Below are 56,957 nucleotides of genomic sequence, written 5' to 3'. Positions count from 1 at the left end.
CGGGCGATTCCGCCGGGGGCAACCTGGCTTTGGAGCTGGCGTTAAAGCTGAAAGAGCAGGGCCGCGCCCAGCCGCGGGGGCTTTTGCTGTTCAGCCCCTGGACCGACATGACGGCCAGCGGCAAGAGCTACCGCACCTGCAAAACGCTGGACCCGATGCTGACGATGGAGTACATCGCCGCCGTGCGCGAAGCCTACACCGGCCCTGATGCCGATTGGTCCCGCCCGTGTTACAGCCCGCTGTTTGCCGACCTGCGCGGCCTGCCGCCCGTGCTTGTGCAGGTGGGCACAAACGAAATTTTGAAGTCCGACAGTGAACAGTTGGTCGAAAATTTACAGAAAGCCGGGGTCTACGCCCAGCTGGAAGTTTACCCCGAGTGCTGGCACGTTTTCCAGCAAATGCCCATCCGCCGCGCCGCCGTCGCGATGGAGAGCGCGGGGCGATTTGTGCAGAAGATTATTTGAGGAAACATAATACAACACCTCCCGGGAGCCTCCCCTTAATCCTTTAGCAGAGAAAGGAAAAACATGTCCGATTCATGGTACAAAGTTGATAACGTCGCCAAGGTGTTCCTGGCTACGGCGTCCCAGCGCGACCCGCGGGTGTTCCGCGTCTCCTGCACACTGCAGGAGGACATCGATCCCGACACGCTGAACACCGCCCTGCGCGCCACCGCGCAGGAATGGCCGCAGTTCCAGGTGACACTGCACCGCGGTTTGTTCTGGCATTATTTTGAGTCCACCGACCTTGTCCCCACGGCCCAGCCGGAGAATAAGGCCCCCTGTGCGCCGCTGTACACGCCGGAGCGCCGCAATAAACTCATCTACCGCGTGACCTATTTCGGCGCACGCATCAACCTGGAAATGTTCCACGCCATTACCGACGGCAACGGCGGGCTGCTCTACTTAAAATCCATCGTGCGCAACTATCTGGCCCTGCGCCACCCCGGCCAGCTGGACGACGTACCTTCGCCCAACAGCGCTTCGGCGGCCGACTTGGTGCAGGACAGCTTCCGCAACTTTTACGGCGGCACAAAGCGCGATAATGCGGCCAAAAAAGTCAAGGCCTACCGCCCGCGCGGACTGCGCCTGCCCTACGACCAGCTGCAATTTTTTGAAGGGCATCTGAGCGCCAAACAGGTGCTGGAACGCTGCCACGCGCTAGGCGTCTCGATGACAAGCTACCTCGGCGCGTCATTCATGCTGGCGATCTATCACGATATGCCCGCGCTGGAACGTAAAAAGCCTATCTGTATCAGTCTGCCGGTCAACCTGCGCAACTACTACCCCAGCGAGACGGCCCGCAACTTCTTCAACTCGGTCTATGTCACCCACACGCTGACCGATGCTGACACGCTGGAAACCGTCGCCCCGGTGTTTGATGCCAAGCTGAAAGAGGTCTTAAAACCCGAGAACATTCGCGCCCAGATGGACGAGTTCGAAAAGCTCGAACATATGCCCGGCATCCGCCCGGTGCCGCTGGTCGTGAAAAACGCCACAGTCAAGTTGTTCACCCGCTTGGAGGACCGCTATGTCACGGCGGTCGTCTCCAACATGGGCCGGGTGACGATGCCCGAGGAACTGAAACCCTACATCCACAGCTTTGCAGCGTTTTCCAGCTGCAAAACGCTGTTCACGGTCGTCTGCTCCTACGGCGACGACCTTGTGCTGGGTACGGCATCGGCGCTGCGCAGCACGGCCATTTTGCAGCGGTTCTACCGCGAGCTGACCAAGGCCGGGCTGGATGTCACGCTCTATGCCACGGAGGTGGAGAAATGAATACCTGTCCGCACTGTCATATCCAGGTCGGTGGGGATGCCCGATACTGCCCGCTGTGCCAGAACCGCCTGCCCGGCTCGGCGGGGGAGCCATACTTCCCGGCCACCGCGCCGCGCATCCACCGCGCGTCGCTGCTGTACAAAATCGTGGCGTTCGTGCTGTCGGCGCTTGTCGTCGTGGGCGGCGCATTCGACTTTCTGCTGCTGGAAGAAACACCCCACCGCCATTTCAGTGTGCTGATGGCCGTCTGGGCCGTCGCCCTCCTGCGGGTACTTCGCGCCGTGCTGCGCCGCCGATTCAACGGCCCGCGCCAGATTTTCAACCTGCTGCTGCTCGTCTCGGCGCTGTTGGTCTTTACCGACTGGTTCAACGGCTACACCGGGTACAGCCTTGATCTAGTCGTGCCGATTTTGTGCTGTGTGGCGCTGGCCTGCAACTTTATTTTTGCGTTCTTGCGCAGCAATTTCACCGCCAACGCACTGGTGTACCTGCTCATGAACATTGGTATCGGCGTTCTGCCGTATATTTTACTGTTCTTCCGCATTGATTACGACGGTAAGCTGGACGCCCACAGCATCCCCTGGGTCATCTGCCTGATTTTGAGCATCATCACATTTTTGGGGCTGGTCATCTTCCGCGGCCGCGACTTGAAAAACGAACTGGTCAAGAGACTGCATATGTGATTTTATCCCCAGTTGTAGGGGAGGGTAGTGATTGGGGTGCTGGTACTGCGCGTGGGCAGAAAAATCAACGTATAAACATGCAAAAAGAAAAGCAAGTACGCCGGATTTTGTCCGATGTACTTGCTTTTTGTCGTTTTCTGTTGTAAAAAACAAGAACCGCCACTCGGCCAAGTGACGGTTCTTAGAGTTATCTGGTTCCTGTTACTAAAAGCCAACCGCTTGTCGCAGTGCCTTTTCTATTTATGGCAATACCGCATAATTCTAAGTGCCGATACGGCGAGTGAGGTGCGGCAGCTGCTAAGCCAAAAGCGCAGATAATACTGGATGTCTTATCGAGCATTTTGGCAACGCAGATGCCGTGCCGCAGCCGCCGGAGCGGTGCTTAAGCCGTCAGGCGGGAATTGTGCGGTATTGCCTTATGTTATCCCACAAATCTTTCGTTTCGTCAACGCTTATTTCTTATCAAACGCTTCGCGGCGCTTGGTGGACAGGCGGAACATCTCTTCCAGGCCTTCCCGGTCGTCGTTGACGAGCTTTTCCTTCATATCCTGCAAGGCGCTGTCAAACATATCGATCTCCGAAATCAGGTTGTCCTTGTTCCACAAAAACAGCTCCGCCCACATTTTGTCGTTGATACGCGCAATTCTTGTCAAATCCCGGAAGGAATCGCCGGTGTAATTCGCAAGTTCGGAGTTATCCGCCGCACACATCAGGCTGACGGCGATTGCGTGGCACAGCTGGCTGACATAGCCGATCATGTGGTCGTGCTCGGCAGGGGTCAGTACGCTGATTCGCTTGAAGCCCAGCGCCTCAGCCAGATCGCGGCACCAGTCGATGCCCGCCTGGGTGTTTTTCTCCGTCGGCGTGATGATGAAGTTGGCCGGGGCAAAGTTGACCTCGGCGCTGTGGGCAATGCCGCTCGTCTCGCGGCCTGCCATCGGGTGGCTGGCGATGAACTCCACTCCATCAGGCAAAGCAGCCTGCACAGGCTCAACCACGCCGCGCTTGACGCCGGAGACATCCGTCACCATTGTGCCGGGGCGGATATATTGGCCGTACTGCGCGACCCATTCCAGCAAAACGGTGGGATAGAGGCCGAACACGATGCAGTCGGCCGCCCGGATCAAATCCTCAAAATCCGCGTTTTTGCCTGCGCGGATATAGTCATGCTGCAAGGCATAGTCCAGCGTCGCCTGGCTGTGGGTAATGCCGGTCACGCTGTAACCCTTCTGGCTCAACACCTGGGCGTATTTGCCGCCCAGCAGTCCCAGGCCGACAATCAGATAGTTCTTGCTTTTGTCCAGCATACAAAATCACGCCTTTATGTCAAATTCATTCGTTTTGTCCGTGGAAAGCTCCACCTTGGCACCCAAGCCGCGCAGCACGTTCCAGAACGCGGGCCAGCTCTTGTCCACAGCCTCGGCCCCGCAGAGCAGGGCAGGCAGGCCGCTGGCAATGGCTGCCACGGCCAGTGCCATGACAATGCGGTGGTCGTTGTGGCCAGACAGCGGCGCGTTCGGCGCGTGGAGCGCCACGCCCTGAATATGCACGGTGTCGCCGTCCACCTCAATGCGTGCGCCCATCTTTTGCAGCTCATCCCGCATAGCTTCGATTCGGTCGGACTCTTTCAGGCGCAGACGGCCCGCGTTGGTGATGACTGTTTCGCCACTGCAAAAGCAGCCCAGCGTGAACAGGATCGGCCCCAGGTCCGGGCAGTCGGCCAGGTCGATCTCGGTGGCTTTGAGCAGGCTGCGGTCAAAGTGGTAGCCGCCCTCGACTTCCTTAAATTTGCCGCCGCAGCGCTTTAAAATGTCCAAAATGACCTTATCGCCCTGCTGGCTGTCGGGGTTTAAGCCGGTGATGGTGATGCCGCCGATGACGCAGCCCAGCACAGCCAGGAATGCTGCCTGGCTGTAATCGCCCTCGACTGCAAAATCGCTGGCCGTGTACCGCTGCGGCGCGGCCACGCGGTACATCATGCTGCCATTTTTACGGGCGCGGGCCGACACCTTGACGCCGAACTGCTGCATCGCGTCGATGGTCAGATCCACATAGGAATGGCTCTCGTAGGGGGGCAGGACCTCGATGCTGCTCTCAGAGTCCATCAGCGGCGCGGCAAACAGCAGGCCGCTGATGAACTGGCTGGACACATCGCCGGGCAGGGTGAACCCGCCGGGGCGCAGGCGGCCAAAAATCGTGATGCCCTCGGGCGTCTGCTCAAAATGCAGGCCTTGGCGGTCAAACAGCATTTGATACACTGCCTGGGGGCGGTCAAACAGCCGCCCTGCACCGGTAAAGCGCACTTTCTGGGCCGTCAGGCTGAACAGCGGTATCATAAACCGCAGCGTCGACCCGCTTTCGTTGCAGAACACCGGGCGCGTCACCGTCACAAAGCCTCCTGCTGTGCCGTGGCCTTTGATGGTCAGGGAGTGGGGCTCCTCGGTGATTTTGGCACCCAGCTGGGCCGCTGCGCCCAATGTGGCGCGGATGTCCTTGCTGTACTCGATATTCGTGATATGGCTTGTGCCGTCCGCCAAAGCGGCGCACAAAACTGCACGGTGGGCCGCACTTTTGCTGGGCGGCACTGTGGCTGTGCCGCTCAGGCGGCTGACATGAATCTTCGCGTCCAATTTACATCTCCCGGCCGATGGCGGCGGCGACCTTGCGGCACTTGGCGATCACATCGGCAAACTTATCGGGTTTCAGGCACTGCGCGCCGTCGCTCCAGGCGTGGGGCGGGTCGTCATGGACCTCAATTTCCAGGCCGTCCGCACCGGCGGCCACTGCAGCCAGGGCCATGCTCTCGATGTACTTGTAGTCACCGGTAGCGTGGCTGGGGTCGACGATGATGGGCAGGTGGGTCTTTTCCTTGATGACCGGCACAGCGGACAGGTCCAGCGTGTTGCGGGTCGCGCGCTCAAAGGTGCGGATGCCGCGCTCGCAGAGGATGACGTTCTCGTTGCCGCCCGCCATGATGTACTCGGCAGACATGATCCACTCCTCGATCGTGTTTGCCAGGCCGCGCTTGAGCAGAATGGGCTTGTGCATCTTGCCGACGGCCTTGAGCAGCTGGAAGTTCTGCATATTGCGCGCGCCGATCTGCACGACGTCGACATACTCCTCGAACTCGGGGATATGGATCTCGTCCATCAGCTCACTGACGATGGGCAGACCGGTCTCCTCGCGGGCCTTGACCAGGTCGAGGATGCCCTCGGTGCCCAGACCCTGGAAGGAGTAGGGACTGGTGCGGGGCTTGTATGCGCCGCCGCGCAGGAAGTTTGCGCCGCCCGCCTTGACAGCCTTTGCCATCTTGATGGTGTGGGCCTCACCCTCGACGCTGCAGGGGCCGGCCATCACGGCGATGGGGGACTTACCACCGATTTTGACGCCGTTGACGTCCACGACGGTGTCCTCGGGATGGAACAGGCGGTTGGCGCGCTTGTAGGGGGCAGACACACGGGTCACGTTCTCGACCCAGGGGTTGGCCAGCACGTCTTTTTCAGCAATTTTCGTCGTATCACCGACAAGGCCAAAGACGTTGTAATCCGTGCCACGGATCAAGGTGACGGAAAGGCCCTGCTTCTCGAAATTGTCAACGATGCGATCCAGTTCAACCTGGGGCGTGCCTTTTTTGGTGGAAATAATCATGGAGGAACCTCTTTTTTATATACTTTTTACTCTATAAAACAAACCTTTGGCTTCCCCCTCGGGGGAAGCTGTCCGCCGCAGCGGACTGATGAGGGCAAGCCTTACAAATACTGCTTTTTCACGGCAGGCCGCATAAACTTTGCCCTCATCCGGCGCTTCGCGCCACCTTCCCCCTCGGGGGAAGGCTTTTACAGCGTCTCATCCGCTTCAAACAGTTCTACTGCTTTATTCACGGCTTCGGTCAAGGTGCCGTTATTCTCCAAAACGGCGGTGGCGGCGGCCTCGTACAGCGGTGTGCGCTCGGCTTCCAGCTGCTTTAAGGCAGCCCCGCCCTTCGAAAGGGGACGCCCGCCCGTAGCCAGGCGTTCCAGCGGGCGGCGCACCCACAGCACCGGGCCGTTCTGGCGCAGGGCGCGGGTGTTGGCCGGATTTTTGATGACCCCGCCGCCGCAGGCGATGACCTGGCTGTTGTCCTTGGCAACCTCGGCCAGCACTTCCGCCTCATAGCGGCGGAAAGCAGCCTCGCCCTCCTGGGCAAAGATGTCGGGAATATTATGCCCGGTGCGGCGTTCAATTTCCGCGTCCAGATCCACAAATCGCTTGCCCAGCCGCTTGGCCAGCGCCGCGCCCACCGTGGATTTGCCGCAGCCCGGCATCCCGATGATGGAGACATTCGCCAGCTCGTGCCGCAGACGGCGGCTGACAGCGGGGATGAGGGCCGCCGTATCCAGCTGCCTGCCGGTGAAATGCTCAGCCGCAAACACGGCCTGGGCTACCAGCATCTCAAAGCCGCCAGCCGCAGTCACACCGCAGTCCTCGGCCCGCAGCAGCAGCTCGGTGCGGAAGGGATTGTACACTACATCCAACACGGCTTCCAGTGCAGGGAAGGCTTTCGGGTCGATCAGGCATTGCCCGACATTCGGGAACATCCCGCAGGGTGTCGTGTTGACGATGATTTGCACATCGCGGCGGTGCATGGCCTCACTGTACAGCAGCGCACCGTCCTTACCGGTGCGGCTGGCGGTCAAAATTTCTTTTGCGCCGCCGTCGCGGCAGACCGCTGCGACCGTCGAATGCGTACCGCCTGCACCCAGAATCAGCACGGTTTTATCGGCAAAATCCACGCCGTGGGCCTTGGCCAGGTAAGCAAAGCCCGCGTAGTCGGTGTTGTAACCGTACAGCTTGCCGTCCCGGTTCACAATGGTGTTCACCGCACCGATGGCCTTTGCCTTAGGGTCAACCTCGTCACAGTAGGGAATGACGAGCTGCTTATACGGTATCGTCACATTGATGGCCGCAAACGCGCGTTTTTCCATAAACGCGCGGGCTTCTGCCTCGGTGGGCAGGGGGAGCAGGTCGTAGGTGTAATCCGCGATCTGCTCATGGATGATCTTGGAGTAGCTGTGGCCCAGCTTGCCGCCGATCAATCCGTACAGCGGTTGCTGCATAGTGTTCACTTCCTTTTACTCTTGGGGCAGGCCGTGCTTTTGGGCCAGGGTGCCGTACCGCACGGTCAAAAGGTCCAGCAGCCCGAAGGCCGTCAGGGTGTTCTGCACCACGGCGGCACGGGGCACAATGCAGGGGTCATGGCGGCCCTTGATCTGCAATTCCCCGTCGGTCTTGCCGATATAATCCACGGTATGCTGTTGTTTATAGATGCTGGGCGTGGGTTTGAGCACCGTGCGGAACACGATGGGCATACCGTTCGTGATGCCGCCGTTGATGCCGCCGTTCTTGTTGGTGGCAGTGGCAACCGTATCACCGCGCATCGTGAAGGGGTCGTTGGCCTGGCTGCCGCGCAGGGCGGCAAAGCCGAAGCCCGCGCCAAACTCGATGCCTTTGCAGGCGGGAATGGCGAACATCAGATGGGCCAGCTCGCTTTCGACGCTGTCAAACCATGGTTCGCCGATACCGGCGGGCAGCCCGGTGACGATGGTCTCCAGAATGCCGCCGACACTGTCACCCTCGCTGCCCGCAGCGCGGATGGCCGTCTGCATGTCCTCCTCTTTTGAGGCATCCAGCAGGGCAAAATGCCCGGGCTGCGGGTCGGACATCACCAGTCCCGCAGCGCTGGAAAGGGGCGCGTCCTGCACGCCTGCGCACTCGGCAATGTGGGTGTAGACTTTTACGCCCAAGCTGTTCAGCACGGTCTCGCAGATCGTGCCCGCCGCGACGCTGGCCGCCGTGATGCGGCCGGAGAAATGCCCGCCGCCCCGTGCGTCCTGAAAGCCTTCATACTTAGCGTAGGCCGTGTAGTCGGCGTGGCCGGGGCGCAGCAGGTCAGCAGTCTTGGCGTAATCACTGCTGCGGGTGTTCAGGTTGCGGACCATCAAGGTGATGGCTGTGCCGGTCGTGTGGCCGTTGTAAACGCCGGAGAGAAATTCCACGGCGTCGGCCTCGGTGCGGGCGGTGGAAAGCCCATCCCCCCGGGCGCGGCGGCGATCCATGGCTGCAGCGATGGCGGCCTCATCCACAGGCAGCCCCGCAGCCAAGCCATCCAGCACCGCCCCCACCGCAGGCCCATGGCTCTCACCAAAAATCGTCATACTGACGGTATTTCCAAAGGTGTTTTTCATAAGTTTATCTCTTGTATATCTCCGCAGGGGTCGATGCAAGCATCCGCCCCTGCACACTCAATCTATGCCCAAGAAAGTCGGCAGCTCGGTCATCGGCAGCTTATCGGCGCGCCAGCAGCCAAGGCCGGGGCACTTGATGATGGTGATGGAATCCCCCCGGGCCTTTTTGTCGTGCTGCATGTAGGCCAGGACTTTTTCCTTGTTGGCCCCGGTGCGGGTGGGCAGGCCCAGCGTGCGGTAGATCGCCCGGGTACGCTTGAGCAGAGCATTGTCCTCAATCATCGGCAGCATGCCCAGCGCGACGCACTCGCCGTGGTACAGCCCGGTCGTGCGGCGGCCGCGCACACCGCGCACGGCCTCGATGCCGTGGCCGATGGTATGGCCAAAGTTCAGGCAGGCGCGGACGCTGCCCTCGCGCTCGTCCTGTTCGACGATCTTCTTTTTGAACTTCAGACTGCGGTAGACAATCTGTTCAATATTTTCCTCGGGGTGCTCGCACTCAAACAGGGCGAACAGCTGCGGGTCGCCGATGATGCCGGTTTTCAGCGCCTCGGCCAGGCCGTTGACGATCTGGCGGCGGGGCAGGGTCTTCAGTGTGTCAAAATCGACGAGCACGACCTTCGGCTGCCAGAACGCGCCGACGATGTTTTTCGTTTCGCCCAGGTCGATGGCCGTTTTGCCGCCGATGGAGGAGTCCACCTGGGACAGAACCGTCGTGGGGCAGTTGACGAAATCGATGCCGCGCATATAGCTGGCAGCACAGAAGCCGCCCAGATCACCCACAACGCCGCCGCCCACGGCGACCAGCAAATCCTTTCGATCCATGCCAAATTCCAGCATGGCCTGCAAGACCTGGCCGTAGACTTTCAGGCATTTGCTGCCCTCGCCCTGGGGGATGGTGTAGACGGTGGCTTCCTGGCACTGGCCGGCCACGATCTTGGCGTAGTCGGCAGGCACGCCGGAATCCGTCAGCACAAAGACCTTGCGGCCCTGCACGTTGGTAAACTGGTGGAGGTTGGCAAGGCAGCCGGCCTTCAAAATAATATCGTAGCTGCGGCTTTTAAGCTGCATCGTCAGTTTCATGCTTCGCACATCCTTTTTCTTCATGGCTTATTTCTCCGTACCGTCCAGGGTGAACGCACCCAACAGCCGCAGGGTACTGCAAACAGGGGTCAGGGTGTCCAGCAGGGCCTGGCACTCTGCGCCGGTACTGCCCGCCGGGCAAACCAGCTGCACATAGAAATAATATTCAAACGGAACATGGGGCAGGGGGCGGCTCTTGATGCACTCCATGTTAAAGCCACGTGCGCCGATCTGATCCAGCGCGGCGGCCAGCTGGCCGGGCTTGTGGCGTGCTGTGAACAGCAGCGCCAGCCGCTGGCCCTCGCCGGTCATGGTGGGGGCGGTGTCGGCGCGTTCAATGACGATGAACCGCGTCGTGTTGTCGCCTTCGGCGTTGATGCCGGGGGAGAGAATTTGCAGCCCGTACAGTTCCGCCGTCTCGGCGCTGGCAATGGCCGCAACGGTGGGGTCGCCCAGCTCAGCCACATGGCGGGCGGCATCGGCCGTGTTGCCCCAGGTGGCCGTTTTAAAGCCGTGCTGCTGCACAAAAACGCTGCTTTGGGCCAGGGCCTGCGGGTGGCTGACAACGGTCTTGATCGTCTCTATCGTCGCGCCGGGCACAGCTACCAGGTCTTGCCGGATGTGCATATCGCACATTCTGGAAACGATGATTTCGGGGTGGGTGTACAGCAGGTCCAGCACGGTGGAAACATCGCCCGCGCTGGAATTTTCAAACGGCAGAACGCCGAATTGCGCGTCGCCCTTCTGCACAGCGTCAAAGACCTCGCCCCAGGTGGCAAAGGCGGATTCCCGCGCAAAGGGGAAGAGCCGCCGCAGCGTGATATGGCTCCACGCACCGGGCACACCCTGATAGGCGGCGGTGTCCCGGCCCAGCTGTGCCCGCTGATACGCACGGGAAACCGCCATGGCATCGTTTAAAAATGCGCGGTAGTAGGGGCGCAGCGTCTCATCGGCGATGCGGGCCGTGTTTTTGTCCAGCACAGCAGCCTCCCGCGCGGCGTCAAAGACCGGCTTGCCGGTCTCGGCCTTATAGCGTGCCACATCGGCCACCGCGCACATCCGCCGCTCAAACAGGGCGGCCATCTCCGCATCGACCATATCAATTTCTGCCCGGGCCTGCTGTAATAAGTCCATACATGAGGCTCCTTTTCCCAGATGAATTTTGCATTTCCGCAGCGCCCCGCCCCTACGGTACATCAGCATGACACGCGCTGTTTATTTATGCAGATAATTATAGTTAGTATACCATAAATAAAGCGCCGTCACAAGAGTGACGGCGCGAATTTTGGTGTATTTTAGCTTACCCGTGCAGGGCGCTGCGCAACGCGGCCAGCAGTTCAGCCTGATATTCCGGGCTGAAGGTGCCGTGCAGCAGCTTCGGCAGGGCTTCCTCCTGCAAGCGCCGCCAGCTGTCGGCCTCGCGGCCCGGCAGAATCGGCACAAAGGCCACGCCGTTGGCGGCGGCGGCCTGGGCGTCGCCCATAGCGTCACCCACCATCATGACCTTGCGGCTCTCATACCCGCAGGCCAGCATTGTGGCGATGGAGTTTGCCTTGCTGCCCACTTCCTGGCCGAAGATGACATCCGCGTGACGGGCCAGGCCGTAACGCTTCCACTCACTGGCAATGGCGCTCTCGTTCGCGGCGCTGACAACGGCCACATCGGCGACCGCGTGCAGCTGGCGCAGGCTTTCTTCTACACCGGGGAACGGCTCAAACGTCGGCTCCAAGGCCTGGATGCGGCGGTTGCAGGCATTGTTCCACTCCTGCAATTTGCGCAGGGCCAGGCTGCCTGTCTTTTGCAGCTCCCGCTGCAGGCTGGCCGTAGAAAGCTCGTTGGCGGTATCGACCCAGGCGGCAATATCCTCGCTGCCGGGAATCTCGATGCCGCGGTTTTTCAGCCGGTCAAACACCAGCCGCACGCTCTCAAACCGGGAGATGCCCCGGGTGATGGTGTGCAGGTTGATCTCGTCCCAGGCTGCCGTGATAAACTCCGCGTAATCATCCAGCGCAAACACGCGGATGAGCTCGGGGCACATGACGGTCGAATGCTTGATGCGCACTGTGTCCATCACGCAGCCGTCGGAGTCCATACAGACCAAAAATTCACGTTTTTTGGTAAAATCCGTCAGTGCGTTTGCCATAAAACCGTCCCCCTCTATGTACTGTTCCCTATAAAAACGCTACGAATCTATCATAACAAAAATCCCCGGCGTTTTGCAATGCCTTTTTTGAAAAAACCATAGATTTTTGTGTAAAAATTACGCCTCCACATTGTCATTGGGGTCCAGCGTGCGGCCGATTGGCTCGTGGATAAGCAGATTGGCCATGGCGTCCGCCGAGGTGGGCTGTTTGTTGATGACGACAAGGTTGTCACCCCGGAAATACCGCAGCAGCCCCGCCGCCGGGTAGACCGCCAGACTTGTGCCGCCGACAATAAGGGTGTCGGCCTTGCGAATGGCGTTCACGGCGTTTTCCATCGTCTGCTCGTCCAGGCCTTCCTCGTAGAGCACAACGTCGGGCTTCACGATGCCGCCGCACTCGTCGCAGCGGGGTACTCCGTCGCCGACGCCGGCCGCATCCTCAATAAAGCTGACCGGGAAAAATTTGCCGCAGCGCGTGCAGTAGTTGCGCAAGGTAGAGCCGTGCAGCTCATACACGACCTTACTGCCCGCCGCCTGGTGCAGGCCGTCAATGTTCTGGGTCACAACGGCCTTGCACTTTCCCTCGCGCTCCAGCGCCGCCAACCGCAGGTGGGCCGCGTTGGGCTTTGCGCCGTGTACGATGAGCTTCTGGCGGTAGAAGTCGTAAAATTCATCGGTGTGTCGTTCGTAAAAGCTGTGAGAGAGCATCGTCTCCGGCGGGTATTTGAACTTTTGATGGTACAGCCCGTCCACCGAGCGGAAATCCGGGATGCCGCTCTCGGTCGAGACGCCCGCCCCACCGAAAAAGACCATGTTTTTTGTCTCTGCCAAAATTTCTTCCAATGCGCGGATCATGCAAACTGCCCCTTTCGTTTTCGCCGCAAATGCTTTATAATATACTTATTATAATACATTCTCGGAGGGATGCAAGATGCAGCAGGAAATCACGCGGGAACTGGTGCAAAGCTGGCTGCCCCGGCGGCAGGCGGACAGCAACAAGGGCAGCTACGGCAGTGTACTGGCCGCAGCGGGGAGCCTTGCCTACCGCGGCGCAGCGGCCCTGTGTGCCGAGGGCGCATTGCGCGGCGGCGCGGGGCTGGTGTACCTGGCCAGTGTGGAGCCGGTCGTGCAGATGGTGCTGGCCCGCACGCCGGAATGCTGTGCCTGCGGCTGCCGCACGGCGGCGGGTGGGGGCATCCACCCCCAGGACGCCGCCGCACTGCGCAGCTGGTTTGCCGAAAAACACGCCGTTCTGCTGGCCGGGCCGGGCTTGGGGGAGGGGGCAGGGGAAGTCTGCCGCGCCCTGCTGGGCAAGAATCCGCCGTGGGCGGGTGCGGTGCTAGACGCCGACGCACTGAACGCGCTTGCGGCGGGCAGGCTGCGGGACCCCTTGCCGGGAAATACCATCCTGACGCCCCACCCCGGCGAGGCCGCGCGACTGTTGGGCTGCACCGTGGCCGATGTACAAGCCGACCGGGAGCAGGCCGTTTTGCGGCTGGCAGAAACCTATCACTGCGTCGCCGTTCTAAAGGGCAGCGGCACGTTGATTGCCGCGCCGGGCGGGGAGCTTTTGCATAACGCCGCCGGCAACGCCGGACTGGCCCGGGGCGGCAGCGGGGATATTCTGGCCGGGCTGACCGCCGGGCTGCTGGCCGCCGGGCTGAAGCAGAACCGCACCCCCGCCCAAATGGCCGCCTGCGCTGTCTGGCTGCACGGCACTGCCGCCGACCGCTGTGCCCGCCGCCGCAGCATGACCGCCATGCTGCCCACGGATATTTTCGCGGATTTGGGGGAGATTTTGGCGGAGATGGAGTTGTAAGGGGCGGCGTCCCTCTTGCCCTCTCCCTTTATAGGGTGTATAATAGGACTATATCTGCATATTGCCGGAAAGGAGCCGTTGTTATGCCGCGCAAAGAAGGCCAAAAACGCAAGCTGCTTGTCCTTTTGGAGATTCTCGCCCGCGAGACGGACGAAAAACATCCCCTCAGCGTGCCGCAGCTGGTGGAAGAATTGCAGGAGCATGGCGTCGTGGCCGAGCGCAAGAGCGTCTACGATGACCTGAACACGCTGAACAACCTGCCCGATTCCAAGTACGAAATCGTGCAGCAGCGCGGCCGCGGCGGCGGCTACTATATGACCGAGACTCCCTTTGAGCTGGCCGAGTTGAAACTTCTGGTGGACGCTGTCTACGCCAGCAAATTTATCACGGCGCGCAAATCCAAAATCCTCATTGACAAGCTGGGGCAGTTCACCTCGAAATACCGGCAGGCGGAGCTGGACCGCAAGGTTCTGGTCAGCGGCCGCATCAAGAGCACCGACGAGAAAATCCTTTACACCGTCGATGCACTGCACACTGCTATCACGGCAGGGCAGCAGGTACAGTTCAAATACTGCGACTGGAACCTGCAAAAGCGGATGACCCCGCGCCACGACGGCCAGCTCTACCGTGTCAGCCCCTGGGTGCTGGTTTGGGAGAACGGCAACTATTACCTCATCGCCTACACCGAGGGGCGGCTCAAGCACTATCGCGTGGACAAGATGCAGAACGTCCACCAGCTGCCCGACACCACCCGCGAAGGTTCCGAGGAATACGCAAATTTTGACGTGAATGCCTATATGCAGCAGATGTTCGGCATGTTCAACGGCCCCCTGAAGAGGGTGACGCTCCTGTGCGAGAACCGCTTTGCCGGGGCGATGATCGATCGGTTCGGCACCGGGCCGATCTTAACGCCCTGCCCCGACGGCGAGCATTTCACAATGACCGCCGAGATTCAGGTCAGCCCGCAGTTTTTCGGCTGGGTGGCCGGTTTTGGCACCGGCGTCGTCGTCTCCGGTCCGCCGGAGGTCCGCGCCGAGATGAAAAAGACCTTGGATCAGCTGCAGGAATTGTACCGCTGATTTGCAATAACAGTAGAAATATGGTAGAATAGATTGTTTACTTCTACTTGTTTCACGGAGGCTACCCTTGCTGGAAAAAAACCAACGCTTTAAAAGCCTGCTGTTTGTGCTGCTGGATGCAGCGCTGCTGTTTGTGGGCTTTCTGCTTGCCAACTATATTCGTTTTAATTATGTCCGCTATTTTGAGCCCGGCGGTGCCGGCCCGGCCTTGGCCGTGGCGCAGGATCCCCGCAACATCATTGCCGGGCTGGCCACGTCGCTGGTGCTGGTGCTCATCTACTGGGTGGCGGGCATTTACAACAATGCGCGGCTGCACGGCCTGGCCGAGCGCTGCACCAAAATTGCCATTATCAACGCAGCGGGCCTCTTGATTTTCATTGGTGCGCTGTATTTACTGCACTTGGACGACTACTCCCGCATTGTGCTGGCGCTGTTCTACATTCTCTCCACCGCCGCCGTCGTGTTTGAGCGGATGGTCCTGCGCTGGGTCGACCGTGCCCGCCGCCGCAAGGGGCTGGGCCTGCGCCACATTCTGCTGGTGGGCGGCGGCAAATCCGCCGCACTCTATCTGCGTGCGCTGGAGCATAACCCCTACTACGGCTTCGTCGTGGACGGCTATCTTGCCAAAGTGGAAGAGCCCGGCCTGGGCGTAAAGTTCCTGGGCGGGTATGACAACCTGGCCGCCAAGCTGGACGAAATCGCCGTGGATGAGGTCGTCGTGGCGCTGGAAGCCGACGAAATCGAATTATTGCCCCACGTTTTTGCCGCCTGCGACAAAAACGGCGTGCGCATTACGATGGTGCCGTTTTACAGCGACTACCTCCCCGCGCGGCCGACCATCGATGTGCTGGACGAGTGCAAACTCATCAACGTGCGGCAGACGCCCTTTGACAACCTGCTCAACGCCGCCGTCAAGCGCGGGCTGGATATCCTCGGCAGCCTGATCCTGATTATCCTGACCAGCCCCATCATGCTGGTCACGGCCATCGGCGTCAAGCTGTCCAGCCCCGGGCCGATCATCTTTAAACAGGAGCGTATTGGTCTGAACAAAAAGCCCTTCATGATGTACAAGTTCCGCTCCATGCGGGTCAATGTGCAGCAGGAGACAGGCTGGTCCACCGACTACGACCCCCGCAAGACCCACTTCGGCAGCTTTATCCGCAAGTTCAGCCTCGACGAGCTGCCCCAATTCTTCAATGTGCTGAAGGGGGATATGTCCCTCGTCGGCCCGCGGCCAGAGGTGCCCTTCCACGTCGAGCACTTCAAAGAGGAAATCCCGCGCTATCTCGTGCGCCAGCAGGTACGCCCCGGCTGCACGGGCTGGGCACAGGTCCACGGTCTGCGCGGCGACACCGACATTGCCGAGCGCATCCGCTACGATATCTGGTACATCGAAAACTGGACCGTGGCGCTGGATATCAAGATCATCTTCCGCACGGTGTTCGGCGGCAAGATGGTCAACGACGAAAAATTGCAGTAACGCGCCCCGCGTTACCGAACAGGAGTGTCCGTCATGAGCAAAAAGGAACCGAAAGTTGCCATCGTCCACGACTGGCTCGTCGGCTATGCCGGCGGCGACCGCGTTGTGGACGCTATGAAGCACGTTTTCCCCAATGCTGTCATCTACACCCTTGTGTACGACCCCAACAATATGCCCGAATGGTTCAAGAGCTACGATATCCGCACCAGCTGGTTCCAGAAGGTGCCGTTTTCCAACAAGCTCTACAAGGCCATGCTGCCATTGATGCCCACCGCGTTTGAGGCGTTCGATCTGACTGAGTACGACCTTGTGCTGTCGTCCTGCTCGTCCTGTTCCAAGGGTGTTATCACCCGGCCGGATGCCGTGCATATCTGCTACTGCCATACGCCCATCCGCTATGTGTGGGATTTTTACTACACCTACCGCGCCAATGCCAACTGGCTTGCCCGCCTCGTCATGCCGGGGCAGATGCACAAGATGCGCGTCTGGGACAAGTGCGCCGCCGACCGCGTGGATTATTTTATTGCCAACTCGCATTATATCTCGCAGCGCATCAAAAAATATTACCGGCGTGACAGTGACGTGATCTACCCCGGCTGCCACATCAACGAAGCACCTTTTGTCGAAAAAGAGGATTTCTACCTCACCGTGGGCCGCCTGACCTGGTACAAGCGCGTTGATCTGGCCGTGCAGGCCTGCACGAAGCTGGGCAAGCGCCTCGTCGTCATCGGCGGCGGGGGAGAACTGGATAAGCTCAAGGCCATGGCCGGGCCGACCGTGGAATTTCTGGGCGGCGGCCTTTCCGACGAGGAAGTGCGCAGCTACTACCTGCGGGCCAAGGCGTTCCTTTTCCCGGGTGAAGAGGACTTCGGCATCACGCCGGTGGAAGCCCAGAGCGCGGGTACGCCGGTGCTGGCCTATGGCCGCGGCGGCGCGTGCGAGAGTGTTGTGCCCGGCAAGACCGGCTACTGGTTCAAAGAGCAGACCGTCGAAAGCCTGGCCGACTGCATCGAGCGGTTTGAGCGCGACGGCGTTGCCTATTCTAAAGAAGAAATTCGCGAGCACAGCCGCAGTTTCAGCGAGGAACGCTTTGAGCGTGAGCTGAAAGAATACTGCGAGCGCCGCATGGCCGACTGGCAGCAGGAATTGCTCGACTGCTCCCACTGGGAGAAGGAGGAACTGGATTGAATCCCATCGTCATCAACGGCACGGTACTGTGTGATAATATCACCGGCATCCCGCGCTATGTCTATGAAACCGTCGTCCGGCTGGATAAACTCATTGAGGGCACCGGCCTGGATGTGCGGATTGCCTACCGCGACGACGGCCGCCCCATTCACCTGCCGGAGCTGAAAAACATCCAGCTGGTGCCGCTGAAAGCGGTCAAATATTTTTACAATTTGGCTGTGCTGCCCGCCTACCTGCGCCGCACCCATGCGTTTTATGTAGGCCTGGCCAGCGATATGCTGCTGACCAAGCGCAGCGTCACCGTGCTGCACGATATCCGCCCGCTGGTCATGGACACCGACAAGGGCTTTTTCCGCTTCAAGTTCTGGGTACACTGTCTGTCCACGAAGTGGTTTGCCCAGCGGGTGTTCACAGTCAGCGACAACCAGCGCCACCTCATCAGTGAAAAGCTCGGCATCCCGCTGGATAAAATCGGCATCACCTACAACGGCTGGGAGCATATGAAGGGTGTGACCCCCGACGAGAGCATTTTTGAAAAGATGCCCGGCGTCCAGAAAGGGGAGTACTACTACGCTCTCGGCAGCCTTGCCAAGCACAAGAATTTCAAATGGATCCGCGAGGTCGCCCGCCGCAACCCTGACAAGACGTTTGTGGTGGCAGGCGGCAAGGACCTTCGGGCCTTCGGCGATGATAACGAAGCCAAGGACACACACAACGTATTCTACCCGGGCTATGTCTCGGACGCCGAGAACGCCGCGCTGATGCAGCACTGCAAGCTATTTTTGCACCCGGCCGTGTTTGAAGGGTTCGGCATCCCGCCGCTGGAAGCGCTGGCCTTGGGCGCGCCCATTGCACTTGCCAACGCCACCTGCCTGCCGGAACTGTACGGCGATACAGCGCGGTATTTCGACCCCTATGACTATGATGTAGACCTGGACGCGCTGGCCGCCCAGCCCGTAGCCGCGCCCGATGCGGTCCTGCAGAAATACAGCTGGGACAAAACCGCTGATTTCTGGCTGCATGAGATTGAAAAGTACGCGAAACAGTGATAAAATCCTTCCCCCAAGGGGGAAGCCTTATTCACACTGAAAGGAGCCGACTGCGCCCCATGTTTTTCCTGATAACGATCTTCCTCACGGCGCTGGTCTCTGCGCTGTTCGGGCTTTTGCCCGGAAAGCTTCAGCGACGCAGCGTCATAAAGCAGGACATCGTCTGGGCCGTCGGCCTATGGTTGGCCACCTGGCTGTTCGCGGTCTTTGCCTACCACCGCCCCGGGCTGACCATCGGCTTCAATGCGTTCCGTCTCGTGGCCGTCACAGCGCTGAACGGCTGGACCGGTTTCGTCACCGCCGGGCTGCGCAGCTTTGGCCGCAAGGGGCTGAAAGCCGTTGTTCCGCTGCTGCTCGTCACGGCGCTGGGGTTGGAAGTATTCGTCGGCAACGTTGCCTACTTCAACACCCACAGCTATGAGCCGTTCCAGCTCGTTGACTACCTCGACGAGAACATCAACGTCGGGCGCGGGCTGGGCACGATTTCGCTGGACGAGGGCCGGACCTATCTGCGGTTTCTGAACATCGACCGCCCCATCTACAACCTGCGGTTTGACGGCATCGTCAATGACGATACCGACCTGCTCCACGCAGACAGCGCCGTCACCTTCACCATCGAGGGCACTGACGCGGCCAACACCCAGCTGACCCGCTTTGGCAGCTGGCAGGTCGGCCTGCAGGCCCCGCGCACCCACACCATCAGCCTGGATCTGACCGGCAATGTCAACATGATGACGCTGACCGCCGCCGGGTACAGCTCCACCTACGCGCAGTTTCCGGTGGCGCTGACGTTCAGCGGCATCACGGCGAACGCCCCGCGGGCGCTGAATTTCTCGGTTCTGCGTTTTATCGCGGTATTTCTGGCGTTGCTGACTGTCTATGGCCTGCGCCCGGCCAGCGGGTTATGGCACCGCCGCTGGCTGGCGGGCAATGTATGCGACCGCGCCGCAGCCGCCGTGCTGGGCCTGGTTCTGGCCGCCTTTGTGGTGGTCGTGCCTTTCTGGGAGCCGGGCAACACCGGCCTTGCTACAAAAGATTACAACACCGCATTCTGGGACGGTAAGAGCACCGTCAGCTTCGTCTACCAGCAGTACGGCGCACTGGCCCACAGCCTGCTGAATGGCCGCCTGGATCTGGAGGCCGACCCGCCCGCCGAGCTGCTGGCGTTGGAGAACCCCTACGACGCCGGGGCACGGGATGCGGCGCAGATCAACGATATCCACTGGGATCACGCCTTCTATAATGGGCGCTACTACGTCTATTTCGGCATTGTGCCGTGCCTGTTGTTCCAGCTGCCCTTTGAGGCGCTGACCGGCATCCAGAATCTGGCCTATGCGCCCTGCATGGTCGTTCTAGGGCTGCTGCTCCTCGCCGCCTGCTTCGGCGTGGTGGGGCAGGCCGTGCGCCGGTGGTTCCCGCAGACCTCCGCCGCCGCGTACCTGCTGGCCGTGGCCGCTGTGGTGCTGGGCAGCCAGCTGTATTACCTGCTGGTGCGTCCCTACATTTATGAGTACGCCATCCTCTGCGGTGCGGCGCTGCTGATGCTGGGGCTGTGGCTCTGGCTTTCCGCCGCCAGCACCCCGGTGGAAAAGCGCGGGGCGATTTTAGCCAAGCTTGCCTTTGGCAGTCTGTTTGCAGCGCTGGTGGCCGGGTGCCGCCCTCAGATGGAGCTGTTCGCCTTTTTGGCTGTGCCCATCTTCTGGCAGCGGTACATTGGGCAAAAGCGGCTGTGCAGCCGCGCCGGGGCAGGGGAGGCCGCCGCTTTTATCCTGCCGGTGGTCGTGGTCGCCGCCGGGCTGATGTGGTACAACGCCGCGCGGTTCGGTTCGCCGCTTGACTTCGGTGCCAACTACAACCTGACCGGCAACGATATGACCCAGCGCGGCTTCAATGCCGTGCGCATCGGGCCTGCCGTGTTTACCAGCCTGTTTGAGCTGCCCAGCTGGCAGGGCGTGTTTCCCTTCCTGCGGGAGACGGACGTCCAGACGAACGCCGTCATCCGCACCATCAGCGAGAAATTCACCGGCGGTATGCTGGCCGCCACGCCCTACCTGTGGGTGCTGGCGCTGCCGCTGCTGCCCGCGTTCCGCCGCTGTCTGCACCGCCGCCGCGCCGTGGCGGGCATTGTCTACGGCGGCATCGCCGCCATGGTCGTTATGACCGTTGTGGACTGCGAAATGGCCGGGGTGCTCTACCGCTATCTGATGGATTACAGCCCGGTGCTGCTCGTCGGGGCGGCGCTGTGCTGGTTCTGTGCCGAGGGCGCACTCAGCCGCCGCGCCGCCGTGGGGGATGCCACCGCCGCTGCCGCACTGCCTGCGCTGCGCGTGGTCATGGCTGCCGCCGTGGCATACACCGCCGTTTACCGCTTCTGCACGCTGTTCGCCATGGAGCCGTGGCTGCAGGGGCTGAACCCTTCACTCTATTACACTGTCAGCCGCCTTGTTCAATTCTGGATGTAAATTTCCCGGAGGAGTATTATGGATAAAATCGCCGTACTGATCCCTTGCTACAATGAGTCCAAGACCGTCGAGAAGGTCGTGACGGATTTCCGCCGCGTACTGCCCGATGCCACCGTCTATGTCTATGACAACAACTCCACCGATGGCACCGCCGAGCTGGCTGCCAGGGCCGGGGCCGTTGTTCGCCACGAGTACCAGCAGGGCAAGGGGAATGTCATGCGCCGTATGTTCCGAGAAATCGACGCGGAAGCGTATATTCTCGTTGACGGCGACGACACCTATCCGGCCGAGGCCGCGCCCGAGATGGTCGCCGCCGTGACCAAGCGCCAGGCCGACATGGTCGTCGGCGACCGGCTTTCCAGCACTTACTACACCCAGAATAAGCGGCCGTTCCACAACTTTGGCAACGACCTGGTCCGCTTCTGCACGAACCATCTGTTCGGAGGCAAGATCAAGGACATCATGACCGGCTACCGCGCATTCAGCTACCAGTTCGTCAAGACCTATCCGGTGCTGTCCCGCGGGTTTGAGATCGAAACGGAAATGACCATCCACGCCCTGCAGCGCAATATGCAGGTGGAGAATGTCGTCATCGACTACCGCGACCGCCCGGAAGGGTCGGAGAGCAAGCTGAACACCTACTCTGACGGCTTTAAAGTGCTGGGCACCATCGCACGGCTGTTCAAAAATTACCGTCCGTTCCTGTTCTTCGGCATTTTGGCGGCCATTCTGGCGGTGTTCGGCATCGGCTTTATGGTGCCGGTGCTGGGCGAATATTTCCAGACCGGGCTTGTGCCGCGCTTCCCGACTTTGATCGTCTGCTGCTTTGTGCTGGTGGCGGCGCTGCTGTTGTTTATCTCGGGCATTATCCTGTCCAGCCAGCTCGCCAAAGACGCGCGGGATTTTGAGTTCCAGCTGCAAACCGTGCACCAGTGGGAGAATAAAAACAAATCATAATTCCAAATCATCCCTGCCGCCCGCACCCCCTGCGGGCGGCTTGCTTTTTGGGACGGATTGGGCTATAATATTTTTATATGTGCACACTGCACATACTGCTATATAAGAGGGACTACACAAAGGGAGTATATAGAGTATGACAAAAGTTGCCGCATCGATCCTGTCGGCGGACCTGGCCAACCTGCAAAACGACTGCACCCGCCTGTTGGACGCAGGCGCGGACCTGATGCACTTTGACGTGATGGACGGCCATTTTGTACCCAACATCAGCTACGGCGCGCCGGTGCTGAAATGTCTGCACGCCGCTTTGCCTGAAGTTTATTACGACGTCCACCTGATGATCAGCGAGCCCGCACGCTACGCCCCGGACTTCGCCAAGGCAGGTGCAAATCTCATCACTTTCCACCTCGAGGCTGTACCCGACGCGGTTGGAGAGACCATTGACGCCATCCGCGCCACCGGCTGCCAGGTGGGCATCAGCATCCGCCCCGGCACCCCGGTCGAGGCCGTTTACCCCTATCTCGACGCCGTGGATCTCGTGCTGGTCATGAGCGTGGAACCTGGCTTCGGCGGGCAGAAATTCATCCCTGCCACACCGGAGCGTATTGCCGCTATCCGCACCGAATGTAACCGCCGCGGTCTTTCCACTTTGATTGAGGTGGACGGCGGCGTCAACGTTGAGACCGGTCCCCTGTGCAGTGAAGCCGGGGCCGACTGGCTCGTGGCCGGCAGCTCGCTTTTCAACGCCGCCGACCCCGCCGCTGTAGCGCGCGTACTGCACAGCAAGTAAAGGAGCTTTTACCCCATGCCCAACCGTAAAAAAATTGAACGCAGCAAGAATTACAGCTATTACAGCGACCTGCTGTGGTGCACGGTACCGCTCATCGGTATGTCGTGGTATTACTACGGCCCGCGCCCTCTGCTGCTGCTGCTGGCGGCCCTTCTGACCGCCTACCTGTGCGACTGTGCCCTGGCCCCACTGCACGGCACCGGCTACCAGTCCCATGAGCCGTCCAGCGAGTGCTTTGCCGCGCTGATCGTGCTGATGATGCCCGCCAGCATCTCTTATCCCATCGTCATCGCCGCCGTCATTGTTGCCGTGCTGGTCAAGGAGGCCTTCGGCGGTGAGGGGCACTACCCGTTCCACCCCGCCGCCGTCGGCATGGTCGTGGCCGGTGTCTCGTGGCCGAAAAATGTCTTTTTCTACCCGGTCCCGGGTACGCAGCTGCCGCTCTTTGGCGAGGTGAACACCACCGTCGTCGCGGGCATGAACGCCACCCTGCGGACCGGCGGCCTGCCCAGCGCCAGCACGATGAACCTGCTGACCGGCAACGTCTCCGCCGCCGTCGGCACCAGCGCCGCGCTGGTGGTCATGGCCTGCGGGCTGTTCCTGCTCGTGCGCGGACGCATCAAACTTTCCGTCGTGCTGCCGTTCTTTATTTTTGTCATCGGCCTGCCGTGGCTGTTCCCGCAGCTCAACGAGCTGCCAGCCTTCAGCCTGCCGTGGGAGTTCATCCGCCAGCGCATCTACCTGGAAAAGTATGTTATTCTGTCCGGCACGGCGCTGTTCGGCGGGCTGTTCCTGATCTGTGAGCCGGTCACGATGCCTGACCGCCGGATGAGCCGCATCATCTACGGCGCGGCGCTGGGCATCATGACCTACGTGTTCCGCGCGTTCAGCCCCTATGAGTGCGCTGTCTGCTGCGCCCTGCTGATCGTGGGCGCTATCCCCGAGTGGCTTGACCTGATCAGCCACCGCACCGAGCGCATCCGCTTTATGAGAGAGGAGGAACGGCGCCTTGCCAATGCAGCAAAACCCGAATAATCGCCGCCGGGGTGAGGAGCGCAACGAGACGCTGATCATCCCGCACATCACCAAGGAAATGGTCGAGACGGCCCGCCGCATGGCCGAGCGCGGTGCCAGCCGTGCCGAGATCGAGCAGGCCATCGCCGCCATGCAGGCCGGCAAGACGCCCACTGAGGCTGAATCTGCCGCCCAGAAAAAGCCCATCGTACAGCCGCAGGCCGCCGCTGCGCCCGCCCGCAACACGGCCGCCCACAGCGACACAGTCATCATCCCGACGAGCCGCCCGCGCTACACGTCCGCCGAGCGTCGCGCCATGCTGGAGGAAGTCCAGCGCCGCCAGGCCGAGCGCGAAGCCGAGCGGCAGAAGCTCGCACAGGAGGAGGAAAGCCATTTCCGCACCTACCGCGACCGGGAGTACGGCACAAACCCACCGCCGCGCGCGGCGAAATCCCTTGCAGACAAGCCGCAGCCCGACGCGACCCGCACCATCCGCACCAGCAAACCCGCTGCCGACGCGACCCGCACCGTGCAGGTCCCGCAGTCCGAATTGTGTGCCGCCGCCCAGAAGGCGGCCCCCGCGCCACAGCCCGTGCAGCCCGTGCAGACCGTGCAGACCACACAGCAGTTCATCCCGGAAAGCGCTCAGGCCCCCCAGCTTGTGCCGCAAACGCAGCCCAAGCCCGCTGTGCCTGCGCCCGAGGCCGCCCCGAAGCGCCGCGGCCCGGTCGGGATGCCCCGCACCTACGCCGAGGCCGAAGCCGCTTTGAACGAGCGCATCCGCGCCGACCACATCTGGCTTTCCAACCCGGTTTTGGTACGCGGCCTCGGTATGGCCCCGGTCATCGGTGCCGCGTTGGACGGCCAGCGTGCGCTGATGCTCTGCATCGCCGCACTGATTCTCGTCACGTTCACCCGCGTGCTGGCCGTGGCCGTCTGCCACCTGACGAAAAACCGTTTCCGCCCGGTGGTGTACTGCTATTCCGCCGCGCTTCTCTACATTCCCACGTACATTTTGCTCTACTGGCTGTTCGGCACCGATCTGTCGCTGCTGGGTATCTACCTGCCCATCATGGTCGTGGAGCCTGCCATCGTCAAGCGCATGGAGTTTGCCGACCTGGAACCCGTTAAGGATGCGTTCCGCCACGGCTTCAACAATGCGCTGGGTATGTGCATCGTGCTGCTCATCGTCGGCTGCCTGCGTGAGCTGCTGGCTACCGGCGCGGTGTTCGGCAATGTCATCCTGCACAACGCCCTGCTGCCGCTGGCCGCACTGCCCGCAGGCGGGTTTGTCATCGTAGGTATCCTGGCCGCCGTCTGGTGCGCCGCCGCCAACCTGTACACAGACTATAAACACGAGGAGGTGCGCCGCCTGTATGCTGACCGCAAGCATTGAGACACAGCAGATTTTTAACGGTATCGTGCAGTTTATCAGCTATATGGTGCTGGCCGTCTTTGCAGAGAACGTCGTGCTGGCGCGTGCGCTGGGCGTCACCCGCCTGATAAAGCTCGTACCCGACCACCGCGCCCAGGTGTGGGATTTCGGCCTGCCGCTGCTCTTTGTCATGGTGCTGTCCGCACCGCTGGGCTGGGCCGCGCACAACCGTCTTTTTCCATGGCTGCGCGATTATCTTCCCGATTGGCTGCCGATCTCGGCGCTGCGCCCCGTCGTCTACCTGACCTGCGGCGTCGCTGCCATGGCCGCGACCTGGCTGCTGCTGGGCGTGCTGCCCCGCAAACTGCGCACCGGCTGCCGCAGCCAGCTGAGCCTGGCGACCTGCAGCACTGCCATCCTGGGCACGCTGCTCATCTGCTCCAACCAGAACTACACGATTTTACAGAGCATCGCGTTTGCGCTGGGCAGCGGCATCGGCTACGTGTTCGCCGTCTTTGTCGTGCGCGAAGGCCGCCGCCGTCTGCGCAGCAAAGCGATTTCCTCGATTTTCCAGGGCCTGCCCAGTTCCATGATCTACATTGGCGTGCTGAGCCTGGCCATCTACGCCCTGGTGGGCCATACCGTCGTTTTGTAATGTCCGTTCCTTGCAGGGGCGGGCATTGCCCGCCCGCTGCCCGGTAAGGGCGGGCGATCTACATTTGTCAGGGGGTCGTTATCATGTCCGAAGCCTGTTTTACCGCCGCTGATATCCTGCTGCCCGCCGCCAGCGTTCCGCTGGACCCGTGGGCCTGCATTGCCGTGGACCAGTTCACCTCCCAGCCGGAGTACTGGCAGCGCGCCGAGGCCCGCGCCGAGGGCCGGCCCAGCACGCTGCACATCGTCCTGCCGGAGGCTTACTTGGGCACCCCGCAGGAGGACGCCCGCCTGCAAAGCATCCGCCGCACAATGGACGAATACCGCCGCACCGTGCTGACGCGGAAAGTACATGGCTACGTCTATGTGGAGCGCACCCAGATGGACGGCACGGCCCGCCAGGGCCTTGTGGGCGCGGTGGACCTCGACGCCTACGACTACGCCAAGGGCAGCCAGCCCGCCATCCGCCCCAGCGAGAGCACCGTCGTGGAGCGCATCCCGCCGCGGCTGAAAGTGCGCCGCGGTGCGACGCTGGAAACGCCCCACGTCATGATGCTGGCCGACGACGCCGACCGCACGCTGATCGAGCCCATCGGCCTTGTGAAAGACCAGCTTCCGCCGCTCTACGACGGCGAGCTGATGCTGGGCGGCGGCCGTCTGCGCGGCTGGGCCGTCGAGGATCCGGCGCTCATCGCGCAGATCGACGCGGCCCTTGCCAAACTGGCTGACCCTGCCGCGTTCGCCAACCGCTGGCCCGCCGCCAAGGGGCAGCAGCCCATGGTGCTGGCCGTCGGCGACGGCAACCACAGCCTGGCCACCGCCAAAGCCTACTGGGAGGAACTGAAGCCTACCTTGAGCGAGGAACAGCGCAAGACCCACCCGGCCCGCTGGTGCCTAGCCGAGGTCTGCAACGTCCACAGCCCCGCCATTGAAATCGAACCCATCCACCGCGTTGTGTTCGGCGTTGCCGCCAAGGAGCTGTACGTCGCGCTGGACGCCTGGGACCAGCAGCAGGGGAACAGCGCAACGATGTCTGACCAGCGGCTGCGCCTGGCCGATGCCTACGGCGAGTGCGCCGTGGCGCTGGCGAACCCGCCCGCACCGCTGACGGTGGGCAGCGTGGAGGCGTTCCTGGCCGACTATCTGCCCAAGCACCCCGGCGTGACCGTCGATTACATCCACGGCGAGAGTGCCGCCATTGCGCTGGCTGCCAACCCGGCCAAGCCCGCAACGGCCATTCTGCTGCCGGATTTTGCCAAGGCAGACCTCTTTAAGGGCGTTGTGCTGGGCGGCGTGCTGCCCCGCAAGACCTTCAGCATGGGCCACGCCGAGGAAAAACGTTATTATAATGAATGCCGCGTCATCGGCTTATAAGGAGAATTATGGAAAAGCCCGCACAAACCCCGAACGGTGCGCCGCACCGTCGCCGCCGCCGTCGGCCCGCCGGTAACGGCAGCGCTCCCCAGGCCCCGCAGCCCGCGCGGGAGGGCAAGGCCCCCATGCAGCCCCGCGAACCCCGCAAGGCTGCGCCCCAGAACACCGCGGCCGCTGCACCCAAGCCCCCGCGTGAGGGCGGTGCCCCCCGCAGCGGCCGCCCGCGCCGTGGGCAGGGCCGCCCCAACACTGCCGCCCAGCCACAGCAGCCGCCCAAACAGGTCGCCCCGGCCCCGCGCCAGCCTGCGCCGCAGGCCAAGCCCGCTGCACCCCAGCCGCCCCGGCGCGGCAACAACCGCTCGGCATCGGCCATCCCCAGCGCCCCGCTGCGTGACCAGCCCAAGGCACCGCGCCCGCAGCGCAGCCGCGCCCAGCACTCCGCTGTGCCCAACGAGCCGGGTCTGGATCTGATTTCCCGCCGCCCGCCGAAGCAGAAGTTCGCGAATTTTGAGGATTACCTCGCGGCCCACGGCGGTATGACCGTACCGCTGCCGCTGGCAGCTGCGGACGCGCCGGAGGCAGAGAAGCCCGCCCCAGCTGCCGAGGCCACCGAATGACCCCCGAGACTGCGGCAGCACTGCGCTGCCCGGTATGCGGCGGGCCGCTGCTGCTGACCGGCCGCAGCCTGCGCTGCCCCAAGGCCCACAGCTTTGACCTTGCCAAAGAGGGCTACGCCTACTTACTGCCGATGCAGAAAAAGCACACTGCCGACCCCGGCGACGGCAAGGCCATGGTTCGCGCCCGCCGCGCGTTTTTGTCGGCCGGGCACTACGCCCCGCTGATGGCGACGCTGGCCGATGTCTGTGCCGCGCTGCCGCATGACCATATTGTGGACGCGGGCTGCGGCGAGGGCAGCTATGACAAGTATTTATATGAGACGCTGGGTGCGCCGCAGATTGTCGGCTTTGATTTGTCCAAGGAGACCGTGCGGCTGGCGTCCAAGCTCCTGCCCGGTGCGGCGTTCTGTGTCGGCGGCAGCTTTTGCGCCCCGGTGCGGGACGGCTGGGCCGACCTGCTGCTCAACATCTTCTCGCCCATGGCCGAAGCTGAATTTGCCCGGATGCTGCGTCCGGGTGGGCATCTGGTTTACGCCGTGCCCACCGCGCGGCACCTGTTCGGCCTGAAAGAGGTTTTGTACGAGCGCCCCTACGAAAACGAGGTGCGCCAGACAGAATATGACGGTTTTACGTTCGTTAAGGCTGTCGAATCCGAGGCCGTGCTGACGCTGGAAGGCCAGGCCGTGCAGGATCTGTTTGCCATGACGCCGTATTATTGGAACACGCCCGCCAATGGGGCCGCACGGTTAGCGGCGTGCGGGAGCCTGACCACCGAGATCGGGTTCCGCTTTTTGGTGTATCAAAAAATGTAAAGCCTTCCCCCTGTGGGGGGGAAGGTGGCCGCGCGAAGCACAGCCGGATGAGGGGCGAGTTTGCCGTTGCCGAACTGTAAAAGGGGAGGCCGGGCAGACTCGCCCCTCATCAGTCCGCTTCGCGGACAGCTTCTCCCGCGGGAGAAGCTATTTTTAAATCTCCTCCGGCGGCACAACGCCCGGGCCATACGGCTCTTGGGCGGGCGGTACGATGACCTCCTGCGTTGTCTCCGCGGGGTCATCCTCGTTGTACTGTTCGTCAGGCACTTCGCTCAAATCCGTCCACAGCTCCTCGCGCTCTTCCTCTGCGCCGTGGGGGCCAAATTCATCAAACATTCGCAAACACTCCTTTATAATAGTGTATAAGTGCGGCCCGGCCGGCCTACACTCTGGGCATAGTCTTTGCAAGGGGTGTGTAGGTTATGCGTTCACATCGCGGGATTTTCTGGTACAGCCTGGGGCTGACGCTGCTGTTGTTGCTGCCCATGGTGCTGACCGTGGCATTTTTCGCCGACCAATACCAGAAGCAGCAGCTTTTGCGCCAGGCATCGGCAGCGGACAGCACGCTGCGCATTGAACCGGGTGCGCAGGGCGTTTACCGGCTGCTGCTCATCGTCCAGCAGGAGGAACCGGCCTTTGTGCTGGCCCGGACAGACGGCCCCAAGCAGACAGTGACCCTCTGTGCGCTGCCCGGGTCATTGCTCGTCAACGCGCCTGCGGGCACAACGACGCTGTCCGAGTGCGCGTTGAGCGCCGGAGCCGGGCGTGCCGCGCAGCTGTTGTGCGGCACCGTGGCGACTGGCGAGACGGCCGCGCCGGAGCTGCACTATATCGCGGCCACGCCCGCCACCTGGGCCGCCTGTGCGGGCAAGAATGCTGCCGTGCGGTTTGACACGGCGGCACTGCTTACCCCCGCCGCCCGGGAGCGCCTGGGTTATGGCGACGACCCGGTGGCCGCCTGCACCGCCGCCCAGGCAGGGGAGCTGATTGCCGCCTTGCAGGGCGCACTGGCCGGGGCAGGGGTGAGCGCCGACGCCCGCGCCGCCGTCTGGGCCGCCTTTGCGCGGCAGGACCCGGCGCTGCTGGCAGCGTTCCCCACCGGACTGCGCAGCCAGAGCGCCCGCCTTTTGACCGATCTGCTGGCCGCCGATCTCAGCGCGTTGGAGGATACGCTGACCTACCTCAGCACCCGCCCCGCGCTGGCCGTGGATTACGTAACCGCCGAAACTGCTAAAGCCAAAGGCGGGGTATGTTTGACGGATGAGGGAATGGCAGCGGTGCGTGATTTGTTATCGTAGGGGTCGGCTCCCCAACGACCTGCGGGCGGGCATTGCCCGCCCCTACGTTGCGTTCCTCGCCACGGCGTCAAAAAATTACAAAAAAATTTGCAAAACCGCTTGACGTAAACCCGCTTGTGTGTTATCATGATAGCACCTCTTTTGCGGGTTTATTTTTTATGCCCTTTTTTCTAGGGCGCCTGCAAGCGCGAGGGAGGCTTATTAACCGATAATGGAGGTGCCGAACAATGACTGTCAAGATCACCCTGGCTTGCACCGAGTGCAAGCAGCGCAACTACAACAAGGAGAAGAACAAGAAGAACTCTCCTGACCGTCTTGAGATGAAGAAGTATTGCCGTTTCTGCAAGAAGCATACCCTTCACCGCGAAACCAAGTGAGGATAGGAGCTTAGAGATGGCAGACAAAAAAGCAGCCACCGCTGCAGCCCAGACTCAAAGCGACAAGCCCAAAAAGAACGACGGCGTGAAGAAAGTTTCTTTCTTCGGTAAGGTCAAGAACTTTTTCAAAGGAATCGGCAAGTATTTCAAAGATACGAAGAGCGAGCTGAAAAAGGTCGTGTGGCCCAGCAAGCATGATGTCAAGAACAATACGATCACCGTTATCGTGGTCGTGCTGATCGCGGCGGTCGTGCTGATCGCGCTGGATCTCATCTTTGGCGGCGCCATTCACCTGTTGATCGGCGCCTGAGCGCGTTGAGCGGAGGCAAAGACCATGGCTGAGCAAGCAAACTGGTATGTAGCACATACCTATTCCGGGTACGAGAACAAGGTCGCTACGGATCTGATGACGATGGTGGAAAACCGTCATCTGCAGGATCTGATCTGCGACGTCAAGGTTCCCACCGAGACCCGCATTGAAGAAGTTTTTGACAAACGCGGCAACAAGACCGGCGAGAAAGAGGTTCAGTCGAAGCTCTATCCCGGTTACGTTTTCGTCAAAATGGTCATGAACGACAACACCTGGTACATCGTGCGCAACACGCGCGGCTGCACCGGCTTTGTCGGCCCGGAGTCCAAGCCCGAGCCCCTGACCGAGGCGGAAGTTGCCAAGATGGGCGTCGAAACCACGACCGACATTGAGGTCGAGTACAAGGTCGGTGATACTGTCGAGATCACTGCAGGCCCGATGGAGGGTTCCGTCGGCACTGTGGAGGAGATTGATATTCCTGCGCGCAAGGTGCGCGTAAAGATCACCATGTTTGGCCGCGAGCTGCCCGCAGAACTCGAGCTGCATCAGGTCAAGCTGTTCTGATTTTCAGAACACCCTAGTTTCCGGTAAAGACCGCGAAAGGAAATTTTTCCTGGGTACGGTTTTTATAGGGCGTGCGGAGGTCGTGCGCCCGTGGGAGGTCTGCACCGCAGGCCGCAACTCACCACAAAATTTGGAGGTGCAAGTATTATGGCACAGAAAATCACTGGCTACATCAAGCTGCAAATCCCCGCCGGCAAGGCAACTCCGGCTCCCCCTGTTGGTCCTGCTCTGGGTCAGAAGGGCGTCAACATCATGGCGTTCACCAAGGAGTTCAACGAGCGTACCAAGAACCAGATGGGCATGATCATCCCCGTCGTCATCACGGTTTACGCTGACCGCTCCTTCTCCTTCATCACCAAGACTCCTCCGGCGCCCGTTCTGATCAAGAAGGCTGCCGGCATCGACACTGCTTCCGGCGTGCCCAACAAGAACAAGGTTGGCTCCATCACGCTGGCACAGGCCGAGGAAATCGCCAAGACCAAGATGCCCGACCTGAACGCCGCTTCTCTGGAAGCTGCTGTCAGCATGATCAAGGGCACCGCCCGCAGCATGGGCGTTACCGTTGAGGGCTGAATAGGAGGGTAATACGCAATGAAACACGGCAAGAAGTATATCGACGCTGCTAAGCTGATCGAGAACAACAAGACTTACGATCCCAGCGAAGCCCTGGAGCTCTGCTGCAAGACCGCTACCGCTAAGTTCGACGAGACCGTTGAGCTGCACGTCCGCCTGGGCGTTGACAGCCGCCATGCTGACCAGCAGGTCCGCGGCGCTGTTGTCCTGCCCAACGGCACCGGCAAGAACGTCCGCGTTATCGCCATCGCCAAGGGCGACGCTGCCAAGGCTGCTGAGGCTGCAGGCGCTCAGGAGGTCGGTGACGACGATCTGATTGCTAAGATCGCCGGCGGTTACCTGGACTTCGACGTCCTGGTCACCACCCCCGACATGATGGGCCGCGTTGGCCGTCTCGGTAAGGTCCTGGGCCCCCGTGGTCTGATGCCCAACCCGAAGGCTGGCACTGTTACCCCCGACGTCGGCAAGGCTGTTACCGACGCTAAGGCCGGTAAGATCGAGTACCGCCTGGACAAGCAGAACATCATTCATGTGCCCATCGGCAAGGCCTCTTTCGGTGCCGAGAAGCTGATGACCAACCTGGACACCGTCCTGGATGCCATCGCCAAGGCTAAGCCCGCCGCTGCCAAGGGCCAGTACTTCAAGAGCGCTACCATCGCCACCACCATGGGCCCCGGCGTCCGCGTTGCTACCAACAAGTATGGTGTTTAATTGAGCGCGTTGCGCATATGCGCGCTCAATTAAACGACGCAAAGCGGCGTTCCTCTGTTACCCGCCCATGAACATGGGCAATGAATTAAGTAGAGAAATTCCGCTTTTTCTATTGACAAACGCACGTTCGCGTGCTATAATAATTAAGCTGTTTTTGAGACAGCAGGTGCCGCAAGGCATAACGGGTTTTACCCACCTGCCGAGAAACGTGCGTTTGATTGCAATGCTTTCAAGCCCTTTCCCGGCGACGGGAAGGGGCTTTTTACTGTTTAATCACATAAAAAGCCGCTTACCGAAACCAATCTGTAAGTGGAATGAGGTGAATTTCAAATGCCCAGTGCAAAGATTCTGGAAGTTAAGAAGGCTCTGGTTGCCGACCTGAACGAGAAGATCGCTGGTTCTCTGGCCGGTGTTGTCGTTGCTTACAACGGCATCAGCGTCGCTGACGACACCAAGCTGCGTAAGGAGCTGCGTGAGGCTGGCGTGCACTACATGGTCGTCAAGAACACCATGCTGCGCCTGGCTGTCAAGGGCACCCAGTACGAGGGTCTGACCGAGTACTTCAAGGGTGACACGGCTATCGCTCTGTCTCCGGAGGATCCGGCTGCTGCTGCTCGCATCCTGTGCAAGTTTGCTGACGCCGACAAGTCCAAGCGCTTCGTCGTCAAGGGCGGCTTCTGCGATGGTCAGGTTATGGATGCTGCAGGTGTCAAGAGCCTGTCTACCATGCCCAACCGCGAAGGCCTGCTCTCTATGCTGGCTGGCTCCCTCAACGGTATCGTTGGTGGTCTGGCTGTTGCCCTGCAGGGTATCGTCGACAAGCAGGACGAGACTGCTGCCTGATTTCAGGTCAAGCAGGTTGAGCGCACCGGCGCAGCGCTCTTTGAATAAAAACCGCGCCGCTTAAAACTATAAAATTTATGGAGGTAACTACCATGGCTTCTGAGAAGATCACTGCCATTGTCGAGTCTGTCAAGACTATGACTGTTCTGGAGCTGAAAGAGCTCGTTGACACCATCTGCGAGGAGTTCGGCGTTTCTGCTGTTGCTGCTGCCGCTCCCGCTGCCGCCGGCGCTGCTGCTCCCGCTGAGGAGGAGAAGACCGAGTTTGACGTCATCCTGGCTGACGTTGGCGCTAACAAGATGCAGGTCATCAAGACCGTTAAGGAGCTGACCGGCGCTTCCCTGATGGAGGCCAAGAAGCTGGTCGAGACCCCGAACGCCAAGCTGAAGGAGCAGGCTTCCAAGGCTGACGCTGAGGACATCCAGAAGAAGCTGGCTGAGGTCGGCGCTAAGGTCGAGCTGAAGTAATTTAGCTTACCAATAGCTTTTCAAGTACCGTGTGGTTTGTACCGCACGGTACTTTTTGTTTGTACACCTTAACAAAAACTTCATCATATCTTTGTACATTCCCACAGATTTGACCGTGTTCCCGCGTGCTTGCTTTTCGTATAATAATGGTGTATCCTTTTTATATTAAATAAAATGGGAAAGTGAGGCTGTATACCCTTGGAGAACGAGAAGCCAAAAGGCAACGGCATGGAAAAATTGGCCGCGTTTATCGTTGATAAGCGCAACCTGTTTTTCCTTTTATACATATTCGCGCTGATTTTCTGCGCCATCGCCACCAGCTGGGTCAAGGTCGAGGATGACATCACGACCTACCTGCCCGACACAACCGAGACACGCCAGGGCCTGACCGTGATGAACGACAACTTCGTCACCTACGGCACCGCCAACGTCATGGTGTCCAACATCACCTACGACACGGCGCTGGAAATCCAGGAACAGCTTGAGGATATCGACGGCGTGACCACCGTTGATTTCGACGACACCGACGAACATTACACAAATGCGTCGGCGCTGTTCAGCGTTAGCTTTGACGGCGAGGTCGGCGACGCCCACGCCGAGCAGGCGCTGCAGGAGATCCGCGACGAGCTGGAAGGTACCTACGACACCTCGATTTATTCCGAGGTCGGCTACGATTCCTCCGCCGATCTGCAGTCGGAAATGGTCGTCATCGTCATCATCGCTGCCATCATCATTGTGCTCGTGCTGACGCTGACCTCCCGCTCCTACGCCGAGGTGCCGGTCCTTATCATGACCTTCGGCGCGGCCGCGCTGCTGAACATGGGCACCAACTTCCTGTGCGGCACCATCAGCTTCATTTCCAACTCCGTCACCGTCATATTACAGCTGGCGCTGGCCATCGACTACGCCATCATTCTGTGCCACCGCTTCAGCGACGAGCACGAGACGCTGCCCACCCGCGAAGCCTGTATCGCCGCGCTTTCCAAGGCCATCCCGGAGATTTCTTCCTCCTCGCTGACCACCATCAGCGGTCTGGCCGCGCTGGCGTTCATGCACTTCGGCATCGGCCGCGACCTGGCTACGGTCCTGATCAAGGCTATCCTGTTCAGTATGCTCTGTGTCTTTACGCTGATGCCCGGCCTGCTGGTGCTGTTCAGCAAGCTGATCGACAAGACCCGCCACAAAAACCTGATTCCCAAGATCACCGCCGTCGGCAAGTTCGACATCAAGACCCGCTTTATCATCCCGCCGATCTTCGGCGTCATCATCGTGGCGGCAGCGGTGTTCGCCAACCTGTGCCCCTACTGCTACACCTACACCGATCTGGTCACGGCCAAGCAGAGCGAGCGCCAGATTGCCTACCAGAAAATCAAAAACACCTTCGGCAGCAGCAACATGGTAGCCGTCATCGTGCCGTCCGGCGATTATGAGTCCGAGGGCAAAATTCTCGACGAGCTGGACGGCTGCGCCGAGGTCAAATCCACGATGGGTCTGGCCAACATTGAAGCGATGGACGGCTATATGCTGACCGACGCTGTGACCCCGCGCCAGCTGGCCGAGATGGCCGACCTCGACTTCGAGGTTGCCAAGGCACTGTACGGCGCCTACGCCGTCGACCATGACGAGTACGGCGAGATCATCAACGGTCTGGACGATTATAAAGTGCCGATCTACGACATGTTCAGGTTCCTGGAACAGGAGATGCACGACGGCAACATCACGCTCTCGGGTGATGTGCAGGACACGCTGGACGACCTGTTCGACCAGCTCGATGAAGCCCAGAAGCAGCTGCAGAGTGACGATTACAGCCGTATGGTCGTCTATTTGAACCTGCCCGAGGAGACCGACGAGACGTTCGCCTTCGTCAACAAGATGCACGACATCATCGGGAAATACTACGCCACCGATTCGTTCTACGTTGTCGGCAATACGACGAGCGCCATGGACCTGTCCAGCTCCTTCGGCGAGGATAACCTGCTGATCAGTGTGCTGTCCGCCCTGTTCGTTATCCTGGTCCTGCTGTTTACATTCAAGTCTGCGGGCCTGCCGGTGCTGCTGATCATCGTTATCCAGGGCAGTATCTGGATCAACTTCTCGGTGCCGTACCTGCAGCACACCCCGCTGTACTTCCTCGGCTACCTGATCGTCAACTCCATTCAGATGGGTGCAAACATCGACTACGCCATCGTTATCTCCAGCCACTACACCGACCTGAAGAAGGTCATGCGCCCGCGGGAGGCCATCGTCACAGCCCTGAACGAGTCGTTCCCGACCATCTTCACCTCCGGCTCCATTCTGGCATCGGCGGGTATTCTGATCAGCGTGCTGACCACGAACCCCGTTATCGCCGCCATCGGTACCTGCCTGGGCCGCGGCACGATCGTTTCCATCATGCTGGTTCTGTTTGTCCTGCCGCAGATCCTGATCCTGGGCGACACCATCATCGAGCGCACGAGCTTTGAGATGAAGGGCGTTGCCGGTATGGCCCGCACGGCCAGCGGCACACTGCACATCAATGGCCGCGTGCGCGGCTACATCAACGGCGTCGTAGATGCTGACATCAAGGGCGTGCTGCACGGCCAGTTCAGTGCGAACATTGCCACCGGCACCGAATTTACCGTTGACAAGCCCGACATGTACCTGTCGGAAGAAAACATCCATGAATCCAGCGACGCCGGGGAAGAAACCGCCCCGGATACCCCCGCCGCTGACGACGCTGCGAAAGGAGGCGACGCCGAATGAGCCGTATTTTCCAACTGACGCGCCGCCTTTGGGCCGCGCTGCTGGCGCTCTGCCTTGTGCTGGCTTTGACCCTGCCTGTCTTTGCGGAAGGGGAGAGCAGCGCCGACACCACTGAAAAAGAGACTTACCACATCGGTACCGTGGACGAGCTTTTACAGCTGGCCGACTACTGCCGCCTGGACAGCTGGAGCGAGAATCGTACCGTCATGCTGGACGCTGACCTGGAACTGACCGGAAGTGACTTTAGCGGCATCCCGTCCTTCAGCGGCGTGTTCCTGGGCCAGGGGCACGTTATTTCCGGCCTGAGCCTAGTGAACGACGGCTCGGTCGTGGGCTTCTTCCGCTATGTGCAGAAAGGCGCCAACGTCCGCGACCTCGTTGTGCGGGGCCGCGCCATGCCCACCGGCAGCCGCACCACCGTGGGCGGCATTGCGGGCAGCAACGCCGGCACCCTGCATAACTGCCGGTTTGAGGGCGTATCCTCCGGTGCGTCCATCGTCGGCGGCATTGTCGGCACGAACCTAGCCTCCGGCGTCATCGAGAGTTGCACCACCACCGGCAGTGTTTACGGTGCGCACTTCATCGGCGGTATTGCCGGTGAGAACCACGGCATCATTGCCAACTCCACCAACACAGCCAATGTGAACACGACGGTGGAGCAGAACGATATTGACCTCTCTGAGCTGACGCTGGGTGACCTGATCGGCACCGAGAACGTGGCCGATATCACCGATATCGGCGGCATCGCGGGCCAGTCCGGCGGCGTTATCCGCGCCTGCATGAACCGCGGCACCGTGGGCTACCAGCACATGGGCTACAACGTCGGCGGCATTGCGGGCAGCCAGACCGGCTACATCGAGGGCTGCGTCAACTACGGCACCGTCTACGCCCGCAAGGAGGGCGGCGGCATCGTCGGCCAGATGGAGCCCAGCAGCACGCTGGAATACACCAAAGATACGCTGCAGGAACTCAGCGATGAGATGGGCACCCTGCAAACGCTGGTCAACCGCGCCTGCGATGACGCCAGCGCCGCCAGCAGCGACCTGTCCAACCAGCTGGACGCACTGAAAAGCAGCGTGACCAGCTCCCGCAACGCCATCGAGAACCTGCTGCAGCAGACCGAGGACGGCATTTCCATCAGCAGCCAGACCGTCAAGACGGACCTGAGCCAGTTCAAGCAGAATTTGAAAAACACCACCGGCGACCCGGAGGACCCCAACGCCACCAAGCAGCCTGACGGCGCGGTCATCGACCCCATCTACTCCACAGGCGACCTGACGAACCACAATAATGACGACAACGGCGACGATTCGGACAGTGACATCGATCTGCCCGACATCAGCCTGCCGGATATCGGTATCGACACAGGCGATATCGGTGAGGATATCCCGGTGCCCGAGAGCCAGGCCGAGGAGACCCCGACGCAGGACGAGGCCGTCACAGCCCCCGAGCAGCCCGCAGACCCGGCCCCGGCTGAACAGCCTGCCGAAGCGGCGGACACCGCCCCTGTGACCGAGAACGCCCCCGCCGGGCAGAGCGCGGAACCCGAAGCCGAGCGCGAAGCCCACGGCCAGCCCGACCCCAGCACGGATGCCGACAGCGATACCGCCATCGGCCCCCAGCCCACGCCCGACCCGAACCAGGATGACGGCGGCTATATCGTCGAGAAGCCGGAGAACCGGGACTTCGGCAAGGAGCTGGTGGACGGCATCAGCGACGCCATCCCGAACTCCGTGGATGTGGAGATCCCCAAAGTAGAGCTGACGAACAAGGACGCCATCACGGCCAGCCGCAACGATTTGAGCAGCAACCTGACCAGCATGGGCGATATCGTCAGCAATCTGAACTCCAACGCAAGCAGCAACTCCCAGGCCCTGATCAACGATGTGCGCGCTATTTCCAACCAGATCAACAAGATCGGCCAGACGCTGTCCGGTGCCAGTGACAACATCAAGGACCCGGATGACATTGTGGACGATATCTCCGACGAGGACACCGACGACGATGTTGAGGCCAAGGTCACGAACTGCATCAACAGCGGTGTGGTCAACGCCGATATCAACGCGGGCGGCATTACCGGGGCCATGGCCCGGGAGAACGACCTGGACCCCGAGGACGACTACACCACCGCAGGCAGCGAGTCGCTGAATTTCACCTTCAAGACCCGCGTTGTGGCCCGCGACTGCACGAACTACGGCATCGTCAGCGCCAAAAAGCAAAATGCGGGCGGCATCGTGGGTGATGCAGAGATGGGTTCCGTCATCGACTGCAAAGGCTTTGGCACCGTTGATGCCGAGGACGCCACTGCCGTGGGCGGCGTGGCCGGTGTCAGCAAGTCCATCATCCGCGAAAGCTACGCCAAGTGCCGCCTGTCCGGCGCAAAGCAGGTAGGCGGCATCGCCGGAAACGGCGCGACGATCGAGAACTGCCGCGCTATGGTCATCATCGACAACGCCGCCGAGCAGCTCGGCGCGATTGCCGGGTATGTGGAGGACCCGCTGGACGGCAGCGTCACCGGCAACACCTTCGTGGACGAGGGCGTGGCCGGCATCGACAGCGTCAGCTACAAAAACATTGCCGAGCCGCTGAGCTATGCGGATTTTGCCGCACAGGAGAACCTGCCCAGCGACTTTGCCAGCATCTGCGTCCGCTTCGTGACCGAGGATGACACGCTGGTGCAGCAGTATTACATTCCCTACGGCAGCGACTTCCCGACGGACCAGCTCCCGCCGGTGCCCAACCATACGGGCCAGTACGGCAGCTGGGAGGACGTTGACCTTAAAAACATGACCTTCGACGCGACCATCCACGCCGAGTACAGTGACATGAACACCGTGCGCCAGAGCCAAGAGAAGCGCGATAGCCGCCCCATCGTATTGGTGGAGGGCAGCTTTGACACCACCGACGAGCTGATGCTCCACGAAGTGGACGACGCACCCGCAGCCCTCGGCGTTCTGGTCGAGGCCTGGGGCCTGGAACTGCCCGCCGACACGGGCCACACGCTGCGCTACATGCCGCCGGAGACGACCGACAACACCGAGCTGTGGGTCAAGACCGACGCAGGCTGGCAGCAGGCCGAAACGAGCGTGGACGGCAGCTACCTGACCTGCACTGCCCCCGCCGGGACGACGGAGTTTGCCGCCGTCAAAATTCCCGCCAGCAAGGTCCCGCTGGCTGCCGCTGCCTACGGTGCCGCCGCCGCGCTGCTGCTGGTGATTTTGTTCATCGTGCGCAAGCGCAAAAAGCGAAAAGCAAAAAAAGCTGCTGAAAAGGCAGAATAAAAGAAAATCCCTTCTGTGGTGTGACACCACAGAAGGGATTTTTTTGGCTTCCCCCCTTGGGGGAAGCTGTCACCGAAGGTGACTGATGAGGGGCAGCCTTCCCACGGCAACCCATTTATAGGCAATAACGGCAAACTTGCCCCTCATCCGGCGCTCCGCGCCACCTTCCCCCTTGGGGGAAGGCTTTTCCTTTAACACGCACCCACAAACGCCGCAAAAATCTTTCGGCTGTCCTCATTGATGGGGAACGAAAACTCCGGGTGCCACTGCACGGCCCAGACAAACTTCTTGCCCGGCAGACAGATGGCCTCGGGGATGCCATCCTCCGACAGGGCCATTACTTGCAGCGTCGGGGCCAGTTTGCGGATCGCCTGGTGGTGCAGGCTGTTCACGGCCAGCTCACACTTGCCCAACAGCTGGTAGAGCGGCCGCGCCGGCACCAGCGTGACACTGTGTACCGGCACATCGTAGGGCGGCTTCTGGTGGTGCTCCGCCGCCGAGGGGTGCTCGGTGGGCAGGTCCTGGTACAGCGTGCCGCCCAGGTAGACGTTCAAAAACTGGATGCCCCGGCAAATGCCCAGCACTGGCTTGTCCTGTTCCAGGGCCAGCGCCAGCAGCTTTGTCTCCATGGCGTCACGCGCGGGGCAGGTCTCACCGCAGGCGGGCGCAGGGGCCGCGCCGTACAGGGCAGGGGAGACATCCTGGCCGCCGGTCAGCAAAAATCCGCCGCAGGTGTCGGCCAGCTGGCGCAGAGCGGCGTCATCGTCGGTCAGCGGCAGCATAATGGGCAGGCCGCCCGCCTGCTCCACGCCCCGCATATAACCGGGCAGCATCCAGTAACTCTCCCGCTGGGCATCCACCAGCGGCACAATTCCAATCAAAGGCCGTTTCATTCTTCCCACACCTCACTGTAAAAAATAAAACAGAGAAGCCCTTGCGTGACTTCTCTGTCCGTTGTGCTGATTATACCGCGCCGTGCGGCAAAATGCAAGCCCTACATCGGCGGGTGGTTCGCCTTAAACCGCTTGTCCGTCGGCAGGGTCGTGTATTTTTCGTACAGCTCCCGCAGCAAAACGGTACGGCGCACCATGCCGATAAACACGTTGCGGTCGTCCACCACCGGCACAAAGTTCTGGTCGATGGCCGCCTTTAACAGCGTCGGCATATCGGTCGTGACCGTCACGGCTTTGTAGTCGCGGCGGCGGGGAAAGCTGGAAATGGGTACGTCCTCACTGGCTTCCAGATCCAGGCCGTGCAGATTTTTCATGCCCCAGAGGATGTCACCCTCGGTGATGCTGCCCACATATTCGCCGTTTCGTTTCAGCACCGGGATGGTAGCGTAGCGCTGGTTCGACCACTTTTCCAACGTCTGGCGCAGGGTGAAATCCTCGTAAATGTACAAGACATCCTGCTTGGGTGTCAAAAAGAACAAAAGGTTCATATCTTAACTACTCTCCTTTGGTAGTGTTGTCATACTTCTGTAACCAGTATATACGTTTGCACTGTAAACTTTGTGAATGGAATGTTAAATCCGCGCAACAAAATAAATTTCTCCGAAATGCCCTGTTCAAGCGGGAAAAAATGGTGTATAATAGCTAATGATTCATATAGTGCAGCCGCGGCTTTAGTCGTGGCTAACCCCGAAAAGGAGGATCGCAGATGATCACCAAGGTCAATCCCTATGGACATATTTCGCTGACCAATGACTACTTCTCCGGCCTGGTCGAGCAGGCCGCCAAGCAGTGCTACGGCATTGCCGCCATGGGTCAGGCCCCGGCCGAAAGCGTTGTGCGCAGCGCCCTGCGCACCGGCAGCCTGCCGCCGAAGGGCGTCACTGTCACGCAGGAGGGCGGCAAGTTGGTCATCGCCCTGCACATCAAGGTCGGGTTCGGCCTGAACATTTCGACCATCACCCAAAGCATTACCCACCGCGTCAAAGACGAAGTTGAACTTGCCACCGGCCTGAAAGTCGCCCGCATCGATGTGTATGTGGACGACATCATTGCCGACTAACAGAACAGAATTGTATCTGCAAACATGAGGTGTAACGAAACCATGATTACTGGCCAGACCCTGCGCGACGCCATTCTTTCCGGCGCCAACAACATTGCCAACCAGCGCACCCGCGTGGATGAGCTGAACGTTTTCCCTGTGCCCGACGGCGACACCGGCACGAACATGAGCATGACCATCGGCGCAGCCCGCGCCGAGCTGGAAGCCATGCCTGACAGTTGCACCGTGGCCGAGGCCAGCAAGACCGCTGCCTCTGCCATGCTGCGCGGCGCACGCGGCAACTCCGGCGTTATCACGAGCCTTCTGTTCCGCGGCTTCTCCAAGGCACTGAAGGATAAGACCGAGGCTTCCGCCGCCGACCTTGCTGCCGCATTGCAGCAGGGTGTTGAGGCTGCCTACAAGGCCGTCATGAAGCCCACCGAGGGCACCATCCTGACTGTCTCCCGCCTGGCTGCCGAGAAAGCCGCCGAGTGCACCGAGCTGGACGTGCCCGCCATGTGGGATGCCACTTTGCAGGCCGGTCAGGCCGCACTGGACGACACCCCGAACCTGCTGCCTGTGCTGAAAAAGGCCGGCGTCGTGGACGCCGGCGGCCAAGGCATCATGCTGATCTTTGAGGGCATGAAGCAGGTGTTCGACGGCGGTGAGATCATTGCCGGTGCCGAGGTCGCCGCCAAGCCCAAGGTCTCCAGCGAGGCCGCCGGCAAGGGCGTCTTTGCCGATGACCTGATGAAGGTCGAGGACATCAAGAACGGCTACTGCACCCAGTTCCTGCTGCATAAGGACGAGGGTGCCAGCGTGGCCCGTCTGCGCGCATTTTTGGAGTCCAACGGTGACTCCGTTGTCGTGATCGAGGACGACGACGTGGCTAACTGCCATGTCCACACCTCCGACCCCGGCATGATGCTGAGCGAGGCCATCAAGTACGGCTACCTGACCAATTTTAAAATTGAAAATATGCACGAGCAGTTCCTGGCCCGCCAGAAGCAGGCCAAAGGCCTCGAGAAGCAGGCTGAGGCCGAGGAGAACAAGACCAGCGAGTTCACCTACGCCGCTGTCGACCCCGAGCGTGAGTACGGCTTTGTGGCCGTAGCTGCAGGCGAAGGGCTGAAGGCTGTGTTTGGCGACCTGGGCGTGGACGCGGTTGTCAGCGGCGGCCAAACGATGAACCCCTCCACCGAGGACATCCTCGCCGCCATCCAGAGCGTGCCCGCCAAGACCGTGCTCGTTCTGCCCAACAACAAGAACATCATCATGGCGTCCGAGCAGGCGCAGAAGCTCGCGGACCGCAAGGTCATCGTGCTGCCCACCCGCACCGTGCCCCAGGGCATGACCGCCATGCTGAACTTTGACCCCGACCTGAAGCCGGAGGAGAACGCCGTTGCCATGATGCAGGCGGCGGACCATGTCAGCACCGGCCTGATCACCTATGCAGCCCGCGACAGCGAGTTTGACGGCAAGCCCATCAAGAAGGGCGAGATCATGGCGTTGGAGAACGGCAAAATTGTTGCCACCGGCACCGACCTGGTCAAGATGACCTATCGTCTGGCCCGCGCGATGAAGAAGAAGGATTCTCAGTTCATCACGGTCATTTCCGGCTGCGACGTCAGCGACGAGGACGCCGAAAAGACGACCGATCTGGTGCGCGCCAAGTGCGGCAGCAGTGTCGAGGTCAGCCACATCAGCGGCGGCCAGCCCGTATATTACTACATGATCTCCGTGGAGTAAAACGGACGTTATAACATAAAAAGGCGAATTTGGGGCAGTTCCGAGTTCGCCTTTTTGGGTATATGGGCGTGGCTGCGGCAAGGCTGCAAAGCCCCTCGCCTTAATCACCCTGTAAAAATTCCACGAAAGGAGGCCGCCACCCTTGCCCACCATCAACGACTCCGTCCAATACCTCAAGGGCGTTGGCCCTGCTTTCGCCAAAAAATTTGAAAAACTCGGCATCGTCACCATCCGTGACCTGCTTTTGTGCTACCCGCGCAAATACATCGACTACACCCAGCCCTACACCGTCGTGTCGGCCCCCTACGATATGGACTGCTGCGTCAGGGCCACCGTCCTGCAAAAGGAGCCGCCCCGGCGCATCACCGGCGGGCGGGTCATGAACCGGGTGCTGGCCGCTGACGATTCCGGGATTTTGTCCATGACTTGGTTCAATGCGTCCTACGCCGCCAACAATCTGGTGGTGGGGGAGACCTACTACTTTGAGGGGCGCATCGGCGGCACACTGACCCGGCGCGAGATTTCCCACCCGCTGGTGCGCACCGAGGCCCAGGTCGCGGCCTGTCCGTTCGTGGCTGTCTACCCGGGCACCGACGGTCTGCCCGCCGCCCGCCACGCCAGCTGCGCCCACGCGGCGCTGGCCTTTGCCGACGAGCTGACCGACCCGCTGCCGCCCGAGCTGCTGACCCGCTACCGGATGCCCACCAAGGCCGCCGCCGTGCGGGGCATCCACGCGCCCCAGAGCAGTGAGGAGTTGGCCGCCGCCCGCCGCCGCCTGATTTTTGAGGAACTGTATTTACTGCAAATCGGCATCTTTTTGCTGCGCAGCCACGGGCGGCACAAAACCAGCGCACCGATGCACCCGCTGGATTTAGGGCCGTTCTGGCGCAGCCTGCCGTACCCGCCCACCGGCGCACAGAAGCGCTCGACCGAGGAAATTGTGGGGGACTTGTGCGGCGAGGTTCCGATGAATCGCCTGTTGCAGGGCGACGTCGGCAGCGGCAAAACGCTGGTGGCGGCGGCAGCTATCTGGTTTGCTGCACAAAACGGCTGGCAGAGCGCCATGCTGGCCCCCACGGAAATTTTGGCCCGGCAGCACGCCGTCACGCTGGCGGACCGGCTGGAGCCTTTCGGCGTCAATGTCACGCTGCTGGTCGGCGGCATGAAGGCCAAAGAAAAACGCATCGCGCTGGAAGCTATCGCCGACGGCCGGGCCAATTTGGTCGTAGGTACGCATGCCGTGCTGACGGACACCGTGGAATTCAAAAATCTCGGTCTTGCCATTGTGGACGAGCAGCACCGTTTCGGTGTGCGGCAGCGCGGCCTGTTGGCTGGCAAGGCCCAAAGCCCGCACCTGCTGGTCATGAGCGCCACGCCCATCCCGCGCACGCTGGGGCTTTTGATGTACGGCGACCTTGATATTTCCGTCCTGGACGAGCTGCCGCCGGGCCGCAAGCCCATCAAAACATGGTTTATCACCGGCAAAAAGCGTCGGGATATGTACGGCTTTTTGGACAAACAAATCGCGGCGGGGCATCAGGTGTACATCGTCTGCCCGGCCATCGAGGAAAACGAGGCCATGGGCGACCTGCAGGCCGTGACGACCTACTACACCGAGACGGCCTGCGCACTGCTGCCCAACCGCCGCATCGGGCTTTTGCACGGCAAGATGAAGCCGAAGGAAAAGGACGATGTGATGCAGCAGTTCAAGGCGGGTGAGCTGGATGTGCTTGTCTCGACGACGGTCATCGAGGTCGGCGTCGACGTGCCCAACGCCACGGTCATGGTCATTGAGAACGCCGAGCGGTTCGGTCTGTCGGCACTGCACCAGCTGCGTGGCCGCGTTGGGCGCGGCGCGGCGGATTCCTGCTGCATTTTGATTTCCGACAACGGCAACGATGCCGTGCGGGAGCGGCTGCAATTTTTGTGCCGCACGTCGGACGGCTTCGCCGTGGCAAAGTACGACCTTGAAACCCGCGGCCCCGGTGATTTCTTCGGCTCCGCCCAGCACGGCCTGCCGACGCTGCGGGTGGCTGACCTTGTGCAGGACACCCGCACGCTGCGGGTAGCGCAGGATGAAGCCAAAGCGTTATTGGCCGAGGACCCGAATCTGATCGACCCGGCGCACCGGGCACTGTCCGATGAGGTGGAGAGGCTGTTTGAGACCGCAGGGGCGATGAACTGAGGCCTTTGGCTTCCCCTGAGGGGGAAGCTGTCACCGAAGGTGACGGATGAGAGGACAGACTTACTGTGGCCGCCCATGTATGGGCAATAATGGAACCGCTGCCTTCCCCCAAGGGGGAAGGCAGCGCACCCGAAAGCATCACTCCCACCGCCAAAAAATCCTGCATATCCCTTTTATTTCCCCGCAAAGTTTGGTATACTGATAGGTAACTTTACAAAGGAAACCTTTGCCTATGAAAAAATTCTGCGCGATACTATTTTCCTTCGTGCTCGTGCTGATCATAGCGCTGCCGGTCGCGGCGGAAGGGGAGAGCAGCACCCTTGCGGACAATGCTCCCTCGCTGACCGCCCCGGCTGCCTACGTGGTCAACCTCGACACCAACATCGTCGTGTACGAGAAAAACAGCGAGACGCCGCTCTCCGCCGCCAGCCTGACCAAGCTGATGACGACACTGCTGCTGCTGGAAAATTACCAGGATCAGCTCGACTCCATCAGCCTGACCGCCCCGAGCTATGTCTACGACCTGATTTGGGAGCAGAGCACCAACGCATCCTCGGCCGATATCCGCCGGGGCGAGACGCAGAGCCTGCGCAACCTGCTCTACGCCATGCTGCTGCCCAGCGGCAACGAGGCCGCCTACATCGTGGCGGACTACATGGGCGGCGGCAGCATTGACAACTTTGTCGCCATGATGAACGACGAGGCTAAGGCCGTGGGCTGCACCGGCACGACGTTTGTTGACCCCTGCGGGCTGAACCCCAACAACATCACCACCGCGCGGGACGCCTACCTGATTCTGCGGGCGCTGACCGCCTACGATGTGTTCTCCACGGTCGTCGGCACGCCCAGCTACGATATGGGCACGAACGACCGCTACACGACCCCCGGGACTTATATCATCCAGACCACCGACAAGCTCATCACCAACAGCAGCTACCACCGCGACTACACCAAAGGCGGCAAGACCGGCAGCCTGGGCGAGTGGCAGAACTTTGCCGGGTGGCACAGCCAGGACGGCGAGAGCTACATCAGCATCCTGCTGAACGTGCCCTACGACGCTGACCCCGAGGGGATGCGCCCCGCGCTGGTGGAGACAGCTACCATCATGGACTGGGTGTTCGATACCTACACCATTGCCCCGGCGCTGGACACGACCCAGCCCATCACCGAAGTGCGGGTGGCCTATTCGACCCAGGCCGACACCGTCATGCTCTACCCGGCTGACAATATGATGACCCTGCTGCCCAGGGAGGGCGGCGCAGCTCTGACCGAACAGGTATTCAATGTGCCGGATCAGCTTCCCGCGCCCATCAAGCAGGGGGACATTGTGGGCACCGTGACCCTGACCATAGAAGGGGAGACCATCGGCACCGCCGACCTGATCGCCGGCAGCGATGTTTCCCGCAATCAGCTTTTGTACACGATTTCCCGGGTGAGCCTTTTTTTTTCAAGCACATATTTCAAAGTCGTCGTTATCCTGACCATGCTCGTCATCGGTGCTTACCTGATTTTCACCGTTGGCCGCATCCTGCGCATCTGGAGCAAAGAGGTCTGAATATAGGCGTGCCGCCCGGTGCGCTGCAAAATTCCACAGGAGGGTTTCTACCATGTTGGATGTAAAACGCAATTTGACCACTATGACCGATTTCTATGAGCTGACCATGTCGGCGGGCTATCTGGATGAGGGATATGTTGACAAGATCGCCGTCTTTGATATGTTCTTCCGCCGTGTGCCGGATGGCGGCGGCTACGCCATCATGGCGGGCCTGCAGCAGTTCATTGACGCCGTGGACCACCTGAAATTTACCGCCGAGGATATCGACTACCTGCGCTCCACGAAGGCGTTCGACGAGAAATTCCTCGACTATCTGAAGAATTTCAAGCTGCACTGCAACATTTGGGCCATTGAGGAAGGTATGCCTATCTTCCCGCAGGAGCCGATCGTCACCGTCGAAGGCCCGGCCATCGAGTGCCAGCTGCTGGAAACGCTGCTGCTCGTCACCTTCAACCACCAGTGCCTGATTGCCACCAAGGCAAACCGCATCGTGCGCTCTGCCGCAGGCCGCCCGGTCATGGAGTTCGGCGCCCGCCGCGCCCAAGGGTATGACGCCGCCTATTTCGGCGCACGCGCCTCTTATATCGGCGGCTGCGGCTCCACCTCCTGCGTCATGGCCGCCCGCGATTTCGGCATCCCGGCCTCCGGCACCATGGCCCACAGCTGGGTGCAGATGTTCCCGACTGAGTATGATGCTTTCAAGAAATACGCCGAGATGTACCCCGACGCCTGCGTGCTGCTGGTGGACACCTACAATGTGCTGCGCCACGGCGTGCCCGATGCCATCAAGGTATTTGATGAGGTCTTGAAGCCGATGGGCAAGCGCCCGAAGGGCATCCGCATCGACTCCGGCGATATCGCCTACCTGTCCAAGAAGGCCCGCAAGATGCTGGACGAAGCCGGCTACCCCGACTGCACGATTTGCGCATCCAACTCTCTGGATGAGTACATCGTCCGCGACCTGATTTTGCAGGGTGCCCGCGTGGACAGCTTCGGTATCGGCGAAAACATGATCACCGCCAAGAGCGACCCTGTGTTCGGCGGCGTGTACAAGCTGGCCGCCGTGAAAGAGGACGACGGCAGCTACACGCCGAAGATGAAGCTGTCCGAATCTGCCGAGAAAATGACGATCCCTTGCCTGAAAAAGGTCTGGCGTATCTACGACGAGGACGGCAAGGCCATGGCCGACCTCATCACGATGGCCGATGAGCAGGTCGAGACCCTGCACGGCATCACGCTGTTTGACCCCATCGAGACGTGGAAGGAATGCACCTACGTCAACTGCACGGCTCGCTGCCTGTCCACCCCGATTTATGAGAACGGCAAGCGCGTCTACAACTCCCCGAGCCTGGATGATATCAAGAAGTTCTGCAAGGCCCAGGTGGGCACGCTGTGGGACGAAGTCAAGCGTTTTGAGAACCCGCACCGCTACTACGTCGACCTGAGCCAGAAGCTGTGGGATACCAGAAGCACACTGCTGAAGAAGCTTTCGAAGTAAAAATCTCCGGCTTCCCCCTTGGGGGAAGCTGCCGCCCGCAGGCGGCTGATGAGGGGCAGGCTTGCCAATACCGTCCGTTTACGGGTCGCCGCGGAAACGCAGCCCCTCATCCGTTTGCGGGCAGGGCCGCAAACACCTTCCCCCAAGGGGGAAGGCATTTCTTCCCAAAAACTTCCACCATCCTTACAAAACGGTTACAGCCCGCGCCCCCTGCACATACTGTTGCTAACAGCTTGTGCAGGGGGATTTTGTATGTTGGAACGTCTTTCTCTGTTTTGTCTGGGCGGCGGGGCCTATGCCGCACTGGAACTGGCCTGGCGCGGCACCACCCACTGGACGATGTTTCTGGCGGGCGGGGTCTGCCTCTGCCTTTTGCAGGCACTGGCCGCCGGGCCGCTGCCGCTGGCAGTCGCGGCGGCCCTGGGCGCGGCGGGCGTCAGCGGGCTGGAGCTGGCTGTGGGCGCGGTCTGCCGCCGCCTTTTGCATATCGCCGTCTGGGATTATGCCGATGAGTGGGGCAACCTGGCGGGCCTGGTCTGCCCGCGCTACACCTTTTACTGGTTTTTGCTCTGCGGGTGGGTCGTTTTCGTGCTACGGGGCGTTGAAAGTACCGTTTATCACCCTCAAAAATCGGTACAGAAGAGTTAAAGTCCAAATTATCGTACTTTCCATCTGGTATAATAAAGACATACCAGATAAGAAAGGCGGTACATACCATGACCCAGCAGTTCAGATACGTCGGCGGCCACATTGAAGTCTTTTCCGAGAGCGGCGAGTTTCTCTTCTCGGCTGATACCATGCAGGAGGCATGGGAGGAATTGTCCGCGTAATGCGTACAGTCGCAACGTGCATATGTACAGTTTGCCGAAATAGTGGAATATATACAAATAGCTTTTGTAAGTTTGTACAAAATGCAGCTTGCAAAAGTCGGATCTTTCGCATATAATAAAGACAGAACAAGGGAAGCGGAAAGCCTCCCAAACTACTTGCCCTACACTAGGAAAGGAGACGGGGTTACAATGTTGAAGCTGCACACTTTGGCCGAATGGATGCACGGTTTTCTGGATCCGGAACGGCCCTACGGTCTGCCGGAGGATGTCTACAATGATGTGATCCCTTCGGGCGTCCACAATTTCAACCGCAACGATCTTTTTTAAGACCTCTTTTTAACCCTCGCTCCCGGCGCGGCCCGCAAGCCCCGCGCCGGGGGCATTTTTTTTGCAATAATGCGGCACGGTGAATCGTACTATATGTAAAGCCTTCCCCCAGAGGGGGAAGGTGGCCGAGCGAAGCGAGGTCGGATGGGGGCGCACTTGCCGCAGCCACCCACAAATGGGCTATTGCGGGGCATCTGCCCCTCATCAGTCCGCTTCGCGGACAGCTTCCCCCTAGGGGGAAGCCCTTTTCACAAAACTTTCCCTTGTTTTTTTCGTCAAAACGCGGTATCCTATAATAAGTATATTATGCCTTTTAAAAGGAGCTTTTTATGAAACTCATCACCTTTACCGTGCCGTGCTACAACTCGGCCGCTTATATGGATCATTGCATCGAGACCCTGCTCACCGCGGGCGAGGATGCCGAGATCATCCTTGTCGACGACGGCTCCAAGGACGACACCGGCAAAATTGCCGACTCCTACGCCGAAAAATACCCCACCATCGTTCGCGTCATCCATCAGGAGAACGGCGGCCACGGCGAGGGCGTCAACCAGGGCATCCGCAACGCGACAGGCGTCTATTTCAAGGTCGTCGACTCCGACGACTGGCTGGACACCGACGCGCTGCAAAAAGCTCTGGCCGAGCTGCGTGCCCACCTCAACGACGAGCATCCGCTTGATTTGATGATGGCAAACTACGTCTACGAGCACGTTGCCGATAATACGCGCAACATCGTCGATTACAAGGGCATCCTGCCCGAAGGCCGCGTCTTTACCTGGCAGGAGATCGGCAAGTTTCCGCCGAACAAAAACATCCTGATGCACAGTGTCATCTACCGCACCGAGATCCTGCGCCAGAGCGGCATGGAGCTGCCCAAGCACACCTTCTACGTTGACAACATCTTTGTGTACCAGCCGCTGCCCCAGGTCAAGACCATCTACTATATGAACCTAGACCTCTACCGCTACTTCATCGGCCGCGAGGATCAGAGCGTCAACGAGGCCAACATGATCAAGCGCGTAGATCAGCAGCTGCGCGTCACCCGCATCATGATGAATGCTGTGGACGTCTACGCCCTGCCGCCGGAGCAGAACAAGCTGCGCGCCTATATGCTGAACTATTTCTCGATGATGATGGCGATTTCCAGCATCTTCCTGACTTTGGACGGCAGTAAGGAGGCGCTGGCCAAGCGCAAGCAGCTGTGGGACGACCTGAAAGCCCACGACGGCCACCTGTACCGCCGCTGCCGTTTCTCGGTAGCCGAGGGCTGCAATCTGCCCGGCTGGCTGGGCAGCAAGATCAGCATTGGCGGCTACCGCATTGCCCAAAAGCTGTTCAAATTTAACTAAAAAGGATTTTTATGCGCAATTACGATGTTATTTTGTTTGATCTGGACGGCACGCTGACCGACTCCGCGCCGGGTATTTTGAACTCGGTACGGTACGCATGCCGCAAGCTGGGGCTGGAAATGCCCAGCGAAGCCACACTGCGCAAATTTTTGGGGCCGCCGCTGATCGACTCGTTCCGCACACTGGCAGGATTGAGCGACGCCGAGGCCGACCACGCAGTCAGCGCGTTCCGGGAGTATTTCCCCACGAAAGGCATTTTTGAAAATGAGGTCTATGACGGCGTCCCGGCCCTGCTGGCCGATCTGAAAGCCGCCGGGAAAACCGTCATCATCGCCACCAGCAAGCCCGAGGACTTTGCCAAGCGCATTATGGCGCACTTTGACTTGGCGCAGTACTGCGATTTTGTCTGCGGTGCCACAATGGACGAGACGCGCACCGACAAGGCTGAGGTCATTGCCTACGCGCTGGAAACGGCGGGCATCACTGACAAGAGCCGCGTCGTCATGGTCGGCGACCGCGAGCACGACGTGGTGGGTGCCAAGAAGAACGGCCTACCATGTATCGGCGCTGTCTACGGCTACGGCTCTGCCGAGGAGCTGACCGCCGCCGGGGCCGCTGCTCTGGCCGACACGGTGGACGAGCTGCACAAACTGCTGCTGGGATAAATCAAATGGGAGACAGCCCGCGCTGTCTCCCGTTTTTTTATTGGTCCCGATCGTTGTAGTAGAGATACCACCCGCGGAAGCCGTACCCGATGCCAAGAGCGCCCAGCACCAGCAGCATAGCCGCCTTGTCGGGCCAAAGCGGCATATTCCGGGTGCAGACCCAGACCACCGCCAATGCAAGGCATACAAGCACCGGCAGACCGTAGTGCAGAAATCTCTGCACCCCCAGCCGCTTCGGGTCGCCCTCCACCGCCAGCGCCGATGGATCACACACCTCACACCGCACCCGCAGTATCGGGATATTGCGCACATGGCTCGAATACCGCACGGCCCTGTACTCAATGCCATCCAGCATAAAATGCGGGGTCATGCTCTCCCTGCTTATGGTCACATCCACGCCGTTTTCGTCTGCCCACGCCAGCAGCGCTGCCGTAAAGTCCTGCGGCGTGCCGATGGCGGTGTCCGGCGTAAAGGTAAACTGCCGCTTATGCTCGGCAGCCGCCATTTTCCGGTAGTCCTGCACCCAGCCGGTAAACCAGCCGCCCGCCGGGGCAGGGGAGTCCATCCGAGCCAGGCAGTCGTCCACATCCAGCTCTGCCGCCGTTCGGCCGCCGGCGGCCAGCTCCGTGCAGAAGGCTGCGGCCGCTGCCAGCTTTTGCTGCTCGGCCTCCAGCTGTCGGCGCTGGCGTTCAGCAGCCTCGGTCAGCGGCAGTGTACCGCTCAGCACCGCGCGGATATCCTCCACTGGCATATCCAGTGTGCGCAGCACACGAATCAGTTTCAGCGTCCGCACATCGGCATCCGTATAGATACGGTAGTCGTTCTCTGGGTTGCGTGCCGGGGCCAGCAACCCCGCCTGCTCATAGTAGCGGATGTTCCGCGCCGATACGCCCGACGCATCCGCTGTCTGCTTGATGTTCATAACATCACGCTCCTTTCCCGGTCATCGTACACCCTGCACCCACTGGAAGGTCAAGGTTTTTTCCGAAAACAGGCGAAAAATCATAACATTTTAATTTCTACCGTCCGCCCGCCCAGGTTCTCATAAATTCTGTGGGACACCGACAGTACCGTGCGGCCCTCGGACGCCCGGCGCAGGGCTTCCAGCACGCGGGCTTCCGTCTCAGCGTCGAGGTTCGCGGTGATCTCATCCAGCAGCAGTACAGCGGGGTCTGCGGCGGCGGCGCGGGCAATGGACAGCAGCTGCCACTCGCCCTGGGAGAACATCCCCTCGCTGCACACGGTATCGTACCCCCCGGGCATGGCCGCAATGGCTGCGTCGATGCCCGCCAGTTTCGCGGCGTTCTTTGCCATTTCTTCTGTAATCTGCGGGTCGCCCAGCGTGATTTGATCCAGCACCGTGCCGGGCACGCGGGCGAAGTGCTGTTCCACGCAGCTGATGCAGGTGCGGCGCTCGCGGTCCGTGATGTCTGCCACATTCACGCCGCCGATCGTAACCGTACCGCTCTCGGGCGGGTACAGCCCCAGCAGCAGCTTGAACACAGTGCTCTTGCCCGCACCGGTGCGGCCCACCAGCGTGACCTGCTCGCCCTGTTTGACGGTCATCGAGAAATCGTTCAGCACGTGCTTTTCTCCATAGCCGAAGGTCACGTGGGCCAGCTCCACGTCACCCCGGGCGGCTTTGGTGCGTTCCGCGGGGATCGTGCGCTCCGGCTGCGCCAGAAATGCGTCAATGCGCTTGACGCCCGCCATGGCGGACTGGATAGTCTGGATCTCCATGCCCAAGCTTTCAATGGGCGCAAAAATACGCGATATGTAGTTAATAATGGCCACCGAAGTACCAACCGACATACCAAACAGCGCCAAAGCCGTGCCGTTGCCCGACGCCGAGAGCAGCATAACGATACCCACCACCACGGCGTTCAGCGTCAGCACGGCGGGGGAGTAGATGGCATCATAGAAATTCGTGCGTTCCATCGCGGAATAGCTGTCTGCAATGCGCTGGTCATAGCGGCGCTCCATGTAGGCTTCCATGCCCAGTGCGCGAATCGTGCGGATGTTGTGCAGCGTCTCGGGCACCTGGCCGGAAACGGCGGCCACAGCGCGGCGGTTGTCCAGCTGGGCGGCCAGCATCCGCTTTTGCACATGGCGGGTGAACACCGCAAACAGTGGCAGCACCAGCAGCAAAATCAGCGCCAGCCCGGGATTTTTTACAAAAATAACCGTCATGATAGAAATGATGCGGCAGGCGTCCGCCACCATGCTGATGATGCCCGACGTGAACAGTGCCTCCACCGTGTCCACATCGCCGGAGAACCGCGCAGCCACCTCGCCGGGGTTCTGATCCACCAGCGTGGCGGCGGGCAGCCGGGTCAGCTTGTGGGACATTTCCAAGCGCAGCGCGTGGGTCATCTTCTGACCAAAAACGACCAGCAGACTCTCCTGTGCACTGGATAAAACGCCCTCCAGCGCCAGGCTGGCAAAGTAGGCCAGCACGGCCCAGATCGTCAGCGGCAGTCCCGCCGTCAGACTGTCGATGCAGCGTGCCAGCAGCAGCGGCGGCAGCAGCGACGCCGCAACCGACGCAGCCACGCACAAAATCACGCCAACTGTCAAAAAACAGTGTGCCATGGCCGCCGTGCGCAGGGCGGCAGCCACACCGTTTTTATTGCTCGTTTTCATTTTGCTGCCCTCCTGTCTGGCTTTCGTACAGCTGGCGGTACGCGGGGACCGCCGCCATCAGCTTGTCGTGGGTGCCCACAGTGGTCTTTCCATCCTCCATAAAAATTACCTGTCTCATCTGCGGGAAGTGGTACAGCCGGTGGGAAATCAGGAACACGACTTTATCTTTGGCGTAGATCTGCAAATTTGCAAACACGGTATCCTCGGTATGGCGGTCCAGCGCCGAGAACGGGTCGTCCAGCACCAACACCGGGCGGGGGTGGGCCAGCGTGCGGGCCAGCGCCAAACGCTGGGCCTGCCCGCCGGAAAGCCGCGTACCGCTGGGGCCGATGACGGTATCTCGGCCCTGCTCCATGGCCCGCACCTCGCCGTCAAGCGCGGCGGCGGCCAGATAGGGCGCGATGTCCTGCGCACCGCCGCAGAGGAGGTTATTTTTCACGGTGTCGGCGCTTAGCTCTGGGTCATGACCCAGGTAGCCGACCGTGGCGGAGATTTGCCGCGGTGTCAGGTTCGAGAACTCTTTGTCCCCGAACTTTGCCGAGCCGCCGTAGGGCGCTTCACACAGGAACACACGCCCCAGCGTGGATTTACCGCAGGCGACCGGACCGGTGATGCCGATGATATCGCCGGGGTGCGCCGTCAGAGTAAGCCCTGCAAAAATCGGTTCGTCGGCGTAGGCGAAGGAGAGGTTTTCCAGCGTCACGGCGGCGGGGGCTGGGACCTCCAGCGGAGCCAGCTGCTCCGGCAGCTTCATCAGCGGCTTGATGCGCCGCCAGGAAACCTCGGCTTTTTGGACGGAGTTGAAGAGCTTTGCAACTTTCGATGACTTGACGACCAGTTTCGTGAAGCAAGACAAAAACGTCGTGAACGCGGCAATATTCCAGGCGCACCAACCGGCGCCCAAGACATTTTTTGCGCCGAACCACAAGATAAACAGCACGCCCGCCTCGGACACAGCCAGGTAGAGCGGCGGCAGCGCCGACTGCCAGACATTGCTGCGCACGGCGGTCCGCTCGTAGTTTTTCAGCACATCCTCGTACCGTTCCTCGCGGGCAGTCTCACAGCCGTGGTTGCGGTAGGTCGCGGCGTTCCGGGCACGATCCAGCGTGGCGTCGCGCAAAGCGCCCGTCGCCTTTTTGTAGGCCGCCCCTTCGCGCTGCACCGGCTTTTTCATCCCAGCGGCGCAGACGTAGGAGACCGGCGTAAACAACAGGCTGAGCAGTGCCAGCCGCCAGTCATACACCAGCAGCATGACGATGTAGCCCACCAGCGCCACGCCGGTGTCGAACACCTCGGTCGTGAATTTGCGCATCCCTTCGACGCAGTCGTCCACATCGGAGATGGCCTTGGTCATCAGCTCGCCCGCGCCCTCTTTTTCCAGCGCGGCGCGGCTCTGGCGCACAAGGTTGGCGTAGAGCACGCCCTTCATCCGGCGGTTGATGTTGTTGGCAAAGCGGCGCACGTAAAACCGCTTAATGAACCTCGCCGCCTGCACCAGCAGCGTGACGAGGATGTAAGCCAGCACGAGCATCGCCATGGCGGACGCTGCCGCGTTGCCGCCCAGAATGTCGGCCAGGCATTGGGCCAGCCGCCCCTCAAACCAGGGCGCGGCCAGCAGGCCGATGTTATAGATAAGGCCCGACACCGTGACCAGCACCAGCGGCAGCCACTCGATGCGGAAATAGTCGCCGATTTTGTCCGGGCGGAATTGTTTTTCACGCTTCATCGTCTGTCTTGCACTCCCTTTGGAAATGCGGAAACCCCGCGCGGCTCTCGGTCTTGGACCGATGGTACAGCTTATCCAGCGTTGCCGCAAAGGCAGCGGCCTCGTCGGCGGGCAGCGCGGCGGTCAGATACCCATAGAAGGCCGCCTCGATCTCTGCCTTCGAGGATTTCAGGTTCTCGGCCTTCCCGGTCGGGTACAAAAGCTGGCTGCGCCGGTCGTTGGGGGCATCTTCGCGGACAAGATAGCCCTTGGCCTCAAGGTTTTTCGTGCGCCTTGCGATGGCCGCCTTGTCGGCGTGCAGCAGCTCGGCCAAGGCCGCCTGGGTGCAGCCGGGGTGGTGGCGCAGGGCGTGGATCAGGTCGATTTCCGCCGTACCCACGCCCTGTTCCCGCAGGGTGCAGAGGACGAGTTTTTCGGCCTCACGCGCAATTTTTGTGATTTTTCGTTCGGTAATGTCCATAGACGCCTCCCGGGCTTCAGAAAGATGTATCTACATCGTTGTACCTACAACCATTATAGCCCGGTTTTGCGCCATGTCAATAGAGTGGCGCACAAGGTCTGGATATGGTATACTTAGAACTATAAATCGGAATTTATATATAAAGGAGAATATTGATGAAACTGTTTTTATGTTCGCACTTTTCAAGTGTAGGAAGTCTGATAAAGGAAGAAATTGAAAATAAAAAAGTCG

52 protein-coding genes, 1 pseudogene and 1 other annotated feature (1 of these 54 running past the window's edge) are annotated in these 56,957 nt (G+C 60.6%); of the genes and pseudogenes, 37 read left to right on the top strand and 16 right to left on the bottom strand.

Annotated features, from left to right (window positions below; translation table 11 throughout):
- From ACZO0A_RS07465 to ACZO0A_RS07455, 3 genes are all read left to right on the top strand, one after another.
- Positions 1–464, top strand: the final stretch of a protein-coding gene (locus ACZO0A_RS07465; protein WP_302375019.1) for an alpha/beta hydrolase. It extends 514 nt beyond the left edge of the window; 464 of the gene's 978 nt are visible here — the last part of the coding sequence; the start codon falls outside the window, past its left edge; it ends in the stop codon at positions 462–464.
- Between the two features lie 63 nt (positions 465–527).
- Positions 528–1,778, top strand: a complete 1,251-nt coding sequence (locus ACZO0A_RS07460; RefSeq protein ID WP_294718184.1) for a hypothetical protein — start codon at positions 528–530, stop codon at positions 1,776–1,778.
- Positions 1,775–2,461: a DUF6320 domain-containing protein gene (locus ACZO0A_RS07455; protein ID WP_215692417.1), complete on the top strand. Its 687-nt coding sequence runs from the start codon at positions 1,775–1,777 to the stop codon at positions 2,459–2,461. Before ACZO0A_RS07460 ends, ACZO0A_RS07455 begins: the two co-directional genes overlap by 4 nt.
- Before the next feature lie 452 nt (positions 2,462–2,913).
- Here ACZO0A_RS07455 and ACZO0A_RS07450 read toward each other — a convergent pair whose 3' ends face one another.
- The 9 genes from ACZO0A_RS07450 to ACZO0A_RS07410 form a co-directional block, all read right to left on the bottom strand.
- Positions 2,914–3,768, bottom strand: coding sequence for a prephenate dehydrogenase (locus ACZO0A_RS07450; protein WP_417346106.1), 855 nt, complete (start codon positions 3,766–3,768; stop codon positions 2,914–2,916).
- A 6-nt stretch (positions 3,769–3,774) separates the two neighbouring features.
- Entirely contained in the window at positions 3,775–5,091 is a 1,317-nt protein-coding gene (gene aroA, locus ACZO0A_RS07445) for a 3-phosphoshikimate 1-carboxyvinyltransferase (protein WP_294780909.1), read from the bottom strand.
- Position 5,092: 1 nt separating this feature from the next.
- Positions 5,093–6,109, bottom strand: coding sequence for a 3-deoxy-7-phosphoheptulonate synthase (gene aroF, locus ACZO0A_RS07440; RefSeq protein WP_215692420.1), 1,017 nt, complete (start codon positions 6,107–6,109; stop codon positions 5,093–5,095).
- A gap of 188 nt (positions 6,110–6,297) precedes the next feature.
- Entirely contained in the window at positions 6,298–7,557 is a 1,260-nt protein-coding gene (locus tag ACZO0A_RS07435; protein ID WP_417346108.1) for a shikimate kinase, read from the bottom strand.
- Positions 7,558–7,572: 15 nt separating this feature from the next.
- Positions 7,573–8,685 (bottom strand): chorismate synthase, encoded by a 1,113-nt coding sequence (gene aroC / locus ACZO0A_RS07430; protein WP_417346110.1) that lies wholly within the window; start codon positions 8,683–8,685, stop codon positions 7,573–7,575.
- 57 nt (positions 8,686–8,742) lie between these two features.
- Complete coding sequence (gene aroB, locus ACZO0A_RS07425; RefSeq protein ID WP_417346112.1) at positions 8,743–9,792, bottom strand: 3-dehydroquinate synthase; 1,050 nt, start codon at positions 9,790–9,792, stop codon at positions 8,743–8,745.
- A 3-nt stretch (positions 9,793–9,795) separates the two neighbouring features.
- Positions 9,796–10,902 (bottom strand): bifunctional chorismate mutase/prephenate dehydratase, encoded by a 1,107-nt coding sequence (locus ACZO0A_RS07420; RefSeq protein WP_486846190.1) that lies wholly within the window; start codon positions 10,900–10,902, stop codon positions 9,796–9,798.
- Positions 10,903–11,068: 166 nt separating this feature from the next.
- Positions 11,069–11,911 (bottom strand): HAD hydrolase-like protein, encoded by an 843-nt coding sequence (locus ACZO0A_RS07415; RefSeq protein ID WP_215692424.1) that lies wholly within the window; start codon positions 11,909–11,911, stop codon positions 11,069–11,071.
- 117 nt (positions 11,912–12,028) lie between these two features.
- On the bottom strand, positions 12,029–12,766 hold the full coding sequence (locus tag ACZO0A_RS07410) for an NAD-dependent protein deacylase (RefSeq protein WP_291209114.1): 738 nt from the start codon (positions 12,764–12,766) through the stop codon (positions 12,029–12,031).
- Between the two features lie 76 nt (positions 12,767–12,842).
- On the opposite strand from ACZO0A_RS07410, the gene ACZO0A_RS07405 reads away from it, so the two are divergent.
- The 14 genes from ACZO0A_RS07405 (at position 12,843) to ACZO0A_RS07340 (ending at position 28,581) form a co-directional block, all read left to right on the top strand.
- A complete protein-coding gene (locus tag ACZO0A_RS07405) occupies positions 12,843–13,730 on the top strand; it encodes an NAD(P)H-hydrate dehydratase (protein ID WP_302375009.1) in 888 nt (295 codons plus the stop codon).
- 83 nt (positions 13,731–13,813) lie between these two features.
- Positions 13,814–14,809, top strand: coding sequence for a helix-turn-helix transcriptional regulator (locus tag ACZO0A_RS07400; protein ID WP_215692427.1), 996 nt, complete (start codon positions 13,814–13,816; stop codon positions 14,807–14,809).
- A gap of 67 nt (positions 14,810–14,876) precedes the next feature.
- Positions 14,877–16,289, top strand: a complete 1,413-nt coding sequence (locus ACZO0A_RS07395) for an undecaprenyl-phosphate glucose phosphotransferase (RefSeq protein ID WP_302375007.1) — start codon at positions 14,877–14,879, stop codon at positions 16,287–16,289.
- Positions 16,290–16,322: 33 nt separating this feature from the next.
- Positions 16,323–17,477: a glycosyltransferase gene (locus ACZO0A_RS07390; RefSeq protein WP_302375006.1), complete on the top strand. Its 1,155-nt coding sequence runs from the start codon at positions 16,323–16,325 to the stop codon at positions 17,475–17,477.
- Complete coding sequence (locus ACZO0A_RS07385) at positions 17,474–18,526, top strand: glycosyltransferase family 4 protein (protein ID WP_302375004.1); 1,053 nt, start codon at positions 17,474–17,476, stop codon at positions 18,524–18,526. Before ACZO0A_RS07390 ends, ACZO0A_RS07385 begins: the two co-directional genes overlap by 4 nt.
- 59 nt (positions 18,527–18,585) lie before the next feature.
- A complete protein-coding gene (locus tag ACZO0A_RS07380) occupies positions 18,586–20,988 on the top strand; it encodes a hypothetical protein (protein WP_302375003.1) in 2,403 nt (800 codons plus the stop codon).
- A gap of 18 nt (positions 20,989–21,006) precedes the next feature.
- The gene (locus ACZO0A_RS07375; protein WP_302149649.1) at positions 21,007–21,945 is read left to right on the top strand and encodes a glycosyltransferase family 2 protein; all 939 of its coding nucleotides are present in this window, start codon (positions 21,007–21,009) and stop codon (positions 21,943–21,945) included.
- 136 nt (positions 21,946–22,081) lie between these two features.
- The gene (rpe, locus tag ACZO0A_RS07370; protein WP_302149647.1) at positions 22,082–22,735 is read left to right on the top strand and encodes a ribulose-phosphate 3-epimerase; all 654 of its coding nucleotides are present in this window, start codon (positions 22,082–22,084) and stop codon (positions 22,733–22,735) included.
- A 15-nt stretch (positions 22,736–22,750) separates the two neighbouring features.
- Positions 22,751–23,770, top strand: a complete 1,020-nt coding sequence (locus ACZO0A_RS07365; RefSeq protein ID WP_302375002.1) for an RnfABCDGE type electron transport complex subunit D — start codon at positions 22,751–22,753, stop codon at positions 23,768–23,770.
- Positions 23,751–25,145: an Rnf-Nqr domain containing protein gene (locus ACZO0A_RS07360; protein ID WP_302375172.1), complete on the top strand. Its 1,395-nt coding sequence runs from the start codon at positions 23,751–23,753 to the stop codon at positions 25,143–25,145. The genes ACZO0A_RS07365 and ACZO0A_RS07360 overlap by 20 nt, the downstream gene beginning before the upstream one ends.
- Positions 25,126–25,779: an Rnf-Nqr domain containing protein gene (locus ACZO0A_RS07355; protein WP_302149645.1), complete on the top strand. Its 654-nt coding sequence runs from the start codon at positions 25,126–25,128 to the stop codon at positions 25,777–25,779. The genes ACZO0A_RS07360 and ACZO0A_RS07355 overlap by 20 nt, the downstream gene beginning before the upstream one ends.
- Before the next feature lie 83 nt (positions 25,780–25,862).
- Positions 25,863–27,152, top strand: coding sequence for a DUF1015 domain-containing protein (locus ACZO0A_RS07350; protein WP_302375000.1), 1,290 nt, complete (start codon positions 25,863–25,865; stop codon positions 27,150–27,152).
- Between the two features lie 8 nt (positions 27,153–27,160).
- Entirely contained in the window at positions 27,161–27,769 is a 609-nt protein-coding gene (locus tag ACZO0A_RS07345; protein WP_302374998.1) for a hypothetical protein, read from the top strand.
- The gene (locus ACZO0A_RS07340; RefSeq protein WP_302374996.1) at positions 27,766–28,581 is read left to right on the top strand and encodes a putative RNA methyltransferase; all 816 of its coding nucleotides are present in this window, start codon (positions 27,766–27,768) and stop codon (positions 28,579–28,581) included. The genes ACZO0A_RS07345 and ACZO0A_RS07340 overlap by 4 nt, the downstream gene beginning before the upstream one ends.
- 153 nt (positions 28,582–28,734) lie before the next feature.
- Here the strand turns inward: ACZO0A_RS07340 and ACZO0A_RS07335 are convergent, their stop codons facing one another.
- Positions 28,735–28,917 (bottom strand): hypothetical protein, encoded by a 183-nt coding sequence (locus tag ACZO0A_RS07335; RefSeq protein WP_215692441.1) that lies wholly within the window; start codon positions 28,915–28,917, stop codon positions 28,735–28,737.
- Positions 28,918–29,003: 86 nt separating this feature from the next.
- Between ACZO0A_RS07335 and ACZO0A_RS07330 the strand changes: the two genes are divergently transcribed.
- From ACZO0A_RS07330 to ACZO0A_RS07285, 10 genes are all read left to right on the top strand, one after another.
- The gene (locus tag ACZO0A_RS07330; protein WP_302492450.1) at positions 29,004–29,879 is read left to right on the top strand and encodes a hypothetical protein; all 876 of its coding nucleotides are present in this window, start codon (positions 29,004–29,006) and stop codon (positions 29,877–29,879) included.
- Positions 29,880–30,106: 227 nt separating this feature from the next.
- Entirely contained in the window at positions 30,107–30,256 is a 150-nt protein-coding gene (gene rpmG, locus ACZO0A_RS07325; protein WP_007046681.1) for a 50S ribosomal protein L33, read from the top strand.
- Between the two features lie 16 nt (positions 30,257–30,272).
- On the top strand, positions 30,273–30,566 hold the full coding sequence (gene secE / locus ACZO0A_RS07320) for a preprotein translocase subunit SecE (RefSeq protein ID WP_215692443.1): 294 nt from the start codon (positions 30,273–30,275) through the stop codon (positions 30,564–30,566).
- A gap of 24 nt (positions 30,567–30,590) precedes the next feature.
- Positions 30,591–31,130 carry a transcription termination/antitermination protein NusG gene (nusG, locus tag ACZO0A_RS07315; RefSeq protein ID WP_215692444.1) on the top strand — a complete coding sequence of 180 codons (540 nt, stop codon included), beginning with the start codon at positions 30,591–30,593 and terminating at the stop codon, positions 31,128–31,130.
- A 147-nt stretch (positions 31,131–31,277) separates the two neighbouring features.
- Complete coding sequence (rplK, locus tag ACZO0A_RS07310) at positions 31,278–31,703, top strand: 50S ribosomal protein L11 (RefSeq protein ID WP_007046678.1); 426 nt, start codon at positions 31,278–31,280, stop codon at positions 31,701–31,703.
- Positions 31,704–31,721: 18 nt separating this feature from the next.
- Positions 31,722–32,414 carry a 50S ribosomal protein L1 gene (rplA, locus tag ACZO0A_RS07305; RefSeq protein WP_215692445.1) on the top strand — a complete coding sequence of 231 codons (693 nt, stop codon included), beginning with the start codon at positions 31,722–31,724 and terminating at the stop codon, positions 32,412–32,414.
- Between the two features lie 135 nt (positions 32,415–32,549).
- Positions 32,550–32,688, top strand: a sequence feature (ribosomal protein L10 leader region).
- Positions 32,689–32,744: 56 nt separating this feature from the next.
- On the top strand, positions 32,745–33,257 hold the full coding sequence (rplJ, locus tag ACZO0A_RS07300; protein ID WP_215692446.1) for a 50S ribosomal protein L10: 513 nt from the start codon (positions 32,745–32,747) through the stop codon (positions 33,255–33,257).
- Between the two features lie 92 nt (positions 33,258–33,349).
- Positions 33,350–33,724, top strand: a complete 375-nt coding sequence (gene rplL, locus ACZO0A_RS07295) for a 50S ribosomal protein L7/L12 (RefSeq protein WP_078783069.1) — start codon at positions 33,350–33,352, stop codon at positions 33,722–33,724.
- A gap of 228 nt (positions 33,725–33,952) precedes the next feature.
- Positions 33,953–36,466, top strand: coding sequence for an efflux RND transporter permease subunit (locus ACZO0A_RS07290; protein ID WP_302374991.1), 2,514 nt, complete (start codon positions 33,953–33,955; stop codon positions 36,464–36,466).
- Positions 36,463–39,747, top strand: a complete 3,285-nt coding sequence (locus ACZO0A_RS07285) for a hypothetical protein (protein ID WP_302374989.1) — start codon at positions 36,463–36,465, stop codon at positions 39,745–39,747. The genes ACZO0A_RS07290 and ACZO0A_RS07285 overlap by 4 nt, the downstream gene beginning before the upstream one ends.
- A gap of 191 nt (positions 39,748–39,938) precedes the next feature.
- On the opposite strand, the gene ACZO0A_RS07280 is transcribed toward ACZO0A_RS07285, so the two are convergent.
- Complete coding sequence (locus ACZO0A_RS07280) at positions 39,939–40,640, bottom strand: gamma-glutamyl-gamma-aminobutyrate hydrolase family protein (RefSeq protein WP_302371076.1); 702 nt, start codon at positions 40,638–40,640, stop codon at positions 39,939–39,941.
- Positions 40,641–40,741: 101 nt separating this feature from the next.
- On the bottom strand, positions 40,742–41,188 hold the full coding sequence (locus ACZO0A_RS07275) for a CBS domain-containing protein (RefSeq protein WP_215691578.1): 447 nt from the start codon (positions 41,186–41,188) through the stop codon (positions 40,742–40,744).
- Between the two features lie 218 nt (positions 41,189–41,406).
- Here ACZO0A_RS07275 and ACZO0A_RS07270 point away from each other — a divergent pair, with 218 nt between their 5' ends.
- The 9 genes from ACZO0A_RS07270 (at position 41,407) to ACZO0A_RS07230 (ending at position 51,897) form a co-directional block, all read left to right on the top strand.
- A complete protein-coding gene (locus tag ACZO0A_RS07270; RefSeq protein ID WP_215691577.1) occupies positions 41,407–41,760 on the top strand; it encodes an Asp23/Gls24 family envelope stress response protein in 354 nt (117 codons plus the stop codon).
- A 42-nt stretch (positions 41,761–41,802) separates the two neighbouring features.
- The gene (locus tag ACZO0A_RS07265; RefSeq protein WP_291209154.1) at positions 41,803–43,488 is read left to right on the top strand and encodes a DAK2 domain-containing protein; all 1,686 of its coding nucleotides are present in this window, start codon (positions 41,803–41,805) and stop codon (positions 43,486–43,488) included.
- Positions 43,489–43,630: 142 nt separating this feature from the next.
- Positions 43,631–45,673 (top strand): ATP-dependent DNA helicase RecG, encoded by a 2,043-nt coding sequence (gene recG / locus ACZO0A_RS07260; RefSeq protein WP_291209156.1) that lies wholly within the window; start codon positions 43,631–43,633, stop codon positions 45,671–45,673.
- Between the two features lie 232 nt (positions 45,674–45,905).
- Positions 45,906–47,228: a D-alanyl-D-alanine carboxypeptidase family protein gene (locus ACZO0A_RS07255; RefSeq protein ID WP_215691574.1), complete on the top strand. Its 1,323-nt coding sequence runs from the start codon at positions 45,906–45,908 to the stop codon at positions 47,226–47,228.
- 52 nt (positions 47,229–47,280) lie between these two features.
- Entirely contained in the window at positions 47,281–48,726 is a 1,446-nt protein-coding gene (locus ACZO0A_RS07250) for a nicotinate phosphoribosyltransferase (RefSeq protein WP_291213152.1), read from the top strand.
- A gap of 252 nt (positions 48,727–48,978) precedes the next feature.
- Positions 48,979–49,374, top strand: a complete 396-nt coding sequence (locus tag ACZO0A_RS07245; protein WP_215691572.1) for a putative ABC transporter permease — start codon at positions 48,979–48,981, stop codon at positions 49,372–49,374.
- Positions 49,375–49,745: 371 nt separating this feature from the next.
- Positions 49,746–49,883 (top strand): hypothetical protein, encoded by a 138-nt coding sequence (locus ACZO0A_RS07240; RefSeq protein WP_187115986.1) that lies wholly within the window; start codon positions 49,746–49,748, stop codon positions 49,881–49,883.
- Positions 49,884–50,212: 329 nt separating this feature from the next.
- Entirely contained in the window at positions 50,213–51,232 is a 1,020-nt protein-coding gene (locus ACZO0A_RS07235; protein ID WP_215691570.1) for a glycosyltransferase family 2 protein, read from the top strand.
- 11 nt (positions 51,233–51,243) lie between these two features.
- Positions 51,244–51,897 (top strand): HAD family hydrolase, encoded by a 654-nt coding sequence (locus ACZO0A_RS07230; RefSeq protein WP_291232196.1) that lies wholly within the window; start codon positions 51,244–51,246, stop codon positions 51,895–51,897.
- Positions 51,898–51,934: 37 nt separating this feature from the next.
- On the opposite strand, the gene ACZO0A_RS07225 is transcribed toward ACZO0A_RS07230, so the two are convergent.
- From ACZO0A_RS07225 to ACZO0A_RS07210, 4 genes are all read right to left on the bottom strand, one after another.
- Positions 51,935–52,819 (bottom strand): MerR family transcriptional regulator, encoded by an 885-nt coding sequence (locus tag ACZO0A_RS07225; RefSeq protein WP_291232195.1) that lies wholly within the window; start codon positions 52,817–52,819, stop codon positions 51,935–51,937.
- Between the two features lie 80 nt (positions 52,820–52,899).
- Complete coding sequence (locus ACZO0A_RS07220) at positions 52,900–54,540, bottom strand: ABC transporter ATP-binding protein (protein ID WP_302377730.1); 1,641 nt, start codon at positions 54,538–54,540, stop codon at positions 52,900–52,902.
- A complete protein-coding gene (locus ACZO0A_RS07215) occupies positions 54,524–56,266 on the bottom strand; it encodes an ABC transporter ATP-binding protein (RefSeq protein ID WP_302377731.1) in 1,743 nt (580 codons plus the stop codon). Before ACZO0A_RS07215 ends, ACZO0A_RS07220 begins: the two co-directional genes overlap by 17 nt.
- Positions 56,256–56,726: a MarR family winged helix-turn-helix transcriptional regulator gene (locus ACZO0A_RS07210; protein ID WP_302377733.1), complete on the bottom strand. Its 471-nt coding sequence runs from the start codon at positions 56,724–56,726 to the stop codon at positions 56,256–56,258. Before ACZO0A_RS07210 ends, ACZO0A_RS07215 begins: the two co-directional genes overlap by 11 nt.
- Before the next feature lie 155 nt (positions 56,727–56,881).
- Between ACZO0A_RS07210 and ACZO0A_RS07205 the strand changes: the two are divergent.
- A pseudogene (locus ACZO0A_RS07205) lies at positions 56,882–56,957 on the top strand (Type 1 glutamine amidotransferase-like domain-containing protein); the annotation flags it as partial.

The sequence above is a fragment of the Gemmiger sp. genome (genome assembly GCF_057431175.1).
Note: the sequence above shows the minus strand (reverse complement) of the source record. Positions and strands in the feature narration are given on the sequence as shown.

Excerpts from the sequence above, each read along its gene's own strand:
- ACZO0A_RS07460 (WP_294718184.1), top strand. The coding sequence starts at position 528 with ATGTCCGATTCATGGTACAAAGTTGATAACGTCGCCAAGGTGTTCCTG.
- ACZO0A_RS07455 (WP_215692417.1), top strand. The coding sequence starts at position 1,775 with ATGAATACCTGTCCGCACTGTCATATCCAGGTCGGTGGGGATGCCCGA.
- ACZO0A_RS07450 (WP_417346106.1), bottom strand. The coding sequence starts at position 3,768 with ATGCTGGACAAAAGCAAGAACTATCTGATTGTCGGCCTGGGACTGCTG.
- aroF (WP_215692420.1), bottom strand. The coding sequence starts at position 6,109 with ATGATTATTTCCACCAAAAAAGGCACGCCCCAGGTTGAACTGGATCGC.
- ACZO0A_RS07435 (WP_417346108.1), bottom strand. The coding sequence starts at position 7,557 with ATGCAGCAACCGCTGTACGGATTGATCGGCGGCAAGCTGGGCCACAGC.
- aroC (WP_417346110.1), bottom strand. The coding sequence starts at position 8,685 with ATGAAAAACACCTTTGGAAATACCGTCAGTATGACGATTTTTGGTGAG.
- aroB (WP_417346112.1), bottom strand. The coding sequence starts at position 9,792 with ATGAAGAAAAAGGATGTGCGAAGCATGAAACTGACGATGCAGCTTAAA.
- ACZO0A_RS07420 (WP_486846190.1), bottom strand. The coding sequence starts at position 10,902 with ATGGACTTATTACAGCAGGCCCGGGCAGAAATTGATATGGTCGATGCG.
- ACZO0A_RS07415 (WP_215692424.1), bottom strand. The coding sequence starts at position 11,911 with ATGGCAAACGCACTGACGGATTTTACCAAAAAACGTGAATTTTTGGTC.
- ACZO0A_RS07410 (WP_291209114.1), bottom strand. The coding sequence starts at position 12,766 with ATGATCCGCGCATTGGAAGAAATTTTGGCAGAGACAAAAAACATGGTC.
- ACZO0A_RS07405 (WP_302375009.1), top strand. The coding sequence starts at position 12,843 with ATGCAGCAGGAAATCACGCGGGAACTGGTGCAAAGCTGGCTGCCCCGG.
- ACZO0A_RS07400 (WP_215692427.1), top strand. The coding sequence starts at position 13,814 with ATGCCGCGCAAAGAAGGCCAAAAACGCAAGCTGCTTGTCCTTTTGGAG.
- ACZO0A_RS07390 (WP_302375006.1), top strand. The coding sequence starts at position 16,323 with ATGAGCAAAAAGGAACCGAAAGTTGCCATCGTCCACGACTGGCTCGTC.
- ACZO0A_RS07380 (WP_302375003.1), top strand. The coding sequence starts at position 18,586 with ATGTTTTTCCTGATAACGATCTTCCTCACGGCGCTGGTCTCTGCGCTG.
- ACZO0A_RS07375 (WP_302149649.1), top strand. The coding sequence starts at position 21,007 with ATGGATAAAATCGCCGTACTGATCCCTTGCTACAATGAGTCCAAGACC.
- rpe (WP_302149647.1), top strand. The coding sequence starts at position 22,082 with ATGACAAAAGTTGCCGCATCGATCCTGTCGGCGGACCTGGCCAACCTG.
- ACZO0A_RS07365 (WP_302375002.1), top strand. The coding sequence starts at position 22,751 with ATGCCCAACCGTAAAAAAATTGAACGCAGCAAGAATTACAGCTATTAC.
- ACZO0A_RS07360 (WP_302375172.1), top strand. The coding sequence starts at position 23,751 with ATGCAGCAAAACCCGAATAATCGCCGCCGGGGTGAGGAGCGCAACGAG.
- ACZO0A_RS07355 (WP_302149645.1), top strand. The coding sequence starts at position 25,126 with ATGCTGACCGCAAGCATTGAGACACAGCAGATTTTTAACGGTATCGTG.
- ACZO0A_RS07350 (WP_302375000.1), top strand. The coding sequence starts at position 25,863 with ATGTCCGAAGCCTGTTTTACCGCCGCTGATATCCTGCTGCCCGCCGCC.
- ACZO0A_RS07345 (WP_302374998.1), top strand. The coding sequence starts at position 27,161 with ATGGAAAAGCCCGCACAAACCCCGAACGGTGCGCCGCACCGTCGCCGC.
- ACZO0A_RS07340 (WP_302374996.1), top strand. The coding sequence starts at position 27,766 with ATGACCCCCGAGACTGCGGCAGCACTGCGCTGCCCGGTATGCGGCGGG.
- ACZO0A_RS07335 (WP_215692441.1), bottom strand. The coding sequence starts at position 28,917 with ATGTTTGATGAATTTGGCCCCCACGGCGCAGAGGAAGAGCGCGAGGAG.
- ACZO0A_RS07330 (WP_302492450.1), top strand. The coding sequence starts at position 29,004 with ATGCGTTCACATCGCGGGATTTTCTGGTACAGCCTGGGGCTGACGCTG.
- rpmG (WP_007046681.1), top strand. The coding sequence starts at position 30,107 with ATGACTGTCAAGATCACCCTGGCTTGCACCGAGTGCAAGCAGCGCAAC.
- secE (WP_215692443.1), top strand. The coding sequence starts at position 30,273 with ATGGCAGACAAAAAAGCAGCCACCGCTGCAGCCCAGACTCAAAGCGAC.
- nusG (WP_215692444.1), top strand. The coding sequence starts at position 30,591 with ATGGCTGAGCAAGCAAACTGGTATGTAGCACATACCTATTCCGGGTAC.
- rplK (WP_007046678.1), top strand. The coding sequence starts at position 31,278 with ATGGCACAGAAAATCACTGGCTACATCAAGCTGCAAATCCCCGCCGGC.
- rplA (WP_215692445.1), top strand. The coding sequence starts at position 31,722 with ATGAAACACGGCAAGAAGTATATCGACGCTGCTAAGCTGATCGAGAAC.
- rplJ (WP_215692446.1), top strand. The coding sequence starts at position 32,745 with ATGCCCAGTGCAAAGATTCTGGAAGTTAAGAAGGCTCTGGTTGCCGAC.
- rplL (WP_078783069.1), top strand. The coding sequence starts at position 33,350 with ATGGCTTCTGAGAAGATCACTGCCATTGTCGAGTCTGTCAAGACTATG.
- ACZO0A_RS07290 (WP_302374991.1), top strand. The coding sequence starts at position 33,953 with ATGGAAAAATTGGCCGCGTTTATCGTTGATAAGCGCAACCTGTTTTTC.
- ACZO0A_RS07285 (WP_302374989.1), top strand. The coding sequence starts at position 36,463 with ATGAGCCGTATTTTCCAACTGACGCGCCGCCTTTGGGCCGCGCTGCTG.
- ACZO0A_RS07280 (WP_302371076.1), bottom strand. The coding sequence starts at position 40,640 with ATGAAACGGCCTTTGATTGGAATTGTGCCGCTGGTGGATGCCCAGCGG.
- ACZO0A_RS07275 (WP_215691578.1), bottom strand. The coding sequence starts at position 41,188 with ATGAACCTTTTGTTCTTTTTGACACCCAAGCAGGATGTCTTGTACATT.
- ACZO0A_RS07270 (WP_215691577.1), top strand. The coding sequence starts at position 41,407 with ATGATCACCAAGGTCAATCCCTATGGACATATTTCGCTGACCAATGAC.
- ACZO0A_RS07265 (WP_291209154.1), top strand. The coding sequence starts at position 41,803 with ATGATTACTGGCCAGACCCTGCGCGACGCCATTCTTTCCGGCGCCAAC.
- ACZO0A_RS07255 (WP_215691574.1), top strand. The coding sequence starts at position 45,906 with ATGAAAAAATTCTGCGCGATACTATTTTCCTTCGTGCTCGTGCTGATC.
- ACZO0A_RS07250 (WP_291213152.1), top strand. The coding sequence starts at position 47,281 with ATGTTGGATGTAAAACGCAATTTGACCACTATGACCGATTTCTATGAG.
- ACZO0A_RS07245 (WP_215691572.1), top strand. The coding sequence starts at position 48,979 with ATGTTGGAACGTCTTTCTCTGTTTTGTCTGGGCGGCGGGGCCTATGCC.
- ACZO0A_RS07240 (WP_187115986.1), top strand. The coding sequence starts at position 49,746 with ATGTTGAAGCTGCACACTTTGGCCGAATGGATGCACGGTTTTCTGGAT.
- ACZO0A_RS07235 (WP_215691570.1), top strand. The coding sequence starts at position 50,213 with ATGAAACTCATCACCTTTACCGTGCCGTGCTACAACTCGGCCGCTTAT.
- ACZO0A_RS07230 (WP_291232196.1), top strand. The coding sequence starts at position 51,244 with ATGCGCAATTACGATGTTATTTTGTTTGATCTGGACGGCACGCTGACC.
- ACZO0A_RS07225 (WP_291232195.1), bottom strand. The coding sequence starts at position 52,819 with ATGAACATCAAGCAGACAGCGGATGCGTCGGGCGTATCGGCGCGGAAC.
- ACZO0A_RS07220 (WP_302377730.1), bottom strand. The coding sequence starts at position 54,540 with ATGAAAACGAGCAATAAAAACGGTGTGGCTGCCGCCCTGCGCACGGCG.
- ACZO0A_RS07215 (WP_302377731.1), bottom strand. The coding sequence starts at position 56,266 with ATGAAGCGTGAAAAACAATTCCGCCCGGACAAAATCGGCGACTATTTC.
- ACZO0A_RS07210 (WP_302377733.1), bottom strand. The coding sequence starts at position 56,726 with ATGGACATTACCGAACGAAAAATCACAAAAATTGCGCGTGAGGCCGAA.